This is a genomic window from Aquipuribacter nitratireducens, assembly GCF_037860835.1.
GTDB classification, from domain to species: Bacteria; Actinomycetota; Actinomycetes; order Actinomycetales; family JBBAYJ01; genus Aquipuribacter; species Aquipuribacter nitratireducens.
The window spans coordinates 55,121-111,093 of record NZ_JBBEOG010000008.1; the positions used below are offsets into that span (position 1 = coordinate 55,121).

At 74.7% G+C, this 55,973-nt stretch carries 56 protein-coding genes and 1 tRNA gene (2 of these 57 running past the window's edge); 22 read left to right on the forward strand and 35 right to left on the reverse strand.

Going from position 1 to position 55,973, the window contains the following annotated elements; translation table 11 throughout:
- Positions 1–198, forward strand: partial view of a TrpB-like pyridoxal phosphate-dependent enzyme gene (locus WAB14_RS14490; RefSeq protein WP_340270832.1) — the 3' portion only. The gene continues 1,161 nt to the left of window position 1, outside the view; only the last 198 of its 1,359 coding nucleotides appear in the window; its start codon lies off the left edge, out of view; it ends in the stop codon at positions 196–198.
- A 39-nt stretch (positions 199–237) separates the two neighbouring features.
- Here the strand turns inward: WAB14_RS14490 and WAB14_RS14495 are convergent, their stop codons facing one another.
- A complete protein-coding gene (locus tag WAB14_RS14495) occupies positions 238–975 on the reverse strand; it encodes a hypothetical protein (protein WP_340270833.1) in 738 nt (245 codons plus the stop codon).
- Between the two features lie 32 nt (positions 976–1,007).
- Positions 1,008–1,838 (reverse strand): transglutaminase-like domain-containing protein, encoded by an 831-nt coding sequence (locus WAB14_RS14500; protein ID WP_340270835.1) that lies wholly within the window; start codon positions 1,836–1,838, stop codon positions 1,008–1,010.
- Here WAB14_RS14500 and WAB14_RS14505 point away from each other — a divergent pair.
- Positions 1,822–2,535, forward strand: coding sequence for a hypothetical protein (locus WAB14_RS14505; RefSeq protein WP_340270836.1), 714 nt, complete (start codon positions 1,822–1,824; stop codon positions 2,533–2,535). The two genes, WAB14_RS14500 and WAB14_RS14505, sit on opposite strands and share 17 nt — an antisense overlap.
- Positions 2,532–3,422 carry a DNA-3-methyladenine glycosylase 2 gene (locus tag WAB14_RS14510; protein ID WP_340270837.1) on the forward strand — a complete coding sequence of 297 codons (891 nt, stop codon included), beginning with the start codon at positions 2,532–2,534 and terminating at the stop codon, positions 3,420–3,422. Before WAB14_RS14505 ends, WAB14_RS14510 begins: the two co-directional genes overlap by 4 nt.
- A 73-nt stretch (positions 3,423–3,495) precedes the next feature.
- Here the strand turns inward: WAB14_RS14510 and WAB14_RS14515 are convergent, their stop codons facing one another.
- Positions 3,496–3,852 carry a metalloregulator ArsR/SmtB family transcription factor gene (locus tag WAB14_RS14515; protein WP_340270838.1) on the reverse strand — a complete coding sequence of 119 codons (357 nt, stop codon included), beginning with the start codon at positions 3,850–3,852 and terminating at the stop codon, positions 3,496–3,498.
- Positions 3,853–3,943: 91 nt separating this feature from the next.
- Between WAB14_RS14515 and WAB14_RS14520 the strand changes: the two genes are divergently transcribed.
- From WAB14_RS14520 to WAB14_RS14535, 4 genes are read left to right on the forward strand one after another with little or no spacing between them, the layout of a single operon-like run.
- Entirely contained in the window at positions 3,944–4,198 is a 255-nt protein-coding gene (locus WAB14_RS14520; protein ID WP_340270839.1) for a hypothetical protein, read from the forward strand.
- Complete coding sequence (gene arsM, locus WAB14_RS14525; protein WP_340270840.1) at positions 4,195–4,947, forward strand: arsenite methyltransferase; 753 nt, start codon at positions 4,195–4,197, stop codon at positions 4,945–4,947. The genes WAB14_RS14520 and arsM overlap by 4 nt, the downstream gene beginning before the upstream one ends.
- On the forward strand, positions 4,944–5,399 hold the full coding sequence (locus WAB14_RS14530) for a GNAT family N-acetyltransferase (protein ID WP_340270841.1): 456 nt from the start codon (positions 4,944–4,946) through the stop codon (positions 5,397–5,399). The genes arsM and WAB14_RS14530 overlap by 4 nt, the downstream gene beginning before the upstream one ends.
- Positions 5,400–5,436: 37 nt before the next feature.
- On the forward strand, positions 5,437–6,531 hold the full coding sequence (locus WAB14_RS14535) for a hypothetical protein (RefSeq protein WP_340270843.1): 1,095 nt from the start codon (positions 5,437–5,439) through the stop codon (positions 6,529–6,531).
- Here WAB14_RS14535 and WAB14_RS14540 read toward each other — a convergent pair.
- Positions 6,510–7,529 carry a 1-aminocyclopropane-1-carboxylate deaminase gene (locus tag WAB14_RS14540; RefSeq protein WP_340270845.1) on the reverse strand — a complete coding sequence of 340 codons (1,020 nt, stop codon included), beginning with the start codon at positions 7,527–7,529 and terminating at the stop codon, positions 6,510–6,512. The two genes, WAB14_RS14535 and WAB14_RS14540, sit on opposite strands and share 22 nt — an antisense overlap.
- A gap of 173 nt (positions 7,530–7,702) precedes the next feature.
- On the opposite strand from WAB14_RS14540, the gene WAB14_RS14545 reads away from it, so the two are divergent.
- Positions 7,703–8,071 (forward strand): hypothetical protein, encoded by a 369-nt coding sequence (locus tag WAB14_RS14545; RefSeq protein WP_340270847.1) that lies wholly within the window; start codon positions 7,703–7,705, stop codon positions 8,069–8,071.
- Positions 8,072–8,116: 45 nt separating this feature from the next.
- Here the strand turns inward: WAB14_RS14545 and WAB14_RS14550 are convergent, their stop codons facing one another.
- From WAB14_RS14550 to WAB14_RS14585, 8 genes are all read right to left on the reverse strand, one after another.
- On the reverse strand, positions 8,117–9,805 hold the full coding sequence (locus tag WAB14_RS14550) for an alpha-amylase family protein (protein WP_340270849.1): 1,689 nt from the start codon (positions 9,803–9,805) through the stop codon (positions 8,117–8,119).
- A complete protein-coding gene (locus WAB14_RS14555; protein ID WP_340270850.1) occupies positions 9,802–10,806 on the reverse strand; it encodes a TIGR03885 family FMN-dependent LLM class oxidoreductase in 1,005 nt (334 codons plus the stop codon). Before WAB14_RS14555 ends, WAB14_RS14550 begins: the two co-directional genes overlap by 4 nt.
- Before the next feature lie 52 nt (positions 10,807–10,858).
- Positions 10,859–11,896: a GGDEF domain-containing protein gene (locus tag WAB14_RS14560; protein ID WP_340270851.1), complete on the reverse strand. Its 1,038-nt coding sequence runs from the start codon at positions 11,894–11,896 to the stop codon at positions 10,859–10,861.
- A gap of 69 nt (positions 11,897–11,965) precedes the next feature.
- The gene (locus WAB14_RS14565) at positions 11,966–12,997 is read right to left on the reverse strand and encodes an ATP-binding protein (protein ID WP_340270852.1); all 1,032 of its coding nucleotides are present in this window, start codon (positions 12,995–12,997) and stop codon (positions 11,966–11,968) included.
- A gap of 54 nt (positions 12,998–13,051) precedes the next feature.
- Entirely contained in the window at positions 13,052–13,429 is a 378-nt protein-coding gene (locus tag WAB14_RS14570; protein WP_340270854.1) for a cupin domain-containing protein, read from the reverse strand.
- 40 nt (positions 13,430–13,469) lie between these two features.
- Positions 13,470–14,069, reverse strand: a complete 600-nt coding sequence (locus WAB14_RS14575) for a DinB family protein (RefSeq protein ID WP_340270855.1) — start codon at positions 14,067–14,069, stop codon at positions 13,470–13,472.
- 193 nt (positions 14,070–14,262) lie between these two features.
- Positions 14,263–14,598: a putative quinol monooxygenase gene (locus WAB14_RS14580; RefSeq protein ID WP_340270856.1), complete on the reverse strand. Its 336-nt coding sequence runs from the start codon at positions 14,596–14,598 to the stop codon at positions 14,263–14,265.
- 21 nt (positions 14,599–14,619) lie between these two features.
- Positions 14,620–14,692: transfer RNA gene (locus WAB14_RS14585), tRNA-Thr, on the reverse strand.
- Positions 14,693–15,295: 603 nt separating this feature from the next.
- On the opposite strand from WAB14_RS14585, the gene WAB14_RS14590 reads away from it, so the two are divergent.
- The 4 genes from WAB14_RS14590 (at position 15,296) to WAB14_RS14605 (ending at position 20,666) form a co-directional block, all read left to right on the forward strand.
- Positions 15,296–18,025, forward strand: coding sequence for a helix-turn-helix transcriptional regulator (locus WAB14_RS14590; RefSeq protein WP_340270858.1), 2,730 nt, complete (start codon positions 15,296–15,298; stop codon positions 18,023–18,025).
- An 87-nt stretch (positions 18,026–18,112) separates the two neighbouring features.
- Positions 18,113–18,937 carry an alpha/beta fold hydrolase gene (locus WAB14_RS14595; protein ID WP_340270859.1) on the forward strand — a complete coding sequence of 275 codons (825 nt, stop codon included), beginning with the start codon at positions 18,113–18,115 and terminating at the stop codon, positions 18,935–18,937.
- A 24-nt stretch (positions 18,938–18,961) separates the two neighbouring features.
- A complete protein-coding gene (locus WAB14_RS14600) occupies positions 18,962–19,768 on the forward strand; it encodes an alpha/beta hydrolase (RefSeq protein WP_340270860.1) in 807 nt (268 codons plus the stop codon).
- A 175-nt stretch (positions 19,769–19,943) separates the two neighbouring features.
- On the forward strand, positions 19,944–20,666 hold the full coding sequence (locus WAB14_RS14605; RefSeq protein ID WP_340270861.1) for a hypothetical protein: 723 nt from the start codon (positions 19,944–19,946) through the stop codon (positions 20,664–20,666).
- Here the strand turns inward: WAB14_RS14605 and WAB14_RS14610 are convergent.
- The gene (locus WAB14_RS14610) at positions 20,650–21,735 is read right to left on the reverse strand and encodes a hypothetical protein (protein ID WP_340270863.1); all 1,086 of its coding nucleotides are present in this window, start codon (positions 21,733–21,735) and stop codon (positions 20,650–20,652) included. The two genes, WAB14_RS14605 and WAB14_RS14610, sit on opposite strands and share 17 nt — an antisense overlap.
- Before the next feature lie 120 nt (positions 21,736–21,855).
- Here WAB14_RS14610 and WAB14_RS14615 point away from each other — a divergent pair, with 120 nt between their 5' ends.
- Entirely contained in the window at positions 21,856–22,509 is a 654-nt protein-coding gene (locus WAB14_RS14615; protein WP_340270864.1) for a TetR/AcrR family transcriptional regulator, read from the forward strand.
- Here the strand turns inward: WAB14_RS14615 and WAB14_RS14620 are convergent.
- Both WAB14_RS14620 and WAB14_RS14625 read right to left on the reverse strand, forming a co-directional pair.
- A complete protein-coding gene (locus WAB14_RS14620) occupies positions 22,499–23,098 on the reverse strand; it encodes a hypothetical protein (RefSeq protein ID WP_340270865.1) in 600 nt (199 codons plus the stop codon). The two genes, WAB14_RS14615 and WAB14_RS14620, sit on opposite strands and share 11 nt — an antisense overlap.
- 87 nt (positions 23,099–23,185) lie before the next feature.
- Positions 23,186–23,431, reverse strand: a complete 246-nt coding sequence (locus WAB14_RS14625; RefSeq protein ID WP_340270867.1) for a hypothetical protein — start codon at positions 23,429–23,431, stop codon at positions 23,186–23,188.
- 207 nt (positions 23,432–23,638) lie between these two features.
- Here WAB14_RS14625 and WAB14_RS14630 point away from each other — a divergent pair, with 207 nt between their 5' ends.
- On the forward strand, positions 23,639–24,457 hold the full coding sequence (locus WAB14_RS14630) for an SGNH/GDSL hydrolase family protein (protein ID WP_340270868.1): 819 nt from the start codon (positions 23,639–23,641) through the stop codon (positions 24,455–24,457).
- Between the two features lie 7 nt (positions 24,458–24,464).
- On the opposite strand, the gene WAB14_RS14635 is transcribed toward WAB14_RS14630, so the two are convergent.
- Positions 24,465–26,252 (reverse strand): serine/threonine-protein kinase, encoded by a 1,788-nt coding sequence (locus tag WAB14_RS14635; protein ID WP_340270870.1) that lies wholly within the window; start codon positions 26,250–26,252, stop codon positions 24,465–24,467.
- An 87-nt stretch (positions 26,253–26,339) separates the two neighbouring features.
- Here WAB14_RS14635 and WAB14_RS14640 point away from each other — a divergent pair, with 87 nt between their 5' ends.
- Together WAB14_RS14640 and WAB14_RS14645 are read left to right on the forward strand one after the other, a co-directional pair.
- Positions 26,340–27,107, forward strand: coding sequence for an ABC transporter ATP-binding protein (locus WAB14_RS14640; protein ID WP_340270872.1), 768 nt, complete (start codon positions 26,340–26,342; stop codon positions 27,105–27,107).
- On the forward strand, positions 27,083–28,663 hold the full coding sequence (locus WAB14_RS14645) for a hypothetical protein (protein WP_340270874.1): 1,581 nt from the start codon (positions 27,083–27,085) through the stop codon (positions 28,661–28,663). The genes WAB14_RS14640 and WAB14_RS14645 overlap by 25 nt, the downstream gene beginning before the upstream one ends.
- A 190-nt stretch (positions 28,664–28,853) precedes the next feature.
- Here WAB14_RS14645 and WAB14_RS14650 read toward each other — a convergent pair whose 3' ends face one another.
- The 6 genes from WAB14_RS14650 to WAB14_RS14675 form a co-directional block, all read right to left on the reverse strand.
- Entirely contained in the window at positions 28,854–29,330 is a 477-nt protein-coding gene (locus WAB14_RS14650; RefSeq protein WP_340270876.1) for a VOC family protein, read from the reverse strand.
- A gap of 66 nt (positions 29,331–29,396) precedes the next feature.
- Complete coding sequence (locus tag WAB14_RS14655) at positions 29,397–30,398, reverse strand: ABC transporter ATP-binding protein (RefSeq protein WP_340270878.1); 1,002 nt, start codon at positions 30,396–30,398, stop codon at positions 29,397–29,399.
- Complete coding sequence (locus tag WAB14_RS14660; RefSeq protein ID WP_340270879.1) at positions 30,382–31,434, reverse strand: ABC transporter ATP-binding protein; 1,053 nt, start codon at positions 31,432–31,434, stop codon at positions 30,382–30,384. The genes WAB14_RS14655 and WAB14_RS14660 overlap by 17 nt, the downstream gene beginning before the upstream one ends.
- Complete coding sequence (locus WAB14_RS14665; RefSeq protein WP_340270881.1) at positions 31,431–32,330, reverse strand: ABC transporter permease; 900 nt, start codon at positions 32,328–32,330, stop codon at positions 31,431–31,433. Before WAB14_RS14665 ends, WAB14_RS14660 begins: the two co-directional genes overlap by 4 nt.
- Entirely contained in the window at positions 32,327–33,256 is a 930-nt protein-coding gene (locus WAB14_RS14670; RefSeq protein WP_340270882.1) for an ABC transporter permease, read from the reverse strand. The genes WAB14_RS14665 and WAB14_RS14670 overlap by 4 nt, the downstream gene beginning before the upstream one ends.
- Positions 33,257–33,310: 54 nt before the next feature.
- A complete protein-coding gene (locus tag WAB14_RS14675) occupies positions 33,311–34,909 on the reverse strand; it encodes an ABC transporter substrate-binding protein (protein WP_340270883.1) in 1,599 nt (532 codons plus the stop codon).
- Positions 34,910–35,242: 333 nt separating this feature from the next.
- Here WAB14_RS14675 and WAB14_RS14680 point away from each other — a divergent pair, with 333 nt between their 5' ends.
- Both WAB14_RS14680 and WAB14_RS14685 read left to right on the forward strand, forming a co-directional pair.
- Complete coding sequence (locus WAB14_RS14680; RefSeq protein WP_340270885.1) at positions 35,243–36,364, forward strand: ABC transporter ATP-binding protein; 1,122 nt, start codon at positions 35,243–35,245, stop codon at positions 36,362–36,364.
- A gap of 92 nt (positions 36,365–36,456) precedes the next feature.
- Positions 36,457–37,716, forward strand: a complete 1,260-nt coding sequence (locus tag WAB14_RS14685) for a DUF4032 domain-containing protein (protein ID WP_377002462.1) — start codon at positions 36,457–36,459, stop codon at positions 37,714–37,716.
- A gap of 154 nt (positions 37,717–37,870) precedes the next feature.
- On the opposite strand, the gene WAB14_RS14690 is transcribed toward WAB14_RS14685, so the two are convergent.
- The 11 genes from WAB14_RS14690 to mshD all read right to left on the reverse strand — a co-directional run bounded on the left by WAB14_RS14690 (position 37,871) and on the right by mshD (position 50,965).
- Positions 37,871–38,536, reverse strand: a complete 666-nt coding sequence (locus tag WAB14_RS14690) for an arsenate reductase ArsC (RefSeq protein WP_340270888.1) — start codon at positions 38,534–38,536, stop codon at positions 37,871–37,873.
- Positions 38,533–39,228: an arsenate reductase/protein-tyrosine-phosphatase family protein gene (locus WAB14_RS14695; RefSeq protein ID WP_340270890.1), complete on the reverse strand. Its 696-nt coding sequence runs from the start codon at positions 39,226–39,228 to the stop codon at positions 38,533–38,535. Before WAB14_RS14695 ends, WAB14_RS14690 begins: the two co-directional genes overlap by 4 nt.
- 279 nt (positions 39,229–39,507) lie before the next feature.
- Positions 39,508–40,530, reverse strand: coding sequence for a 23S rRNA (guanosine(2251)-2'-O)-methyltransferase RlmB (gene rlmB / locus WAB14_RS14700; RefSeq protein WP_340270892.1), 1,023 nt, complete (start codon positions 40,528–40,530; stop codon positions 39,508–39,510).
- A complete protein-coding gene (cysS, locus tag WAB14_RS14705; protein WP_340270894.1) occupies positions 40,530–41,999 on the reverse strand; it encodes a cysteine--tRNA ligase in 1,470 nt (489 codons plus the stop codon). Before cysS ends, rlmB begins: the two co-directional genes overlap by 1 nt.
- 9 nt (positions 42,000–42,008) lie before the next feature.
- Complete coding sequence (locus WAB14_RS14710) at positions 42,009–43,001, reverse strand: PstS family phosphate ABC transporter substrate-binding protein (RefSeq protein WP_340270896.1); 993 nt, start codon at positions 42,999–43,001, stop codon at positions 42,009–42,011.
- Positions 43,002–43,029: 28 nt separating this feature from the next.
- On the reverse strand, positions 43,030–43,809 hold the full coding sequence (gene pstB / locus WAB14_RS14715) for a phosphate ABC transporter ATP-binding protein PstB (RefSeq protein ID WP_340270898.1): 780 nt from the start codon (positions 43,807–43,809) through the stop codon (positions 43,030–43,032).
- Between the two features lie 14 nt (positions 43,810–43,823).
- Positions 43,824–45,008 carry a phosphate ABC transporter permease PstA gene (gene pstA, locus WAB14_RS14720; RefSeq protein ID WP_340270899.1) on the reverse strand — a complete coding sequence of 395 codons (1,185 nt, stop codon included), beginning with the start codon at positions 45,006–45,008 and terminating at the stop codon, positions 43,824–43,826.
- Positions 45,005–45,958, reverse strand: coding sequence for a phosphate ABC transporter permease subunit PstC (gene pstC / locus WAB14_RS14725; RefSeq protein WP_340270901.1), 954 nt, complete (start codon positions 45,956–45,958; stop codon positions 45,005–45,007). Before pstC ends, pstA begins: the two co-directional genes overlap by 4 nt.
- Positions 45,959–46,106: 148 nt before the next feature.
- Complete coding sequence (locus tag WAB14_RS14730; protein WP_340270903.1) at positions 46,107–47,261, reverse strand: extracellular solute-binding protein; 1,155 nt, start codon at positions 47,259–47,261, stop codon at positions 46,107–46,109.
- Between the two features lie 192 nt (positions 47,262–47,453).
- Positions 47,454–49,829: an RNA degradosome polyphosphate kinase gene (locus tag WAB14_RS14735; protein ID WP_340270905.1), complete on the reverse strand. Its 2,376-nt coding sequence runs from the start codon at positions 49,827–49,829 to the stop codon at positions 47,454–47,456.
- Between the two features lie 41 nt (positions 49,830–49,870).
- The gene (mshD, locus tag WAB14_RS14740) at positions 49,871–50,965 is read right to left on the reverse strand and encodes a mycothiol synthase (protein ID WP_340270906.1); all 1,095 of its coding nucleotides are present in this window, start codon (positions 50,963–50,965) and stop codon (positions 49,871–49,873) included.
- Between the two features lie 252 nt (positions 50,966–51,217).
- Here mshD and WAB14_RS14745 point away from each other — a divergent pair, with 252 nt between their 5' ends.
- Positions 51,218–53,005: a bifunctional metallophosphatase/5'-nucleotidase gene (locus WAB14_RS14745; protein WP_340270908.1), complete on the forward strand. Its 1,788-nt coding sequence runs from the start codon at positions 51,218–51,220 to the stop codon at positions 53,003–53,005.
- Positions 53,006–53,080: 75 nt separating this feature from the next.
- Here the strand turns inward: WAB14_RS14745 and WAB14_RS14750 are convergent, their stop codons facing one another.
- Positions 53,081–53,782 carry a winged helix-turn-helix domain-containing protein gene (locus WAB14_RS14750; RefSeq protein WP_340270909.1) on the reverse strand — a complete coding sequence of 234 codons (702 nt, stop codon included), beginning with the start codon at positions 53,780–53,782 and terminating at the stop codon, positions 53,081–53,083.
- Positions 53,783–53,926: 144 nt separating this feature from the next.
- Here WAB14_RS14750 and WAB14_RS14755 point away from each other — a divergent pair, with 144 nt between their 5' ends.
- The 3 genes from WAB14_RS14755 to WAB14_RS14765 all read left to right on the forward strand — a co-directional run bounded on the left by WAB14_RS14755 (position 53,927) and on the right by WAB14_RS14765 (position 55,681).
- Complete coding sequence (locus tag WAB14_RS14755; protein ID WP_340270911.1) at positions 53,927–54,679, forward strand: hypothetical protein; 753 nt, start codon at positions 53,927–53,929, stop codon at positions 54,677–54,679.
- A gap of 64 nt (positions 54,680–54,743) precedes the next feature.
- Positions 54,744–55,232, forward strand: coding sequence for a TlpA family protein disulfide reductase (locus WAB14_RS14760; RefSeq protein ID WP_340270913.1), 489 nt, complete (start codon positions 54,744–54,746; stop codon positions 55,230–55,232).
- Positions 55,229–55,681: a DUF4395 domain-containing protein gene (locus WAB14_RS14765; protein ID WP_340270914.1), complete on the forward strand. Its 453-nt coding sequence runs from the start codon at positions 55,229–55,231 to the stop codon at positions 55,679–55,681. Before WAB14_RS14760 ends, WAB14_RS14765 begins: the two co-directional genes overlap by 4 nt.
- 15 nt (positions 55,682–55,696) lie before the next feature.
- Here WAB14_RS14765 and WAB14_RS14770 read toward each other — a convergent pair whose 3' ends face one another.
- A protein-coding gene (locus WAB14_RS14770) for a DsrE family protein (protein WP_340270916.1) crosses the window boundary here: on the reverse strand, positions 55,697–55,973 show its 3' portion. 107 nt of this gene lie beyond the right edge of the window; 277 of the gene's 384 nt are visible here — the last part of the coding sequence; its start codon lies off the right edge, out of view; it ends in the stop codon at positions 55,697–55,699.

Sequence of the window (55,973 nt, forward strand, 5' to 3'; positions counted from 1 at the left end):
GCCCTCGCCGGCTGCGTGCGCGAGGCCCTGGCGTGCAAGGACAGCGGCGAGGAGAAGGTCATCGTCACCGCGCTCTGCGGGCACGGTCACCTCGACCTCGCCGCGTACGACGCCTACCTGTCGGGGCGGATGGTCGACGAGGCCGTCAGCCCGGAGCGGTTCGCCTCGGCGCTCGCGGGGGTGCCGGCGCTGGGGTGAGCACGGGGGCCGGACACCCGCGCGGCAGCTGCTGCCCGCTCACCGCAGCGAGCAGCCCCGGTCGCACGACAGGTCCGCGACGAGCTCGGGACGGTCGGGGGTCGCCTCGAGCCGGATCCCGTCGAGCTGGAGACCGCCTGGGAGGGTGGTCGCCTCGAGCGCGAAGCCGGTGAGGACGCCGAGCTGGGCGAGGTCGAGCGCCTCGCCGAGGGCGGGCAGGGTCGCGCTGGTGGGCGTGACGACGATCCCGCCGTCCTGCGGGCGGACCTCCACCTCGACGTCGACCTGCTGGGCGCCGAGCACCGGCAGCTCGACGGGGAGGCTCGCGGCGATGCGGTCGGGGGCGGTCACCTCGGCCGTGCTGCGGAGGGACTCCGCGGCGGCCTCGTCGGCCACCTGGCTCGCGAGCAGCGCCGCGGCGTCGGCGCGGACGCGGACCTCGAGGCTGTCGACCCGGCGCCCGTCGGGGCTCACCCGGTCCGCGGCGACGTCGAGGACGGGGACCGCGACCCCGCCCACCACGCCGTCGCGCGCCGTCACGGTGACGGCGTCGAAGCGGCCCCGCAGCAGCCCGAGCAGGGCGTACCCGGCGACGTCGGTCTCCACCTGCTCGAAGGAGCCGTCGGGGTCGGTGAGGCGGGCGAGCTCCTCCTCGACGGTGTCCCGGAAGGTGCTGTCGACCTGCGACCGGACGACGAGCTCGGCCCCGACGACGACCCCACCGAGCAGCAGGAGCAGCACGACGAGGGCGAGGAAGGAGCGAGCGGCGGTGGTCACCTCCCCCATCGTGCCCGCAGGTCGCTACCGGTTCACGCCAGCGCGAGCTCGGTCCGCGGGTCCTCGACCGGCAGGTCGCCGTCGACGACGGCCGTGACCGTCATGGCCGTGAGCGCGAGCTCGCCGCCGTACGACGTGAGGAAGGCCGTGTCGGCGGCGTCCCGGCCGGTCGCGATGCGGAGCATCGCGGCGCGGGGGGCCAGCCCCGTCGCGTCGACGACGGTCCACCGACCCGCGACGAGGACCTCGACGACGGCGTGGAAGTCCATGGGCGCGAGGCCGGGCGCGTACACGGAGACGAGCCGGGCGGGCACGTCGAGCGCCCGCAGGAGCGCGACGACCGTGTGGGCGTAGTCCCGGCACACGCCGGCACCCGCGAGGAGGGAGTCGACGGCGGAGTCGGTGCCGCGGCTCGACCCCGACACGTACTGCAGGCGCCCGGCGACGAACGCCCGGACGCGGTCGCGGACCTCGGCCGGCTCCACCCCGTCGGCGCCCTCCCGCACCCCGGGGCCGAGCTCGGCGACGGCGAGGGCCGCGAGGCGGTCGGAGTCGGCGTAGCGGCTCGGGCGCCGGAAGGCGCTGGCGTCGAGCGGTTCGACGGGCACGGGCTCCGCGACGCCGCTGACGCGGGCGTCGTACGCGACCTCCAGGCGACCCGGGCCGCACGTCACCGTGTGGACGCGGCTCCCGGTCGCGGCCCGGTCGACGAGCTCGACGGGGTCGAGCCGGACCCCGTCGAGGCTCACCGCGAGGTGCTCGTCGACGGTCAGACCGGGGATCCTGGCGACCGCGACCTGCAGCTCGACGTCGGCCGGGGAGGCGATCTCGGCGGACAGGGTCGCGGTGACGGTGCGCTTCACCGTCCGATTCTCGCAGCCCGGGGACCTGCGGCTGTCGGTGGTGCGCGGCAGGCTGCGGGGCGTGGCAGGAGGCGGGCCGACACGGGTGGTGCTGGAGCGCGGTCGCCGATGGGTGTTCGCCACCGCGGTCGACTGGCCCGGCTGGTGCCGGCGCGCGAAGGGCGACGACACGGCCGCTCTCGAGGCGCTGACGGCATACGAGGAGCGCTACCGCGCCGTGGTGCCCACCCTGCCGGTGGGCGCGGGCGACCGTGTCGAGGTCGTCGAGGTGCTGACCGGCGGGGCCACCACCGACTTCGGCGCTCCCGAGGCGCGGGGCGCCATCGACGCCGAGCCCTTGCCCGCCGCCGAACGGGCGCGGCTGCTCGAGGCGTTCGCGCGGTGCTGGCCCGCGTTCGACGCGGTCGTCGCGGCCGCGCCCGCGGAGCTCCGGAAGGGCCCTCGCGGCGGCGGGCGGGACCGTGACGCCGTGGTCGACCACGTCCGCGAGGCCGAGCGCTCCTACGGTCGCGCGGTGGGGGTGCGGGTGCCGCCGCGGACCCCGTGGCCGGAGCAGCGGGCGCTCCTCCTCGGCGGCCTCCGGGGGATGCCGGAGGCCGGTACGACGGCGAAGGGCTGGTCGGTGCGCTACCTCGTGCGGCGCGGGGCGTGGCACGTGCTCGACCACGCGTGGGAGATCGAGGACCGCAGCGGGTGACGTCCTCCGCCGAGCCGCTCCGGCTGCCCGTCGGTGGGCCCCTCGCGCTCGACGCCCTGCGCGGGTTCCTCGCGGCGCACGCCGTTCCCGGGCTGGAGCGGCACGAGGCGGGACGGCACACGCGGCTGGTCGCCACGGGCCGCGGAGCGGTCGCCGTGCGTGTGGACCTCACGCGCCTCGCCGACGACGCCGTCGCCGTCGCCGTCGCCGGCGACGCGCCCATGGAATCGCTCCTCCCCACGCTGCGCCGGTGGCTGGGCCTCGACACCGACGGCGCGGCCGTCGACGCCGCGCTGGCCCGCGACCCGCTCCTCCGCCCGTTCGTCGCGGCGCGCCCGGGGCTGCGGGTGCCGGGCGGCGTGGACCCGTTCGAGACGGCCGTGCTCGCGGTCCTCGGGCAGCAGGTCTCGCTCGCGGCCGCCCGGACGTTCGCCGGGCGGCTCGTCGCCGCGTTCGGTGCGCCCGGCCCCGAAGGTCACGTGCTGTTCCCGACCCCGGCGGACCTCGCAGCAGCCGGGGCCGACCGGGTGCGGGCCGCGACCGGGGTGACCGGCGCCCGCGCGCGCACCGTCGTCGCGCTCGCCTCGGCGGTGGTCGACGGCCTCGTCGTGACGGACCCCGACGCGCTCCTCCGCGTCCCCGGCATCGGCCCGTGGACGGTGGCGTACGTGCGGATGCGCGCCGGCCGGGACCCGGACGCGTTCCTCGCCGGGGACCTCGTGCTGCGCCGGGCGCTCGGGGTGGCGAGCGCGGCCGAGGCGCTGCGACGCGCAGAACCGTGGCGCCCGTGGCGCGCCTACGCGGCCATGCACGTGTGGACGGCGTCTGTGCCCGCCCTCCAGGGCGTCAGCCCCGCCGCTACAAGCGCTGTGGCGCAGGGGCCATAGCGCGCGATCGGGCCGTTCCGGCGCTACAACCCCTGTGCCGCAGGGATCGTGGCGCGGGATCAGGGACGCGTCGTCAGCAGTCGACGGCGAGCACGCGGCCGACGGCGCGCAGGGCCTCCGGCTCGGGGCGGTAGTAGACGTTCGTGCCGCGCCGTTCCTTCGTGACGAGGCCGGCCTGGAGCAGCTGCTTGAGGTGGTGGCTCACGGTCGGCTCGCTGAGACCGACGCCGGGCGCGAGGTCGCACGTGCACGCCTCGCGGCCCTCCGCCGCGAGGAGCATCGCGACGAGCTGCAGACGGACCGGGTCGCCCAGGGCCTTGAGGCGCGCGGCGACCGCGACGGCCTCGCCCTCGTCCAACGGCCCCGTCTCGCACAGCGGCGCGCAGCAGACCGGGGACGTGTCCTCGAGGACGGGTGCCGTTCGGGCCATGGAGAGGATGGTCGCACAGGTACTTGACATATGTCGAAGAGGTGGCGAGAGTTCCCCTGTCTTCGACATCTGTCTAACGGAAGGAGTCGTCATGGAGCCGCTCGACCTGTTCCTCGTCCGGGCCCGTACCGCCGACCTGCAGCGGGAGGCCCGCGAGGCGGCGCTCGCCCGGCAGCTGCCCGCCCGCCCGCGCACCCGGCACGTGGGCGCCGTCGCCCTCGGCACCCGCGCCGGGCTGGCCGCGCTCGCCGGTCGGGTCCGCTCGCTGCGGAGCGTGGTTCCGGCCGGCAGCGCGGCCGGCGGCGCAGCCGGCACCGCCGGTGGCGCCCAGGTGTGCTGCGCATGAGCACCACCGCCCACGACGAGGTCCGCGAGCAGGTCCGGCGGCGCTACGCGAGCGCCGCCCTCACCGCCGGCGACGAGCGGTCCGGCTGCTGCGGAGCGGACGGCGCCGGCGCGGATGCCGTCGTGTTCGGGCCGGGGCTCTACGCCGCGGCCGACGTCGCCGACGTCCCCGGCTCGGCGCTCGTCGCGAGCCTCGGGTGCGGCAACCCGACCGCGGTCGCCGACCTCCACGAGGGGGAGACCGTGCTCGACCTCGGCTCGGGAGCCGGCACCGACCTCATCCTGTCGGCGCGCCGGGTCGGCCCGACCGGTCGCGCCGTCGGGCTCGACATGACGGAGGAGATGCTCGAGCGGGCGCGCACCGCCGTGGCGGACGCGGGCCTGGACAACGTCGACCTGCTCCACGGCACCATCGAGGCCGTGCCGCTGCCCGACGCGAGCGTCGACGTCGTGATCAGCAACTGCGTCGTCAACCTCTCCCCGGACAAGGCCGCCGTCCTCGCGGAGGTCGCTCGCGTGCTGCGACCCGGCGGGCGCGTCGGCATCAGCGACGTCGTCGCCGAGGACCGGCTCGCAGCAGCCGACCGCGCCGAGCGCGGCGACCACTGCTCGTGCATCGCCGGCGCCCTGTCGGTCGCGGAGTACCTCACGGGTCTCGAGGCCGTCGGCCTCGTGGATGCGTCCGTCACCTTCACCCACGAGGTCGCCGACGGCCTCCACGGCGCGATCGTCCGGGCGAGGAAGCCGTGACGACCACGACCGAGGACGTCACGCTCCGCCTCGCCGCCGCGGCGGACGCGCCGGCCGTCCGCGACCTCGTCGCGGCGGCGGGCCTGCCGCTCGCCGGGCTCGACGACGTGTGGGTCACCGTCGTCGCGGTCCGACCCGACGGCACCCTCGCCGCGGTCGCCGCGCTGGAGCGGCACGGTGCGGGCGAGACCACCGCGTTCCTCCTCCGCTCCGTCGTGGTCGAGCCCGCGCATCGCGGGACGGGCCTCGGACGACGGCTCGTCGCCGCCACGCTCGCGCACGTCGACCCGACGGCCCCCGTCGCGCTGCTCACGGAGACCGCCGCCCCGTGGTTCGACCGGCTCGGGTTCGCGCGGGTCGCCCGCGGCGACCTGCCCCCCTCCCTCGCCGGCTCCGTCGAGCTGGTGTCGGCCTGCCCGGCGAGCGCGACGGCGATGCTGCGCCGCACCTGAGGTGTCGGCGCCGCCCGGCTCTGCCAGGGTCGGGGAGGTGCGCACCTCCGACGGCCCCTCCTCGCGGGACGTGGTCGAGGCCGTCCGGGTCGGGGTGGTGACGACCGACGGTGTCCGCGACGACCTCGCCGACGCCGTGGCTCGCGCCCTGCCGGAGGCCCTGGCACGGCGCGTGGACGCCGACGTCCCGTGGGCCGTCGAGCGAGGGGGCGGCCCGGGGCACACTCCCGACCTCGTCGACACCGGCCGGCGGGCCCTGCTCGAGCGCGGGTGGGACCTCGCCGTCGTCCTCACCGGGGACCGCCTGGACGCAGGTGGCGCCCCGGTCCTCGCCCGCGCGCACCCCGTCCACGGCGTCGGCGTCCTGTCGGTCCCGGCACTGGGGGCGTCCCGGGTGGAGCGGCGGGGGACGGACGCGGTCGCCGACCTCGTCGTGGCGCTCCTCGGCGGCGGCCCGGGCGGGGGCGACGCCGACGACGTCGCCGCACGCGCCCGGGAGCTGCGCGACGACGAGGACGGGGGCGGCCGGCGCGGCTCGTCGGCCGCCGTCGCCGGGCACGTGCTCGGCGGCAACCTCCGCCTCCTCCTCGGCCTCGTCCGCGCGAACCGGCCGTGGCGCCTCGCGCTGCGGCTGTCCCGCACCCTCGCGGCGGCCGCCGCGGCCGGGGTCCTCGCGCTCGTCACTCCGGACGTGTGGGTGCTCGCCGACGCCTACGGCCCCCTGCGGCTGGCGCTGCTCGGCGCCGCGAGCGTGCTCGTGACCGGCACCGTCCTCGTCGTCGGGGCCGGGCTGTGGGAGCGGGCCCGCGGGCAGCGCTCGCGCCGGCAGGTCGCGCTGTTCAACCTCGCGAGCGTCCTGTCGGTCCTCGTGGGCGTGACGGTCCTCCACCTCGCGCTCCTCGCGCTCGCGCTCGTCGCGGCCGTCGCCCTCCTCGTCCCCGGGGTCGTCGCGGACGCCGTCGGCCACGACGTCGGCCTTCCCGACCTGCTGAGGCTCGCGTGGTTCACCACGACGCTGTCGACGGTCGCCGGCGCGCTCGGCGCCGGGCTGGAGGACGACGACGACGTCCGCGACGCGACGTACGCCCGGCAGGACGTCCGGGTCGAGGACTACGAGAACAGCGCGCTGTAGCCGTTGAGGGCCGGCTGCCCACCGAGGTGGGCGTAGAGGACCGTCGAGCCGCGATCGATCTCGCCGCGGGCGACGAGGTCGACCATGGCCGCCATCGACTTCCCCTCGTACACCGGGTCCGTGATCATGCCCTCCGTGCGGGCGGCCAGGCGCATGGCGTCGAGGGTCTGCTCGTCCGGGATGCCGTAGGTGCCGGCGTGGTAGCGCTCGTCGAGCTCGACGTCCGCGGCCTCGAGCTCGCGGTCGAGCCCGAGCAGGCCCGCGGTGCCCTGCGCGATCCGCAGCACCTGGGCGTGCGTCTCCGCCGGTGTCGCGGACGCGTCGATCCCGAGCACTCGGCGCGGTCGCGCACCGGCGGCCTCGAGCGCGGCGAAGCCCGCGACCATGCCCGCCTGCGTGCTGCCCGTCACCGAGCACACGACGACGGTGTCGAAGAACACGTCGAGCTCGGCCTCCTGCGCGGCGACCTCCTCCGCCCAGCCGGCGAACCCGAGGCCGCCGAGGCGGTGGTCGGAGGCGCCGGCCGGGATCGCGTACGGCGTGCCGCCGGCGGCACGGACGTCGTCGAGGGCCTGCTCCCAGCTCTCCTTTACCCCGATGCCGAAGCCGGCGCGCACGAGCCGCACGTCGGCGCCGGCGAGCCGGCTGAGGAGGATGTTGCCGACCTTGTCGTAGACGCTGTCGGGCCAGTCGACCCACGACTCCTGGACGAGCACGCACCTCAGGCCCGCGCGCGCGGCGACGGCCGCGACCTGCCGGGTGTGGTTGGACTGGACCCCGCCGATCGACACGAGCGTGTCGCAGCCCGTCGCCAGTGCGTCGGCGACGAGGTACTCCAGCTTGCGGGTCTTGTTGCCGCCGTAGGCGATGCCGGAGTTGCAGTCCTCGCGCTTCGCCCACAGCTCAGCCCCGCCGAGGTGCGCGGTCAGCCGGTCGAGGCGGTGCACGGGCGAGGGCCCGAACAGCAACGGGTAGCGGGCGAAGTCGGCGAGCGCCACGAGCACCTCCGGGGACGAGCGTGCCGGCGGGCCCGGCGCCGCGAGGGAGGTGTGAGGCTACCTCGGTAGACCGCCGTCCCCCGGGCGGCGACCATCGGCTGACCTCGTGGGCCCGACGGGGGCCTGCTGCTGCACGGACACGGCGCGACGGAGCGCCGGGAGAGTGTGACCCCATGAAGCCGATCATGATCGGAGCCGCCACGCTGCTCGCAGGCGGAGCGCTCGCTGCCGCGACCCTCGCGCCCGCTGCGGCCGACTCGCACGAGCCGCCGCCGCCCATCCCCCCGCACGCCCACCTGCTCGTCCTCGACGCCGAGGTCGACTTCTCCGGTGAGGAGCCGGTGCTGCTCGACTACCGCCGGTGCATCGACCTCGCGGCGAACCGGCAGCTGCCCCTCGGCTCGCAGCACGAGCACGTGCACTTCGGGACGGCCGGCGAGGCGCTCGAGGCAGGCGGTGGCCACCTCGTCGTCCCCACCGCCCCGGCGTTCGGGCTGCCGTGGACGAACTGCGCGACGTTCCTCGAGATCTTCGGCTTCTGACCGCCGGCCGACGGCGCCGGTCACCCGGTGGCGACCGGCTCGCCCCTAGGCGAGCCGGTCGTCCGCGGGTGTCCGCAGCCGGAGCCAGCGGTAGCCGTAGCCGGCGAGCGGCACCTCGACGCGTCCGTCGTCACCGATGGGCACGTGGCTGCCGTCGAGGAGGTCGGTGAGGTAGCCGTCGTGCTCGTCGTCGGCGAAGGACACCTCGACGGTCACCGGCACGTCGTCGAAGGCGTGGAGCGCGAGCATGACCTTCTCCTCCCACCGCATGACGTGCGCGAGCACGTGGTCGTGCCCGGTGTCGAGCACCTCGATGTCGCCCCAGCCGAGCTCCGGGGACTGCCGGTAGCGCCGGGCGAGGTGGGAGACGAAGGCGAGGAAGGAGTCCGGGTCGTCGACCTGGTCGGCGACGTTGACGTGCTCCGGCCCGTAGGCGCCGGTCGTCACGGGGTTCGGCAACCGGTCCGGCTCGGCCCGGGAGAAACCGCCGTTGACCTTGCTGCTCCACTGCATGGGGGTGCGCACCGCCTGGCGCCCCTCGACGTCCAGGTTCTCCCCCATCCCGATCTCCTCACCGTAGAAGAGGACGGGCGTGCCGGGCAGGCTGAAGAGGAGGCTGTACGCCATGCGCAGCCGGCGCTGGTCGCCGGCGGGGTCCTCCCCGAGCATGGGCGGTAGCCGCCGGCGCAGCCCGCGCCCGTACAGCTGCATCTCCGGCTCCGGGCCGAAGGCGTCGAAGACCTCCTGCCGCTCGGCGTCGCTCAGCTTGTCGAGGGTCAGCTCGTCGTGGTTGCGCAGGAACGTCGCCCACTGGGAGCGCGCCGCGATGCCGGGCCGGGCCCGCAGCGAGTCGGCGAGGACGCGCGCGTCGTGCCGGGCGAGCGCGAGGTACGTGTGCTGCATGCCGACGAAGTCGAACTGCATGTCGAGCTCGTCGCCGTCGTGCCCGCCGAAGTAGTGGCACTGCTCGTCGCGGGGCAGGTTGACCTCCCCGAGCATGATCGCCCCGCCGTGCCGCCGGGACAGGAACTCGCGCAGGTACCGGAGGAAGTCGTGGGGGTCCGGCGCGTGCCCGTGCCCGTCGGTGGTGTCGGGGTTGACGAGGAACGGGACGGCGTCGACCCGGAACCCCGACACACCGAGCTCGAGCCAGAACCCCATGACCTTCGTGATCTCGTCGCGGACGGCCTCGTTGCCGACGTTGAGGTCGGGCTGGTGGCGGTAGAAGCGGTGGAGGTACCACTCGCCGCTCGCCTCGTCCTTCGTCCAGATGCCGTCCTCCTGGTCGGGGAACACGACCTCGTCGGAGGTGTCGGGCGGGGGGTCCGAGCGCCACACGTAGTAGTCGCGGTGCGGGGAGTCCGTGCCCCGCAGGGCCGAGCGGAACCACGGGTGGTCGGCGGAGGTGTGGTTGACGACGAGGTCGACGATGACCCGCATCCCGCGCTCGCGGGCCATCCGCACGAGCGGCGGGACGTCGCCGAGGCTGCCGAGGCGGTCGTCGACGCCGTACCAGTCGGTGATGTCGTACCCGTCGTCGCGGTCGGCGGTCGGGTAGAAGGGCATGAGCCACAGGCAGGTGACGCCGAGGTCGGCGAGGTGGTCGAGCTTGCGGACCAGCCCGACGATGTCGCCGCACCCGTCCCCGTCGCTGTCGTAGAAGGTCTCGACGTCGCAGCAGTAGACGACGGCGTTCTTCCACCAGAAGTCCGCCTGGGCGGCCGTGCTGCTCATGGGGCGACCACCGTCCGCTGCGGCGCCACGGGGGCGGGCGGGGTGACGTCGAGCTGCGGCAGGACCCGCTCGCCGTAGGTGTCGACGAAACCGCGCTGCTCCTGCCCGACGTGGTGGACGGCGATCTCGTCGAAGCCGAGCCCCGCGAGCTCGTGGAGCCACGCCGCGTGCTGCTGGGGGTCGGAGGACACGAGGACGGTCCCGCGGACGGCGTCGGGGGTGACGTGCTCGGCGACGGCGTCGAAGTGCTCGGGGGTCTCGAGGTCCCAGCAGACGGGGGGCGGGAAGACGTTGGTGCGCCACTGCTCGTGCGCGAGCCGGAGCGCCTCGTCCTCCGTGGGGGCCCACGACACGTGCACCTGCAGCCGGAGGGTCCCCACCCCGCCCGCGTCCCGGTATGCGGCGACGAGGCGGCGCAGGACCTCCGGTTCCTGGTTGACCGTGACGAAGCCGTCGGCCCACGTGCCGGTCCACGCGGCCGTCGCCTCGCTGACGGCGGCCCCGACGAGCGCGGGCGGCACGTCGGGCCGGGTCCACAGGACGGCCCGGTCGACGCTGACGAGCCCGTCGTGGCTCACGGTCTCCCCGGCGAGGAGCCGGCGGATGACGTCGACGCACTCGCCGAGACGCCGGGTGCGCAGCTCCTTGCGCGGCCACTCCTGTCCGGTGATGTGCTCGTTGGAGTTCTCACCGGTCCCGAGCGCGACCCACAGCCGCTGCGGGAACATCGCCGACAGCGTCGCCATCGCCTGTGCCACGACGGCCGGGTGGTAGCGCTGGCCGGGGGCGTTGACGACGCCGAAGGGCAGCGACGTCGTGGCGAGCGCTGCGCCGAGCCACGACCACGCGAAGCCCGAGTGGCCCTGCCGGACGCTCCACGGCGAGAAGTGGTCCGACGACATGCCGAAGGTGAAGCCCGCCTGCTCCGCCAGCTGCACGGCGTCGAGGAGGGCGGTGGGGTGGACCTGTTCGTGGGAGGCGTGGAACCCGATCGCGACCATCGACGATCCGGTACCCCCCGCGCGTCGCGACGAAACGACGCGCCGTCCGCCCTCAGCCCGACGCGGCGACGACGAGCCGACCGCCGCCGGCCTCCTTCGCGGCGTACATCGCGCCGTCGGCGCGGGCGAGGAGCCCCTCGACACCGCCGTCGCCGCAGCACCACGCCACCCCCATGCTCGTCGTGACCGTCAGCCCCGCGACCTCGATGGTCGACAGGCGCCGGCCGATCCGCTCGGCGACCTGCTGCGCGGTCACCGCGTCGAGGGGTCCCGGCAGGAGGACGGCGAACTCGTCCCCCGCGATCCGCAGCGGCACGTCGCCCTCGCGGACGCTCGCGCGCAGCGCGTCGGCGACGGCGAGGAGCACCTCGTCGCCGCGGGCGTGCCCGTGCGTGTCGTTGACCACCTTGAAGTCGTCGACGTCGAGGTAGAGCAGCGCCCCGCCGCTGCGGCTGGTCCCGGCGGCGGCCCGCTCGAGCACGGTGCGGTTGGCGAGGCCGGTGAGCGGGTCGGTGCGGGCGAGTGCGTCGAGGCGCCGCAGCGCGTCGTCGAGCCGGGCGGAACGCCACGCGATGACCTCACCGGTCACCACGTAGAGCGGGAGGGCGTAGGTGACCGTCCACGCGGCGTACGCCGGTGCGTCACCGAGGAGCAGCGGGACGACGTACGCGACCGCCGCGAACGGCGCCATGAGGGCCGCGGTGCCACGCGGGTGCCACAGGCCGATCCACACGAAGAGCAGGAGGAAGAACGCGCCGTAGCGGTAGGCGTCGGCGGCCGCGACGTAGTTGTGGACGCCGATGAGCGCGAGACCGACCGGGACGAGGGCGAGGGTCCAACGGAGGTCGACCCGTCGCCACGGCAGCAGCGCGACCACGCCGGACGTGAGGAGCGTCGCGGCCGCGACCCAGCGGACCTCGGTGACGTCGAGGCCCGCCGGTGAGGGCACGACGGTCGACAGGAACGTGAGGACCCCCGAGGCGAGACCGATGACGCAGAGGCTGAGAGCCGCTCCCCGCGCGGTCCGGGAGGCACGGCGGAGCAGCGACCCCGACCACCTGCGCCGCGGCGCGCGCTGCGACTGCCCCACGTCGGCCCTATCGGCACGTCGGTCCCCCGGGTCAAGGCCGGGGTAGGACCTCACCCGCGCGGGGCGCCGTCAGGCGGGGTGCTGGTAGCGGTGCGTGTACGGCGCGACACCTGCGGGGGGCTCCCCGAGGAACACGACGACCCGGCACCCCGGGTCGCCGAGGGCGATCCGTTCCTCGAGCAGCACGCCGGCCCCCTCGGGGCTGTTGCGCGCGGCGATGCCCCCGAAGACGCTCGACGTCATGCGGCACAGCGCGGGCGCGGACTGCACCGCCCGTCCGAACGGGCAGCGGTCGTTGACGAGGACGACCTTGTCGGACGCGACCTCGACGACGGTGAAGCCGCCCTCGATGGCGTGCTTGAGGCGCACGTAGCAGTCGGCGATCTGCTCGGGCGTCAGCCGCCCGACGACCTGCTGCGCGGCCCGGTACGCCTCCTCCATGCGCCCGCCGACGTCGGCGCCGACCTGCGCGACGGCGGCCTCCGCGGCGTCCGGGCCGTGCTGGAAGTCGACGGCGTGGGCCAGCTGCACGACGAGGGCGCGGAGGAACGGCTCCTTGCCGAAGGAGCCGTCCGGGTTCGCGTCCTCCGGGAGCGGCAGCGCCCCGACGCTGCGCCGCGGCGGGTCGTGGCTGAGGACGTCGCGCTTCTTCACCGGCAGCACGGCGCTCACGACCATGCCGCCGTGGTCGCGGACGCTCGCCTCGAGGCTCTCGCTGAGCGTCGCGACGAGGAACAGGCCCCGGCCGCTCTCCCCCATGAGCAGGCGCTCGGCCTCGTCGAGGTCGTCGAGCCAGTCGGGACCGGCGACCGTGTCCGGGGCGCGGTCGAGGGGCGCCCTCCGGACCTCGCCGAGCAGGGCCGGGTCGAAGCCGGGACCGAGGTCGAGCACCCGGATGGTCGGGGACAGCTCCTGCCACGTCAGCGACACCCAGACGGGACCGCCGGCGTGCTTGACGGCGTTGGACACGAGCTCCTCGACGACGAGCTCGGCGTCGGCGACCTCGGCGCCAGGCGCGGCGTGGCGCGCGAGGTAGGCGCCGACCTCGTGGCGCAGCTCACGCAGCGCCCGGCCGTCCCCCCCGCTCAGGTACCAGTCCACCCCCGCAGTGTGGACCCGCCGGAGGGCGTCGCGCGACCAGCCGCCGGGCAGGCGTCACTGGTCGAGGTCGAGCCCGTGGGTGGTCCGCAGGTGGGCGATGTCGTCGTGCCGGTCGCCGGTGGTGGCGGTGCCGCGAGGCTCGAGCATGAGGATCCGGGTGCCCTCGGCGGCGCGGGGGAAGTGCTCGGCGCCCCTCGGCACCGTGAAGACGTCCCCCGGGTCGAGCACGACGGTCCGGTCGCGCAGCTCGATGGTGAGGCGTCCGGCGAGGCAGAGGAAGAACTCGTCCGTGTCGTCGTGGGCGTGCCACGCGTGGTCGCCGGCGACCTTCGCGATGCGGACGTCGTAGTCGTTGACGCGGCAGACGACGCGCGGTTCCCAGTGCTCGTCGAACCGCTCGAAGGCCTCGTCGAGGTTGAGGGGCTGGTCCACGGGTCCGAGCGTATGCGGGCTGCGTCCTGCGACGTGGTCGTCAGCCGCTGAGGCCGGCGGCGCGCCGAGCGGCCGCCTCGACGCGGGACACGTGGGCGGCGCGCGCGTCGGCGCCCGACGTACCGAGGTTGTCGTTGCCCGGCCGCAGCCCCGCCGCCCCGTCGACGCCCTCGCGGAGGACGTCGGCGTGCCCGGCGTGGCGGTGGGTCTCGGTCGCGACGTGGACGAGGACCAGGTGCAGCGTCACGCCCGAGCGGTCGCCCCACCACGGGACGTCGCCCGCGGCGTCGAGGTCGAGCGCGGCGACCGTCGAGTCCGAGTGCGCCCACACGCGCCGGTACAGCGCGACGAGGTCCTCCCGCGGCTCCTCCGCCGTCGCCCACATGTCGGCCTCGGGCTCGTCGTGGAGCATCCACGCGGGGGGGTCGGGGAACGGTCGCCCGAAGACGAGGCCGAAGTAGCCGGCCTCGACGCCCGCGAGGTGCTTGACGAGACCGAGCAGGTTGGTGCCGGTCGCCGTGAGGGGGCGGCGGACGTCGTACTCGCCGAGGCCGTCGAGCTTCCACAGGACCGCCTCGCGGCCTGCCTGCAGGTACCGCTGCAGCGTGTCCTTCGGGTCGTCGTCCTCGGGTCCTGTCATGGCGGTGTCCTCCCTGGGAACAGCGCCGCTCCCAGCGCGAAGCGTAGGACCGGCCACCGACGGCGCGAGGGCCTTGGCGCCCGTCGGGGCGTGGCCGGGCTCGAAAGGTCACCTGTACGACGACACGCCGGCGTGTCGTGCGTGCGAGTGACCTCTCAGGTGCCCGTGGACGGCGTGAACGCCCGCCGATCGGCTACCGGGACGACTCCGGGCGCTCCACGAGGCTCGTGTCACGGAGCGGTGAGCCGGCCACGGTGAACTGGACGCCACCGAGGTCTCCGGTGAGCAGGGGACGGGCGACCGCGATCGCCTCCTGCACCTCCGGCAGGGACAACGAGGCCCGGTGCGCCGCCTGGTCCCGCCACAGCTCGACGACGAAGACCGTGTCCGGCTGCTCGTCGTTCACGCCGACCTCGTAGGCGAGGCACCCGACGTCGGCCAGTGCGTCGCTGCGCCGGGTCAGGTGACGGACGAGCTCGTCCCGCTTCCCTGCCACGACGCCGAGGCTCCCCACGTTGGCGAAGGTCATGGGTCGATCCTGCCGTTCGCGAGCTGGCGGCGGGACTCGAACCCGCAACCGCCCGATTACAAGTCGGGTGCGCTACCAGTTGCGCCACGCCAGCCCGAGCCGGAGCCCGGTCGGGCCCACGATAGAGGTCCCCGCACGCGGACAGCATGGCGCCGACGTGACGACGCACCCGGTGCCGCAGCCGTTCGCCGAGGGGCTCCTCGACGTGGATCAGCGCGGCGATGCGCCGCGCGCTCTCGACGACGCGGCTTCCGACCCCGGTGACGGCGGCCGAGGGCGAGGCCTCACGTGACCTCGTGGACCCCGGGAGGCGGCCGAGGAGTGCTCGGACGAGAGGGAGCCCACGACGGTGGCCGCCCCTGGAAGGACGTGGCTGCCCACCTCGTCGCCCAGTCGTCCGCGCGGCCGAGCCGGTGTCCACGCACCGTGTCGATGGGCACGCCCACGTGGCCGTCGACGCCCACGGCGTGCACGACGGGCAGCGGCTCGGTCCCGCGCCGCGGGTGCACCGTGCACCGCACCCGTGCACGTTCGCCGCGAGCCGCGACCACGCGGCGGCCTCGTCCGGCCTCACGCGACGCTCCGGGTGTCGTGCCCGACGGTCTCGTCGAGCAGGGGCAGGGTCGTACACACCGGTCCAGGGCGCCTCGCCGGGACGACCCCTGCCGTCGGGGTCGCCGCGGCCCTACGGTGAGCCATGCGCGGGAGCGCCCGGCTCGTCGGCCGGGACGAGGAGCTGCGACGGATCCAGGTCATGCTGACCGCCGCACGCAACGGCCGCGGTGGTGCGCTGCGGGTGGTGGGGGACGCCGGCATCGGGAAGACGGCTCTCCTCGACGCGGCCGTCGCGGCCGCGGGTGACGCGTGCGTCCTGCGGACCGCCGGCTACGAGGCCGAGGCGAGCATCCCCTTCGCGGCGGTCCAGCGGCTCGTCATCCCGTTGCACCCGTATATGACGTCCCTCGCCGACCGCCACGCCACGGTGCTCCGGATCATGGCAGGCGACCTCGAGGGCCCACCGCCCGAGCGCTTCCTCGTCGCCCTCGCCCTCCTCGACCTCCTCTCGTCCGCAGCCGACCGGGCACCCGTGCTGTGCGCTGTCGACGACGCGCACGCCCTGGACGCGGAGTCCGCCGACGTGCTCGGGTTCGTGGGCCGCCGCCTCGGGGCCGACCCCGTCGTCGTCCTCATCGCCTCGCGGGAGGAGAACGGCATCGCCGCCCGTCTCGCGGGGCTCCCGTCCCTCCCCCTCTCCGGCCTCGACGCGGACAGCGGTCGCCGGCTGCTGGGGCTGGCCCTCGACGAGCCGCTCGACCCCGCCGTCGCCGTCCAGGTGGTCCGTGCCACCGGAGGCGTCCCGCTCGCGCTCGTCGACCTCGCCACCGAGCTGTCGAACCGTCAGCTCGAGGGGCGCGGCCTCGACGACGCCCCGCTGCCCATCGGACGGCACCTGGAGGAGCACTACCTGTCGCGGGTGCGCGGCGAACCGCGGCACGTGCAGGACTGGCTCCTGGTGGCCGCGGCGGAGTCCGCCGGCTCGCCGGTCCTCGTCGCCGCGGCGGCTGACGCGCTCGGCATCCCACCGGGTGCCGTCGACGACGCCGAGGCCGGCGGTCTGGTGACCGTCGACGACGTCGTCCGCTTCCGTCACCCGCTGGTGCGATCGGCCGTCTACAACGGGACGACCGGGGACCGGCGCCGGAGCGTGCACGCCGCCCTGGCAGGGGCCGCGGCCCGGCTCGCCCTCGTCGAGGTGGAGGCGTGGCACGCCTCGCACGCCGTGACCGGCCACGACGACGCCGTCGCGGACCGCCTGGAGCACGCGGCCGACCTCGCCGCCCGCCGCGGGGGCCTCTCGTCGAGGGCGACGGTCCTCGCGCGCGCGGCGGAGCTGACGACCGACGGCGCCGCCCGGGACCGCCGCTACGTCGCGGCAGCCGAGGCGGCGCTCGAGGTCGGCGCCGCCGGGGTCAGCGCCGACCTGCTCGCCAGGAGCGGGAGCGGCCGGAGCGACCCGGTGACCCGCGGGCGCGCGGCCCTGGTCGGCGCCGCCCTCTCGCTGTTCGCCGCCGACCCCGAGGTCGTCCACGCCGCCGCGCGGCTCGGTGGAGCGGCCGACCTCCTCCACGGAGCCGACGGGGGGCTCGAGCACACCGCGCTCCTGCGCGCCTTCGAGGCCTGCCTCGTGACCGAGCACTGCGCCGAGGGCTTCTCGCTCGACGAGCTCGGCCGCCGGCTCGAGGCCGCGGGCGACGCACCCGGGCCGATGGCCGCGTTGCTGCGGGGGCTCGGCGCACTCGTCCGCCGCCCCTACGCCGAGGCCGTCCCGGTGGCGCGCGCAGCCCTCGACAGCCTCCACCACCTGCCCGACGAGCGGCTGGTCCACCTCGGATCCGCGTCGGTGGCCCTCGCGACGTTCCTGTGGGACGTCGAGGCGAGGACGGTCCTGCTGACCCGCGCCGCCAGGACCGCGCGGGACGCCGGCGCCCTGCAGGCCCTCGACACCCTCCTCTGGCTCATGGCGTCGACCGAGCCGCACGGCGGCACGGTCCGGCGGGCGCACGAGCGGCTCGACCAGCTGCGTGAGGTCCGACGCTCGATGGGCTACGACACCGAGCAGGTCGTCGACGGCGGCATCCTCGCGTGGTCGGGCGCCCGCGAGGCCGCGCTCGCCGTCGCCGCCGGCGCCGAGGCGGTCGGCTTCGGCGGTGTCACGACCCTCGCCCTCGGGGCGACCGCGACACTCGACATCGCGCAGGGCCGCTACCGCGACGCGTACGAGCGGCTCGCACCCCTCGTCGCGGCGCCGTTCCTCCAGGCCACGCCGACGCGCTACGCCGACTTCGTCGAGGCGGCGTCACGCAGCGGGCACACCGCGGACGCCGAGGCCGTCGCCGAGGTCCTCCGAGGGCTCGCGGACGCCAACGGGTCGGCGTGGTGCCGGGGGGTCGCCCTGCGCTCGCTCGCGCTCGTGACGGAGGGCGACGCCGCCGAGTCGGCGTTCCGGGAGGCCGTCAGCGCGCTCCGGACGACGCCGGCCGTCATGGACCTCGGTCGGGCGCACCTGGTCTACGGCGAGTGGCTGCGCCGGGCGCGGCGCCGGCGGGAGGCCCGCGACGAGCTCGGGGCGGCCGTCGACCTCCTGCGTGGGGCCGGCGCCGACATCCTGCTGCCGCGGGCGCAGGCAGAGCTCGAGGCACTCGGCGGGGCCCCCGTGACGACGTCCGAGGACCCGCTCGCCGGTCTCAGCGCCCGAGAGCTCGCCGTTGCGCGTCTCGCCGGCGCGGGGCGCACGAACGCGGAGATCGGCGACCGGCTGTTCATCAGCCGCAACACCGTCGACTACCACCTGCGGAAGGTCTTCCAGCGCCTCGGCATCTCCTCCCGCCGACAGCTCGCGGACCTCCTCGCCGACCGCCGTGCCTGACGGACTACGCACGTCGCGTGGTCCACGCGCGCCGGCTCCGCACGAGTGTGTCCGTCGACCGACGGTCCCGCTCGCGAGGAGACACCGATGCCGTACACCACCGTCGACGACGGCGCCGAGATCTTCTACAAGGACTGGGGGACGGACGGCTCGCCGGTCGTGCTGAGCCACGGCTGGCCCCTGAACGCCGACGCGTGGGAGGCCACCGCCCTGTTCCTCGCCCGCAACGGCCACCGGGCCGTCGCGCACGACCGGCGCGGGCACGGCCGATCGAGCCAGACCTGGCACGGCAACGAGATGGACACCTACGCCGACGACCTCGCGACGCTCCTCGACACCCTCGACCTGCGGGACGTCACGCTCGTCGGCCACTCCACCGGGGGCGGGGAGATCGTGCGCTACGTCGGTCGGCACGGTACCGCGCGCGTGTCCCGGCTCGTGCTCGTCGGCGCCGTCCCCCCGCTCATGCTCCGCACCGACGACAACCCCGGAGGCCTCCCGGTGGAGACCTTCGACGCCCTGCGCGCCGGCGAGGCGCGCAACCGTTCCCAGCTCTACCGCGACCTCGCCGACGGCCCGTTCTTCGGGCACAACCGGACCGGTGACGTCGACCAGGGGTTCCGCGACGCCTTCTGGCTGCAGGGCATGGCGTGCGGGCACAGGGCCGCCTACGAGTGCATCGCCGCCTTCTCCGCCACGGACTTCCGCGCCGACCTGACGGCCGTCGACGTGCCCACGCTGGTCGTCCACGGCGACGACGACCAGATCGTCCCCATCGACGTCGGCGGCCGGCGCGCGGCCGAGCTCGTCACCGACGCGACCCTGCTCGTCTACGAGGGCAGCGGCCACGCCCTGCCCGACACCGACCGCGACCGGCTCCACGCCGACCTCCTGTCCTTCATCGACGCCTGACCACCCCTCCCGGAGGAGACCGCCATGTCCGACACCCCCGACACCGTCGTCCTCGTCCACGGGCTGTGGATGACCCCCCGCAGCTGGGAGCACTGGGTCGCCCACTACCGCGCCGAGGGACTCACCGTCCTCGCCCCCGCCTACCCCGGCTTCGAGGTGGAGGTCGAGGCGCTGCGCGCCGACCCGGACGTCATCGCACGGCTGACCGTCCCGGAGACGGTCGACCACCTCGCCGACACCATCAAGTCCCTCGACCGACCGCCGGTGATCATGGGCCACTCCTTCGGCGGTCTCCTCACGCAGCTCCTGCTCGCCCGGGGCCTCGGAGCGGCCGGAGTCGCCATCGACTCCGCCCCGACCGAGGGGGTCCGCGTCACCCCGCTGTCCCAGGCGCGCTCGCTGTTCCCGGCCCTGAGGAACCCGGCCAACCGCCACCGCGCCGTCGCGTTCACGCCCGAGGAGTTCCACTACGCCTTTACCAACACCCTGACGGCCGAGGAGTCGCGGGCGGTCTGGGACCGCTACGCGATCGCGGCGCCCGGCCACTGGGTGTGGGAGTACGGGCTGTTCGCCAACTTCAAGCCCGGGGCGCAGGAGACGTGGGTCGACTACCGCGCCGACCGCGCCCCGCTCCTGTTCATCGCCGGCGAGAAGGACCACATCATGCCGCCGGCGGTCAACCGGTCGAACGCGAAGCACTACGACCGGTCCCCCGCCGTGACGGAGGTGTACGAGTTCCCCGGCCGCGACCACTGGACGTGCGGCGCGCCGGGCTGGGAGGCCGTCGCCGACCACGCGCTGGAGTGGGCGCTGCGCCACGCCGTGGCCTGAGCGGGCCCTGCCCTCGGCGATTCGCCCACGATCAGCCCGTGCGCGAATCGCCGAGGCCACTGCGGGCACACGTGTCGACATGGAGCGACGGCACGCACGCGGGACCACCGGCACGCGACGCGCACCGTCGCGGGCGTGGCGCAGGACAGCGACCGCTCTCGCGCTGACCACGACCGTGACCCTCGCCGCATGCGGCGGCGACAGCGCCGGCCCGGAGTCCGGCGTCGACCTCACGGAGGTCGCCGACGAGGACCCCACGGCCGGGCCCGGGGCGTCGGAGCCCGCGACGGATCCTCTGGCCGGGGACACCGTCACCGTCACGGGAACCGTCGCCGACCTCGTGTCCGAGGTCGCGCTGCGACTCGGCGCCGAGGCCGACGAGACCCTGCTCGTCATGACCGTCGACCAGACGCTCGCCGAGGCGGGCCTGGCATCGTCGGACGAGGACGTGGTCGAGGAGGAGATCATCGAGGAGGAACGCATCCTCCAGGTGACGGGCACCGTCCGCCGGTACGACCCCGAGGAGTTCGAGGCCCGGTACGCGGCGAACTTCGAGGGTCTCTACGAGGACTCGATCGGCGAGAACGTCCTCGTCGCCGACTCCATCACGACGCTTCCCGGGCAGGACGTCAGCGTCGTCGGCGAGGTCGACGAGGTGCTCGCTGACGCCGTCTTCCGCGTCGACGGCGTGGACTGGGAGGTCGTGGTGGTCGAGGAGGACACGGCCCGGGTCGCCGAGGGGGACGTCGTGGAGGTCGCGGGCACCGTCCGCCGTCTCGACCTCGCGACGCTGGAGGAGGAGCTGGGAGCGGACCTCGACGACGAGCTGTACGCCGACGTCGAGGGCAGGCTCGTGCTCGTCGCGGACAGCGTCCGCCCGGTCACGGCGTCGCCGTGACCGAGGTCCCGCGCGACCCGGCGGAGCGGCCCCGGGCCGACCGGGCCGACCGGGCCGACCGGGCCGACGCCAACGCGACGAGCAGCACCCCGACGGTCACGTACGCCAGGAGCACGGCGACCGCCTGCCCGGAGCCGGCGCCGTCGAAGTAGGCCGCCGAGCGGAGGACGGTCGCCGACGCCCCGGGCGGTAGCAGCTGCCCCAGCGCACCCCATCCGGACGGGAGGAGCTCGGGGCCGGCGGCGAGACCGGACAGCGGGGTGCCGAGCAGGACGACGGTGACGGCCCCGGCCGCGAGACCCGCGCGCCCGAACAGCGACTCGAGGCCGATGAGGGGGAGGCTGATCGCGAGGGACCCGAGGGCGATCGCCGCGCCCACGGCCACGAGCCGGTCGTCCACGGAACCGAACGGGCTCCACAGCAGCACCGCCACCGTCGCGCCGATCGCAGCGGCGGCGAGCGTCGCGGTGAGCGCGGCCACCCACGGGCGGCGACGGAAGCGCAGCCCCGCCACGACCGCGGGCAGGATGCCGGCCAGGGTGAGCGGGAGGCCGGCGGCGGCCAGGCCCGCGCCGCGCGGGTCGTCGTCCGGGAGCGGGACGACGTCCTCGACGGCCACCGACTGCCCGAGGGCCTGTTCGAGGGTGGGCGCCAGGCCCGACAGCGCCTGGGCGATCGCCGGGCTCGCAGCCGACGCGACGAGCACCTGCGCCCCGTCGGGACCGAGCGCCACACCGCCGTAGACCTCGCGGTCGAGGACGGCGTCGCGGAGGGCGGCCCCGTCGTCGAAGGCGCTGACGGCGAAGGCGTCCTGCCCGCCCAGCTGCTCCTGCAGCGCGGCGACCGCGGGAGGCGGCCCGGCCACCCCGACCGGTACGTCGCGGGGGGCGGACTTCGCCGCGGGCAGCCCGAGCGCCACGAAGAGGACCGCGACGACGACGGCCAGCACGAGGGCCAGCCCGGTGACGACGGCCGCCGTCGGGGGGCCGGTCCGGGACGAGGCGTCTGCCGACGCGGCTCGGGGCGTGGCCGCCGTCGGGGCGGAAGGCTGGTCGGTTCGAGAGGACATGGACGTCTCCCTTCCGGAGACCGGCATCGCTGCCGAACGAACTCATCGGTCGATGAGGACCCGTGAACGGTAGAACTCATCACCTGATGAAGTCAACGGCTCATGAGTTACGGTGGGCCCGTGGCTCCACGACGCACGACGTCCGCACCGACGGCACGACGACCGGCCACCGGTCGTCGCCCCGGCAACCCGCCGACACGGGACGCGGTGCTCGCGGCCGCGCGGGACTGCTTCGCCGCCGGCGGCTACGACGGCACGTCGGTGCGCACGATCGCCGCACGTGCCGGGGTCGACGCCGCGCTGGTCCACCACTACTTCGCCACGAAGGAGAAGCTCTTCCTCGAGGTCGTCGGCGCCCCCGCCGATCCGGAGGAGGTTCTCGCCGACGTCGTCACCGGTCCTCGTGAGGACATGGGTGCGAATCTCGTGCGCGCGCTCCTGCGACTGTGGGACGGGCCGTCGGGACCGGCCGCGCTCGCCCTCCTCCGCTCCTCGGTCGGCGGCGACCGGATGGTCCTGCTGCTCCGGGAGTTCCTGCTCGCCCGCGTCCTCCGGCGCCTCGTCGGCGCGCTCGACCACGACGGGCGCGAGGCCGCGACCCGGGTGGCGCTCGTGGCGTCGCAGATGGTGGGGCTCGTCATGACGCGCTACGTCCTGCGCATCGAGCCCCTCGCGTCCGCGGGTGCCCAGGATCTCGTGGCCGCGGTCGGCCCGAACGTGCAGCGCTACCTCACCGGGGACGTCCCGCTCCCACGGGAGGACGTCAGGGAGTGAGCTCGGGCAGCAGCACCTCGCAGAAGTCGTCGTTGACGCCCGTCGAACCGAAGTACTGGCCGAGGAACTCGAGGAACACGTCGTCGGAGAGGTCCAGCGGAGTGCCGCCGTCGTCAATCCGGACCGAGAACCGCACCTGTCCCGGGTTGCGGCCGACGGCCTTGCCGTCCGAGCCGTACCAGACGCTGTTGCCGGTGCCGAGCACGTCGACCGTGAGGCTGCCGTCCTCGTTGCGCGTGATCGACAGGTCCTGGAACACCAGGGTGTTGACCTCGCGCGCGGTCCGCCCCGGGATGGGCTGGCCGGCCGCGTCGAGCGTCGTGAAGGTCACGACCGTCTTCGATCGCTCGCCGACGTAGCCGAACCCGTCGCCACGCTGAACCACGACGAGACGGCCGGCTCCCGCACCCTCCACGAGGACGTCGAAGCCGCCGCCGCAGAAGTCCTCCGCCACTTCTGTGAAGGAGATCTCGATCGGTTCGACGGGCACCCGAGGTGATGCGGGTCGGGCGGACGCGGCCGGCGCGACGCCGGCGAGCAGGAGGGCGGCGGCAGCCGCACCGGCGGCGGGACGGAGGATGACGGGCATCGGGGGCTCCTGGGGGTCGGGACCGGGACGCCCGAGCCTGTCGCGCCGCCCGCCCTCGTCACAACCGTGCTGGCACGGACTCCGGCCTCAGGCGGCCCGCGCGGGCGGGTCGCAGTGGTAATGCACGTGCAGCGACGACGCCGTCGCCGCCGACAGCCACGCCTCGTTCCGTCCGCGTGGCACCGACGCGAGACCGTCGCGCTCGCACGGCAGCCGCAGCCCGCCCCGGCCCACGCGGCACAGGCTGAGCGGGACCACGGTCTCGTGGAGGCCCAGGAGGCCCGTCGACACGACGAGCCACGTCTCGCCGTCGCCGCCCTCGGCCGGCACCACGCCACGCACCCGGCCCACCCGTCGACCCGTGGCAGTCAGCACCCTCACCCCGGCCAGCCCCCGACGCGCTCTGTGTCCCACCCCGCGCACCTCCTCGTACGACCCGGTACGACCCGGTGAGCACCGGGCAGCCTCAGGTACATGCCCCGTCGCTCGCGAGCCAAACCTGCCGACGTCGGAGGGCCGGTGCGCGGTTAGCGTGGGCCCGTGCCTGACGTCCTGCGGCTCGTGTGCACCGGCGACTCCTTCACCGAGGGCATGTCCGACGTTCTGCGCCCCGACGGGCACCACACGGGCTGGGCGGACCGGGTCGCCGTCGCCCTCGCCGTTCACGAGCGGCGCCGGAGCGGCCGCGGCGTGGAGTACGCCAACCTCGCCGTCCGCGGCAAGCTGCTCGACCAGGTCGTGGCCGAGCAGCTGCCCGCCGCGATGCGGTTCGAGCCCGACGTCCTGACGTTCCACGCCGGACCGAACGACGTCCTGCGGCGCGGGACCGGGCTCGCGGACCTGGCGGCGCGGTACGACGCCGCGGTCGCCGACGCGGCGCAGGCGGCGGGCGAGCGCGTGGTCCTCTTCACCGCGATCGGCCGCGCCGGGCACCCGGGGCGGCTCGCGGACCACCTTGCGGACCGGTTCGCGCGGTTCAACGACGTCGTCCGCGAGGTCGCCGCCCGCCACGGCGCGACACTCGTCGACATGGGCCGGGTGCCCGCGCTCACCGACCGCCGCGTGTGGCACGTCGACCGGCTCCACCTCGCCCCGGAGGGTCACACCCGCGTGGCCGCGATGGTGCTCGAGGCGCTCGGCGTCACCGACGAGGACCTCCTCGGCGGGGCGAGCGGCTGGTGGCGCGAGCCGCTGCCGGTCGCGGCCGCGGTGCCCCGGCACGCGCAGCTCGCCTCCGACGTCCGCTGGGCGCGAGAGCACCTCGCCCCGTGGGTGGGGCGGCGCCTCCGGGGGGTGTCGAGCGGCGACGACCGCGATCCCAAGGACCCGAGCCCCCGCCCCGTCGACGTCCCGACGTAGACCGCCGTCACACCTGCTGCGACACGACGAGCAGCGCGGCGACCGCGACGAGCCCGGCGAGACCGGCCGCGACGAGCCGGCCGTTGCGGTGGCGGAGCGCCGGCTCCGTGAGCGCCCGGGACCCCTCGCGGACCGCCCGACCGCCCGGTCCCCACCACGCGACGAGGCCCGCGAGCACCGCCGCGACGGTGAGCGGCAGCGGACCCGTGAGCGTCGCGCGGACCGCGGTGAGGTTGGACCACGGCACGGAGCGGTACTCCAGGAGGAGGGCCGCCCCCAGCAGGAGCACCGGGGACAGCGCGAGCGCGCCGAGCAGCACGTACCCGACGCTCGTGAGCAGCGCGCCGACCAGCCGGAAGGGGTAGGCGAAGACCTGTCCTGTCCACGTGCCGACGCCGACGCGTCCCTCGCGCCAGCGGACCCGTGCCACCGCGATCCGCGACCACTGCACGGCGCGGGCCAGACCCGCCCACGCCGCGGTGAGGACGGCCGCGCCCAGGGGGCTGACGGTCGCGACGGACACGAGGACGACCGCGGCGAGCGCCGCCATGCCGGCGCGGCGGGGCAGCTCGGGGACGGGGCGTCCGTCCCAGCCGCGTCGCGGGGCGACGGCACCGGGACCCGCGTCGCCGGAGGGCGGGGCGCCCGCGTCGCCGCCCCTGTCGGGCCGGGCCAGGTCGGCCGGCTCGCGGCGGGCCACCGCCCACGGCTCGCGCGCCGGCGGCTGCGCGGCGGTCTGCGCCGCGCGGGCGGGCACCGGGGCAACCGGGGCGATCGGCGCGGTCGGCGGGGGCGGTCGGTCCATGACCCGGGTGCTCGGGGCCTCCGGCACCCGCCGCGGCGGCGGGGTGCCGCCCGGCCGGGGCGGTGACGCCGGCGGGGCGGGGCTCTCGACCCGCGGCCGGACGGTCGTGCGGGTGACCGGTCGGGTCACCGGTGCCCCGGGCCCTGGTCCGCCCGCGAGCGCGGATGCGTCGTCGCCGCCGGCCGGAAGGAGCGGGCGCCGACCCGTGAGGTCGGCGAGCGCGTCGGCGATCGCGGCGGGCCCCGGTCGCTCGGCGGGGTCCGGGCGCAGGGCCGCGACGAGGAGCCGGGCGACCGGTCCCGGGACGCCCTCGAGGTCGACCGCACCGCGCCGGACGCGGTCGAACACGGCCTCCATCGGCCCGGAGCGGAACGGGGGTCGGCCCGTGGCGGCGAACGCGACGACCGCGGCCCAGCCCCACCAGTCCGCGGCGGGCCCCACGTCGGTGCCGTCGAGGACCTCGGGGGCGAGGTAGCCGGGCGTGCCGACCATGAGGCCGGTCGACGTCAGCTGGGCGTCGTCGGCGGCGCGGGCGATGCCGAAGTCGATGACGACCGGGGAGCCGTCGAGCAGCAGGACGTTGCCTGGCTTGAGGTCGCGGTGCACCACCCCGACCGAGTGGACCGCCGACACCGCCTCCGCCAGCCCCACCATGAGCTCGTCGAGCTGCGCGGGCGGGAGTGGACCGTCGCGGCGGACGACGGCGTCGAGCGCCTCCCCCGGCACGTACCGCATGACGACGTACGGCAGGTCGGCGTCGAAGTCGGCGTCGAGGACCTCCGCCACCCGGGGGTGGCGGACCTTCGCGAGCGAGCGGACCTCGCGGGCGAGCCGCTCGCGGGTCTGCGGGTCGGTCGCCACCTGCGGGCGCACGACCTTGACCGCGACGGCGCGCTCGGAGGGGTCGAGCGCGAGGTGGACGACGCCCATGCCGCCCTCGCCGATGACCCGCAGCAGGCGGTACGGGCCGGCGTGCTGCGTCGCGCTCACGCGCCCTCCTCCCCTGCCACGCCTCCACGGTAGAGCGTGACGACAGCGCCGGCCGCCGTGGCGGGCTCGGCGGCTACCGTCGTGGCCATGGCAGCGGGGGCCCTCACGTGCGGCGAGCTCACCAAGCGCTTCGGGGCGACGCTCGCGGTCGACCGGCTCGAGCTGGTGGTGCCGCAGGGGTCGATGTTCGGGCTCGTCGGACCGAACGGCGCCGGCAAGACGACGACGCTGTCGATGGCGACGGGTCTGCTGCGCCCCGACGCCGGGCGGGTGCTGGTCCACGGCGAGGACGTGTGGTCCGACCTCGAGCGCGCGCACCGGCTGCTCGGCGTGCTGCCGGACGGTCTGCCGACGCTCGACCGCCTCAGCGGCCCCGAGCTCGTCGAGCACATCGGTCGCCTCCACGGGCTGCCGCGGGCGGAGGCCGCCCGCCGGGCCGCCGACCTGCTCGCCGTCCTCGACCTCACCGACGCCGGTCGGACCCTCGTCGTCGACTACTCCGCGGGGATGCGCAAGAAGGTGGGGCTGGCGTGCGCGCTCGTCCACGCGCCCCGCGTGCTCGTGCTCGACGAGCCCTTCGAGGCCGTCGACCCCGTGTCGGCCTCGACGATCCGCGAGCTGCTCCAGCGCTTCACCGCCGACGGCGGCACGGTCGTCGTCAGCAGCCACGTGATGGCCCTCGTCGAGCAGCTGTGCGACCACGTCGCCGTCATCGTCGCGGGGAGGGTGGTGGCGTCCGGGACGCTCGACGAGGTCCGCGCCGGCGGGACGCTCGAGGACCGGTTCGTCGCGCTGTCCGGTGGGCGACGCGGCATCGGGGAGGGGCTGGCGTGGTTGGCGTCCTCCTCGGGCTGAGGGTCCGCCTGCTCCGCAACCAGCTGCGCGGCGGCACGGAGCAGGTGGTCCTGCTCGTCGTCGGCGTGCTGTTCGCGCTCGGCACCGCCGTGGTGGCCGCGGGGGTGCTCGCGGGGCTGCGGTTCGCACCGCTCGACCTCGCCGGGGCGGGCGTCGTCGTGCTCGGCGCGCTCGCGCTCGTGGCGTGGGCGGTCCTGCCTCTGCTGCTGAGCAGCGACGACGTCATGGCCGACCCCGTCCGCTTCGCGCTCGTCCCGGTCCCGCCGCGACGGCTCGCCGTCGGCCTGCTCGCCGGGTCCGTCGTCACCCCCTTCGCCGTCGCGACCGCGCTCGCCTCGCTCGCGCTCGTCATCACCTTCTCCCGCGGGGCCGTGCCCGTGGCCGTCGCCGTCGTCACCGCCGCGCTCGGGACGCTCACGTGCCTGCTCGCGGGCCGTGCGGTGCTGACGGCGGCCGCGTCGCTGGTGTCCGGCCGGCGGGGCCGTGAGGCGACGATCGCCGTCGGGGTGCTCGTCCTGTCGCTGCTGGGCTTCAGCGGTCCTGTCCTCGTCCGGGTGGGCGAGCAGCTGCGCACCGGGTCGCTCGACGCCCTCGTCGCGGTGCTGGCGTGGAGCCCGCTCGGTGCGGTGTGGTCGTTGCCGACGGTCGCGGCGCAGGCTCGCTGGCCGGTGCTCGCCGGTCGGGCGGCGGTCGCCGTGGCCACGGTCGTCGTCCTGTGGCTGTGCTACGAGCGCGCCCTCGAGGCGAGGCTGCGCCCGAGCGGGGCCGTGCGCGGCGGCCGTGGCCGCGACCGTGCGAGCGACTCCCGCCCCGACCGGCTCGCCCGGCTGCTGCCGGACTCTCCCGCCGGCGCCCAGCTCGAGCGGTCGCTGCGTTACTGGGTGCGGGACAACCGATACGCGGTCTCGGTCGTGGCGCTGCCGGTCGTCACGCTCCTCCTGCTCGCCCTGCCCGCGCTCACGGACGCCCCCGCCGGTGTCGCGCTGCTCACCGGGCCCTTCGTGGGGCTGCTCCTCGCCTTCACCATGCTCAACGAGATCGCCTTCGACGGCGGGGCGCTGTGGCTCGCGCTGTCGGCGGCGGTGAGGGGTCGCGACGACCGGGCGGCCCGGGCGCTGGCGATGCTCGTGTGGGGTGCCCCCGTGACGACGGCGGTCGCGGTCGCCTCGGCCGTCGCCGGCGATCGGCACGACCTCGCCCCCGCGCTCGTCGGCGCCTCGCTCGGGGTGCTGCTCGTGGGGACCGCGGTGGCCGCCGTCACCTCGGTCCTGTACCCGTACCCGGTGCCGCCCGCGGGCTCGAACCCGTTCTCCGGCACGAGCGGCTCCGGTGCGGCGGCCCTGCTCCAGCAGGCGGTGGGCGGGCTCGCGCTGGCCCCTCTCCTCGCCCCGGTCGGTGTGCTGCTCGTGTGGGCGTGGGCCACGCCCGCGGTCGGGTGGGTGCTCGCTCTCGTCGGTCCGCTGTACGGCGCCCTCCTCCTCGCCGTGGCCGTGCGCCTGGGCGGGCGCGTCTACGACTCCCGCGGACCCGAGCTCCTCGCCCGCCTGCGACGCTGAGCGCCCGTCGGCGTCCACCGTCCCTGCGGCACAGGGGTTGTGGACGGCGAACGGCCTCCTCCGCGTCTACACTCCCTGCGGCACAGGGGTTGTGGACGGCGAACGGCCTCCTCCGCGTCCACACTCGCTGCGGCACAGGGGTTGTGGACGCCGCGCCGGCCGCCGCGCGGACCGCCGCGCCGGCAGCCGCTCAGGCGCCGTCGGCGGCCGCGCGCATGGCGGCGACGTCGAGCCGGGTCATCTGCAGCATGGCCTCCGTCGCCCGGCGGGCCCGTCCCGGATCGGGGTCGGACATGAGGGCGGTGGCCTCCTCCGGCACGACCTGCCACGACAGGCCGAACCTGTCCTTGAGCCAGCCGCAGGGCCCCTCCTCACCGCCCTCGGACAACCTGTCCCAGTAGTGGTCGGCCTCGGCCTGGTCCGCGCACATGATCTGGAAGCTGACGGCCTCGCTGAAGGTGAACTGCGGGCCGCCGTTGAGGCCGGTGTACCGCTGCCCGTCGAGGGTGAACTCGACGACCATGACGTACCCCGCCGGCCCGCTCGGGGTGTCCGCGGGAGCGCGCTGGACGTTCGTCACCACCGAGTTCGGGAAGATCGAGACGTAGTGCTCGGCGGCGGCCTCGGCCTGGCCGTCGAACCACAGGCACGGGACTTGTGCGGGCACGGTTCCTCCTCGTGGACGCGGGCACGGTGCCCGCACGGGAGGGTGGACGGCCCGGCGCCGCTCAACTCATCGGTGCTCCTGCCGGCCCGAGTGCTCCGGGCTGTGGAGGAGGCACGCGGCGGCGTGGTCCGGTCCGACGTCGAACATGCCGGGGTCGACGTCGTCGCACGGCTCGAACACCTTCGGGCAGCGCGTGCGGAACCGGCAGCCGCTCGGGACGTCCGTCGGGCTCGGCACGTCGCCGCTGAGCAGCAGCGGCTCCCGCTCCCGCTCCGCGCGCGGGTCGGGGCGCGGCACGGCCGACAGCAGCGCCTGCGTGTACGGGTGCTGCGGGTCGGCGACGACGCTGTGGGCCGGGCCGACCTCGACGACCCGGCCGAGGTACATGACGGCGATGCGGTCGCTGACGTGCCGGACGGCGGCGAGGTCGTGGCTGACGAACAGCAGCGTGAGGCCGAGCTCGGACTGCAGGCGCCGCAGGAGGTTCATCACCTGCGCCTGGATCGACACGTCGAGGCTCGCGACGGCCTCGTCGGCCACGATGAGGTCGGGCTCGCCGGCGAGGGCGCGGGCGATGCCGACGCGCTGCCGCTGGCCGCCGGAGAACTCGTGGGGGTAGCGGTCGGCGGCCGCCTTCGGGATGCCGACCATCTCGAGGAGCTCCTCGACACGCTTCCGCCGCCCGGCCCGGCCGCCACCGAGGCCGTGGACGACGAGGGGCTCCTCGACGGCGTCGGCGATGCTGTGGCGCGGGTCGAGGCTCGCGTACGGGTCCTGGAACACCATGACGGCGCGACGTCGCATGCGCCGCAGGTCCGACCGGCCGAGACCCGTGACGTCCGTCCCGTCGATCTCGACGGTGCCGCCCGTCGGCTCCACGAGCCGCAGAAGCGCGTTGCCGAGGGTCGACTTGCCGCAGCCGGACTCACCGACCAGCCCGAGGGTCTCCCCGCGGCGGATGTCGAGGTCGACGCCGTCGACGGCTCGGACGGGCTGCTTCGACGACCCGAAGTGCACCTCGAGGTCCCGGAGCCGGACGAGGACGTCGCCGTCAGTCGCCTCGGTCACGGCGCACCTCCTCCGGGACGGGGCAGCGGGTCGCCGCCTCGTGGTGCGGCCCCACCTCGCGCAGCCGCTGCGGGTGCTCGACGCACGCCGGGTCGGCGATCGGGCAGCGGGGCGCGAACGCGCAGCCGGGCGGCGGGTCCACGGGGTCCGGCGGCAGCCCCCGCATGGCCTCGAGCGGCGCGCGGTCGTGACCGGTGCCGTCGGCGTCGATGTCGGGCAGGGACGCCAGCAGCCCGCGTGTGTACGGGTGCGTGGGGGCGTCGAAGACGGCGTCGGTGACCCCGGACTCCACGACCTGGCCGGCGTACATGACCGCGACGCGGTCGGCGATGCCCGCGACGACCCCGAGGTCGTGCGTGATCCACACGACCGCGGTGCCGTGCTCCTCCTGCAGTGCGGCGACGAGGCGGAGGATCTGCGCCTGCACCGTGACGTCGAGCGCGGTCGTCGCCTCGTCGGCGACGAGCACCGCGGGGTCGTGGGCGAGCGCGATCGCGATCATGACGCGCTGCCGCTGCCCGCCCGACAGCTGGTGGGGGTAGGAGCGCAGCGCCCGGTCGGGGTCGGGGATGCCGACCTCGTCGAGCAGGTCGCGGGCGCGCTGGAGGAGCTGCTGCTTCTGCCGGCGCCGCTCGCGGCGGTCGGTGTGGGCGACGAGCCCCTCGAGGAGCTGCCGGCGGATGGTGAGGACCGGGTTGAGGGACGTCATGGGGTCCTGGAACACCATCCCGAGACCCGGCCCGCGCAGCCGGCGCAGCTCCTCGTCGGACGCGCCGAGCACCTCCCGCCCGCGGTAGAGCGCGGACCCGGTGACGGTCGCGCTCGACGGCAGCAGGCCGAGCACGGCGAGCATGCTGACGCTCTTGCCGGAGCCCGACTCCCCCACGACGGCGAGCGTCTCGCGGGGGCTCACGTGGAGGTCGACGCCCCGGACGACGGTGGCGGGGCCCCGCGAGGTGGGGAACGTGACGTGGAGGTCCCGGATCTCGAGGCTGTGCTCGGAGGTCCGGGGGGCGTCGGCCGGCTGGGCGCTCATGCGGCGGTCGTCGATCCGGCGTCGGGCCCGCTCGCGCGGGCGGTGAGCAGCGCACGACGCCGGGGGTCGAGGACGTCGCGGAGCGCGTCCCCGAGGAGGTTGAAGGCCAGGACGGTGATGAAGATCGCGAGACCGGGGAACACCGCCATCCACCACGCCTGCGTCATGAAGCCGCGCCCCTCGCTCAGCATGAGGCCCCACGACGCGTTCGGTGGCTGCGTGCCGAGGCTGAGGAAGGACAGCGCGGCCTCCGAGAGGATCGCGAACGCGAGGCTCACCGAGGTCTGGACGATGATCGGCGGGGCCGCGTTCGGCAGGACGTGGTGGAAGAGGATCCGCCGGTCCGGGGCACCCACCGACCGGGAGGCGCGCACGTACACCTCCTCGCTCACGGACAGGACGGCGGCGCGGGTGACGCGGGCGAAGATCGGCGTGTAGACGATGCCGATGGCGATCATCGCGTTCGTCGTCCCCGGGCCGAGCAGCGCGAGGACCGCGATGGCGAGGAGGATCGCGGGGAAGGCGAAGAGGACGTCCATGAACCGCATGAGGACGGCGTCGAGCGGCCCCCGGTAGTAGCCGGCGAGGAGCCCGATGAGGGTCCCGGCCACGAGCGAGATGCCGACGGCGACGAAGCCGACCTGCAGGCTGACGGACGCCCCGAGGATCACCCGGTCGAGGACGTCCCTCCCGAGGTCGTCGGTGCCGAACGGGTGCTCGAGCGAGGGGGGCATGAGCCGGTTCGCCACGTCGATCTGGTTCGGGCCGCCGGGAACCAGGACGTCGTCGAAGAGGGCCACGAGGACGACGAGCCCGAGCACGACGAGACCGAACGCCCCGCCTCCGCGCTTCGCGGTGAGGACGAGGACCGCCCACGCGCGGCGCGCGCCGCTCACCGGGTGCCCACCCTCGGGTCGAGTGCGGCGTACGACAGGTCGACGAGGAGGTTGATGACGAGGAACACGACGGCGAACAGGAGCACCGCACCCTGCAGGAGCGGGAAGTCGCGGCTCTGGACCGCCTGCAGCGCGAGCTCGCCGAGCCCGGGGTAGCTGAAGACGATCTCGACGACGACGACGCCCGACAGCAGGTACGCGAGCTGGACGCCGACGACCGTGACGAACGGCAGGAGCGCGTTGCGCATGACGTGCCAGCCGAGGACGGTCGGTCGGGTGAGGCCCTTGGAGCGCGCCGTGCGCACGTGCTCGGCGTCGGCGGCCTCGATGAGGGAGCTGCGGACGAAGCGGGTGAGGATGCTCCCGCTCGTCACGCCGACCGTGACCGCCGGGAGGATCACGGCCCGCAGCCACCCGGCCGGGTCCTCCGTCAGGGGGACGTAGCCGCCGGTCGGCAGCGCGAGGAGCGGCGCGACGAAGACGATGAGGAGGATCCCCATCCAGAAGTCGGGGATGCTGATCCCTGCCTGGCTGAACACGGTCGCGACGCCGTCGACCGTCGTCCGCGGCCGCAGCGCCGAGACGGTGCCGAGCGGGACGGCGATGAGGAGCGCGACGAGGATCGACATCCCGGCGAGGCTCAGCGTGGCGGGGAGCCGCTCGACGATGAGCGCGGTGACGGGGTCGCCGCTGCGGAAGCTCACCCCCAGGTCGCCCGTGAGCGCACCGGTGAACCACGTCCAGAACTGGACGAGGACGGGCTGGTCGAGGCCCGACCGGGCGCGCAGCGCCGCCGCCGTCTCCTCGGTGTAACGGGTGCCGAGGGCGATCCGGACGGGGTCCCCCGGCACCAGCTGGAGGATCGCGAACACGAGCACGGCGACACCGAGGAGCACCGCCGCGGCCTGGGCGACCCGGGAGAGCACATAGCTCCTCATCGCCGGGCCGCCGCCCGCTCCGCCCCACGCACGCGCGCCGCCTCAGCCGCCGAGCTGCACCGTGTCGAAGTTGATGGCGCGGTCCGGCCGCACCGTGTAGCCGGACAGGTCGCCGCTCCACGCCTGCACGACGTCCGGGTTGTAGTAGTAGAGGTACGACACCTCGTCGACGATGATCTCGACCGCCTGGTCGTACAGCTCCTTACGGGCGTCCTGGTCGGTCTCGGTCGAGGCCTGCTGGAGCAGCTCGTCGACCTGCTCGTTGCTGTAGCCCTGGAAGTTGAACCCGCCGTCGGTGAGGTGCTGGGCGTGGTAGTAGCCGAACGGGTCGAGGTTGCCGATCCACGACCACGAGAACGCGTCGAAGTCGCCCTCGCCCTGCCGCGAGAGGAAGGCGCCCTCCTCGACGGTGTCGGGCGTCGCGGTGACGCCGATCTCGGCCAGCTGGCTCGACAGCACCTCGGCGGCGGTGACGGCCTGCGGCGCCGTGCTCGGCACCATGATCTCGAAGGACAGGTCCTCCACGCCGGCGTCGGCGAGCAGCTGCTCGGCCGCGGCCGCGTCGGCGGGGAAGGGTGCGTAGTCGCTGGCGAAGAAGGAGCCCTCGGGGATCGCGGTCTGGTTCGCGGTCCCGGCGCCGAACGTCGCCGCCTCCGCGATGGCCTCGCGGTCGACCGCGGTCGCGATGGCCCGCCGGACGTCGACGTCGTCGAACGGCGGCTCCGTCGTGTCGAAGGCGACGTAGTAGTAGTCCGTCGAGCCGACCTGGCCGAGCTCGACGCCCTCCTCGCCCTCGAGGGTGGCGATGTCCTGCGGCGGCACGTTGTCGGTCCAGTCGATGTCGCCGTTGCGCAGCGCGGTGAGCGCGGCCGCGGACTCCGGCACGTAGCGGAACTCGACCCCCTCGACGAACGGACCCTCGCCCCAGTACCCGTCGAACGCGGCGACCTCGGCGCCACCGGCGCTCGTCGACTCCAGCGTGAAGGGTCCGGTGCCGTTCGCCTCGTTCGCGAGGTCGAGGTCCTCCGCGGCGCCCTCCGGGAGGATCGCCATGCCCTTGAAGCCGCCGATGTTGGCGAGCAGGTTCGGCGTCGGCGCCGACAGGTTGAGGACGACCGTCTGCGGGTCCGGGGTGTCGATCGACTCGACGTTGGCGAAGCGGAAGGAGTTCGCCAGCTGCTCGTCGATGATCCGGTTGTAGGAGTAGGCGACGTCGGCGGAGTCGAACTCGCTGCCGTCGTGGAACGTCACGCCCTCACGCAGCGTGAACGTCCACGTGAGGCCGTCCTCACTCGTCTCCCACGACTCCGCGAGCGACGGCTCGAACGTGAGGTCCTCGGCGTTCGGCACGACGAGCGTGTCGTACACGTTCTCCAGCACCTGGAAGCTCGCGTACGCGCTCGTCGAGTGCGGGTCGAACTGGTCGGGGGTGCCGGTGATCGCCGCGACGAGCGTGCCGGTTGGCGCGTCACCCGTCGCGCCCCCTCCGGCCTCGTCCGTGGCGTCGGTGTCGGCGTCGGGTGCCTCCTCGAGGCCCTCGCCCTCCACGCCGCCACCGGTGCTGCAGGCGGCGAGGGCGAGTGCGGTGGCGGTGGCGGCGGCGAGCCGCACGAGAGCGCGGGAACGGGTCTGCAGACGCACGGTGGCACCTTCCTCCGGCCGGAGATGAACCCTTCATCCCTAGCGAAGCGGGACGGACCGGGCGACCTGAGGCCGCTGCCCCCGCGCCTTCGTTACCGGTTCTCCATCTTTCACATACGCAGAGTGACCGGATGTGACGGAGTCGTGCTGGACCTCGTCGTGCCGATCGGGCAGGATCACGGGGGTCGGGACACAGCCGTCCGACTCCCTGCGACGAGGCACACACCCCCTTCGCCGGCCGACGACGGCTCCCGGCGGGAGGCCCGGGACCCCGGGCAGCCTTCACGACGGATCGTCCGGCACGTACCTGCCGGTGAAGGGAATGGCACAGCCATGGCAACAGTGACCTTCGAGCACGCCGAGCGGCTGTACCCCGGGGCCGAGCGCCCCGCGGTCGACGACTTCAACCTCGAGATCGGTGACGGCGAGTTCCTCGTCCTCGTCGGTCCCTCCGGCTGCGGCAAGTCCACCACCCTCCGCATGCTCGCGGGGCTGGAGGAGGTGACGAGCGGCAGCATCTTCATCGGCGACCGCGACGTCACGGACATGCCCCCGAAGGACCGGGACATCGCGATGGTGTTCCAGAACTACGCGCTCTACCCGCACATGTCCGTCGCCGACAACATGGGCTTCGCGCTCAAGATCGCCGGCACGCCGAAGGACGAGATCCGCAAGCGCGTCGAGGAGGCCGCGAAGATCCTCGACCTGTCGCAGTACCTCGAGCGCAAGCCGAAGGCGCTGTCCGGTGGGCAGCGCCAGCGCGTCGCGATGGGTCGCGCGATCGTCCGCAGCCCGCAGGTGTTCCTCATGGACGAGCCCCTGTCGAACCTCGACGCCAAGCTGCGCGTCCAGACCCGCACGCAGATCGCGTCGCTCCAGCGCCGCCTCGGCGTCACGACCGTCTACGTCACCCACGACCAGGTCGAGGCCATGACGATGGGCGACCGGGTCGCGGTCCTCAAGGACGGCGTCCTCCAGCAGGTCGACACCCCGCGCAACATGTACGACAAGCCGAACAACGTGTTCGTCGCCGGCTTCATCGGCTCCCCCGCCATGAACCTGCTGTCGTTCCCGGTCGACGAGAACGGCGTGAAGTTCGGTACGACCACCCTGCCGATCGACCGGGACCAGCTGTCCCGGGCGAGCGGCAAGGAGGTCACCGTCGGCGTGCGGCCCGAGGACCTCACGATCTCCTCCGACGGCCACGGCCTGCCCGTCCAGGTCGACGTCGTCGAGGAGCTCGGCGCCGACGCGTACATCTACGGGACGACGGACGCGGGGCACCAGGTCGACGTCGACGACCCCGACCTGCGCGGGGAGGACAGGACCACGGGCGACAACATCATCGCCCGCACCGACGGCCGTCGCCCGCCCCAGCGCGGCGAGACCGTCCACCTCGTCCCGGCGGGCGGCCACGTCCACTTCTTCGACCTCAAGACCGGCGCGCGCCTCTGACGGGGTAGCGCCACCGCTCCGGTGGACCAGTTGACGACGGGCGTCCCGCCACGGGGCGCCCGTCGTCGCGTCCGCGGCCGAGCCAGGGAAGGATGTGCGCCGTGAGCACCGCCCTCGAGATCACGTCGACCACCCCGGAGAGCGGGCTGCTCGACCTGCCGTGGGAGGTGCCGCTCGAGGAGTGGCCGGAGGAGCGGATCGCCGCCCTCCCCCGCGGCATCAGCCGGCACGTCGTGCGCTTCGTCCGCCTCGGCGGTCGCGTGTACGCGATCAAGGAGATCAACGAGCCCATCGCGCGGCGCGAGTACCAGATGCTGCGCAACCTCCGCCGGCTGCAGGTGCCCTCGGTCGAGCCCGCCGCGGTCGTGTCGGGTCGCGTGTCCGCCGACGGCGAGCCGCTCGAGGCGGCGCTCATCACCCGGCACCTGCAGTTCTCGCTGCCGTACCGGGCGCTGTTCAGCCAGACCCTGCGCCCGGACACGGCCACCCGCCTCATCGACGCGCTCGCCGTCCTGCTCGTGCGCCTTCACCTCCAGGGCTTCTACTGGGGCGACGTCTCCCTGTCGAACACCCTCTTCCGCCGCGACGCCGGCGAGTTCGCCGCGTACCTCGTCGACGCCGAGACCGGCGAGCTCTACCCGCAGCTGTCCGCGGGGCAGAGGAGCTACGACGTCGACCTCGCGCGCGTCAACATCGCCGGGGAGATGTTCGACCTGCAGGCGGGAGAGCTCCTCGACGAGGACTTCGACCCCATCGCGGCCAGCGACCGCATCGTCGACCGCTACACGTCCCTGTGGGCCGAGCTCACGGACGAGGAGGAGTTCGACCGCGTCGAGCGCTGGCGCGTCGACGCCCGCATCCGCCGGCTCAACGAGCTCGGCTTCGACGTCGGCGAGCTCGCCCTCACGACCGACTTCACCGGCACGACGGTCCACATCCAGCCGAAGGTCGTCGACGCCGGGCACCACACGCGCCGGCTGCTCCGGCTCACGGGCCTCGACGTGGAGGAGAACCAGGCCCGCCGCCTCCTCAACGACATGGACTCCTTCGCCGCGGCCAACGACATGCAGGGCGAGGAGGAGGAGATCGTCGCCCACACGTGGCTGACGACGGTCTTCGAGCCCGTGACGCGCGCCGTGCCCCCGCAGCTGCGCGGCAAGCTCGAGCCCGCCGAGGTCTTCCACGAGGTGCTCCAGCACCGCTGGTACCTGTCGGAGGCCGCCGGGCACGACGTCGGCCTGGACGAGGCGATCCGGCACTACATGACGGACGAGCTCGTGCACCGCCGCGACGAGAAGGCCGTGCTCGGCGGGGTCGACACCGAGCCGATCCCGATCGTCACCGAGTACTGAGCTCGAGCCCGTCCGGCGGCTCCCGCGAGTGGGACGTTCTGCTCGCGGCCGGGACGACATCGGTCGCCGGGGCCGCCCCGGACCCCGAAGACGTCCCAGTCGCCCGAGCAACGTCCCAGTCGCCCGAGCAGCGTCCCAGTCGCCCGCGCCGGGCTCAGGTCGCGGGCACGCCGAGCTCGTCGAGCAGGTGCCGGACGCGCCGCTCGATCTCGTCGCGGACCGGACGGACCTCGTCGACGCCCTTGCCGGCGGGGTCCTCGAGGACCCAGTCCTCGTACCGTGTGCCGGGGAAGATCGGGCAGGCGTCACCGCAGCCCATGCTGACGACGACGTCGGCCGCGCGGACGGTCTCCTCGGTCCAGGGCTTGGGGAACTCGTGCGAGATGTCGATCCCGCGCTCGCGCATCGCCTCGACCGCGGCCGGGTTGACCCGGGACCCCGGTTCGGAGCCACCGGACCACGCGATCGCCCGCTCGCCGGCGAGGTGCTGGAAGAAGCCGAGTGCCATCTGCGAGCGCCCCGCGTTGTGGACGCAGAGGAACAGCACCGTCGGCACGCCGTCGTCGTGCCGGCCCTCGATCCTCGCGAGGGCGCGCAGGCGCTGGCGGGCGAACCGCTCGGCGATGAGCGGGAGGTAGCGGGTGACGGTGGCGGGGCCGGCGAGCTGGTCGTAGCTCGTCACGAGGAACCGCTCGATGGTCTCCGCGCCGTAGACGCCGACGAAGTCCTCGGCGAGGCGGGTCGCGGCGGTCCGCAGCGCGAGCTGCTGGTCGAGCTCGATGCCGGCCCGCTGGTGGAGGGCCTGGAGGGTCTCGGTCATGGCGAGGTGCTCCTTGTGGGTCGACGGCGGGACCCGGTGAGGGCGCGCCCGAGCCGGTCGACCCGGGCGCTGATGTCGGCGAAGGCGCCTTCGAATGCCGCCTCGTCGCCGGTGCGGACGGGGTCCGGTACCGACCAGTGGAGGTCGACGGGGCGGGCGGCGGCGAGCGACGACTCGTAGGCGCTGTCGCAGACGGCCACGACGAGGTCCCCCTCACGCAGGACGTCGTCGACGTGGGCGGGCGTGCGACCGCCCAGGTCGAGCCCGTGACGTGCCGCGACGGCGACCGCTCCCGGGTGCACCTCCGCGGCGGGCTCGGTGCCGGCGCTGGCGGTGGGTACGCCGACCGCGCGGCTGAGGGCCACCGCGGCGAGGTGGGAGCGCGCGGAGCTGTGGGTGCAGACGAAGACGACCCGGGGGGCGGGACGGACGCCCGGCTCGGCGGCGTCGGCGAGCAGGGTGACGTAGGTGCGGCGCGCGTCGCCCTCCGAGCGACGGCGCGCGACGACGCCGGCGACCTCGAGGACCTTGAGGTGGTGGGCGAGGAGGTTGGACGTGACCCCGAGCGTGCCTGCCAGCTCGCCGGGGGCGAGGTCACCCACGGCGAGGAGGTCGACGACCTGCAACCGGGTCTCGTCGGCGAGCGCGGCGTGCACCCTGGCCCGGCGGGCGAGGTCGTGACGCCGTTCCACGAGCGGAGCATCTCACTCGACAATCATTGAGTCAACGAACCTTGAGCGGAACTGCACTGCTCGCTCGCAGTGCACCAGGTGTTGGCGGTGCCGTCACCACCGCCGCGGGCGGGCGGGCTGAGCCGCCCGCTCCGCGCCGTTGCTGGGTGGGACGTTGCCGTCCCGAGCGGGACGACTTCGGGCTCGACGAGGGCTACCGACCCCGGGAACGTCCCAGTCGGTGGGCTCACGTCCCAGTCGGCGGGGAACCGTCCCCCGCGGCCTGCTCGCCCGGGCGCGTCAGCGCTGCTGGGCCACCGCGTAGAGCACGATCCCGGCGGCGACGCCGGCGTTGAGCGACTCCGTCGCCGCGGCCATCGGGATCGACACGACGACGTCGCACGTCTCGCGGACGAGGCGCGAGAGCCCCTCCCCCTCGGCACCGACGACGAGCACGACCCCGGTGCCGCTCACGTCGAGCTCCGGCAGGTCGACCTCGCCGTGCGCGTCGAGGCCGACGACCATGAGGCCCGCCTTCTGGTAGTCCTGCAGCGTCCGGGTGAGGTTGCCCGCGCGGGCGACCGGCACCCGGACCGCCGCACCCGCGCTCGACTTCCACGCCCCCGCCGTCATGCCGACGCTGCGCCGCGACGGCACGACGACCCCGGCGGCGCCGAAGGCCCCCGCCGAGCGGACGACGGCCCCGAGGTTCCGGGGGTCGGTGATGCCGTCGAGCGCGACGACGAGGACGTCGTCGCGGCGCCGGCCGTGGAGCAGGTCGGCGGGGTCGGCGTAGGCGTACGGCGGGATCTGGAGCGCGACCCCCTGGTGGACGGCGCCGTCGGTGAGCCGGTCGAGGTCGTGCTTGGCGACCGGCAGGACGGGCATGCCGGCGTCGGACGCCGCCCGCACCGCCTCCCTGACGCGCGCGTCGGACTCGACGGTGTCCTGCAGGTAGAGCCCGGTGGCGGGTACGCCCGCCCGCAGGGCCTCCACCACGGAGTTGCGGCCCGCGACGTACTCCGCGCCGGTCCCGGCACGCCGTCGCTGGCCGGCGGCGCCGGGCCGGGCGGACGACCGCGCGCCCGGTCGGGCGGAGCCGCCCTTGCGCATGCCCGCCCGCGACCGCGCATCGCGCTCGGCCTTGGCCGCGGCGCGCTCGCGGGCGACCTTGCGGTCGTGCGCGGGGTGGGAGACGCGGTCCTCCGCCTTCGGCGTCGGGCCCTTGCCCTCGAGCGCCCGCCGGCGGTTGCCGCCGCTGCCGACGGTCGGTCCCTTGCCGCCCTTGCGGACCGCGCCGCGGCGCTTGGAGTTGCCTGCCATCAGGGGGCTCCTGTCGGGGTGCGGGCGGCCTCGGAGGTGGGTGCGTCGCGGGGCGGCGTGGCGGCGACGGTCCACCGCGGCCCCTGGGGCGTGTCCTCCACGACGATGCCCGCCGCGGCGAGCCGGTCGCGGACGGCGTCGGCGGACGCCCAGTCCCGGTCCGCGCGCGCGCGGGTGCGCGCGTCGAGCTCGGCCCGGACGAGGGCGTCGAGCGCGCGGGTCGCCGCCCCGCCGTCGCCAGTGCCTTCCTCAGGTTCGATCCCGAGCACGCGACACATCGTGGCGACGCTGCCTGCTGCGCCCGAGGCGGCCGAGACATCACCTGCGTCGAGAGCGGCGTTTCCCTCCCGCACCACCCCGTGGAGGGCGGCGAGCGCCTGCGGCACGCCGAGGTCGTCGTCCATGGCGGCGGTGAACTCCGCGCACACGAGGCCGTCGTCGCCGATGGCGCCCGTGGCGGCCTCGGCCCGCTCGAGGAAGCCCGCGATCCGCCCCCACGCGGCAGCGGCCTCGTCGAGCGAGGCGGGCGCGAGCTCGAGGTTGCTGCGGTAGTGCGCCGACACGAGGTAGTAGCGCAGCACCTCGGGCCGGTGCTCCCGGAGCAGGTGGGCGACACCGAGCGAGTTGCCGAGGCTCTTGCTCATCTTCTCCCCGGCCGTCGTGAGCAGCGCCGAGTGCAGCCACACGCGGGCGAACGGGTCCCCGGCCGCGTTCGACTGGGCGATCTCGTTCTCGTGGTGGGGGAAGCGGAGGTCGAGACCGCCGCCGTGGACGTCGAACTCGGCCCCGAGGTACCGGGTCGCCATGGCGGAGCACTCGAGGTGCCACCCCGGTCGGCCCCGGCCGAAGGGGGTGTCCCACGACGCGGTGGCGGGCTCGGAGTCCTTCGCGGACTTCCACAGCGCGAAGTCGCGGGGGTCGCGCTTGCGACCGGCGAGCTCGGGGTCGGTGTCGCCGGCGGGCTCGAGCTCGGCGAGGGACTGCCGGGTGAGCCGGCCGTAGTCGGCGAAGGAGCGGACGTCGAAGTACACGTCGGCCGTGCCGTCGACGTGGTACGCGTGGCCGGCGGCGACGAGCCGCTCCATCAGGGCGACCATCTCCGTCACGTGACCGGTCGCCCGGGGCTCGTAGGTGGGGGGCAGCACCCGCAGGGCGGCGTACGCCTCGGTGAACTCCCGTTCGTAGCGGTACGCGTGCGCCCACCACGGCCGACCGGCCTCGGCGGCCTTGGTGAGGATCTTGTCGTCGATGTCGGTGACGTTGCGGACCAGCGTCACCTCGTAGCCGGAGTGCACGAGCCAGCGCCGCAGCACGTCGTAGACGACCTGCGCGCGCATGTGCCCGATGTGCGGGCTCATCTGCGGCGTCGCCCCGCACACGTAGATGCCGACGTGGCCCTCCCGGACCGGCCGCAGGGGGGCGGTCTCGCGGGCGAGGCTGTCGTGCAGGCGCAGGCCGGGGTCGGGCACCGGCCCAGCCTACGGGGGGCTCGGGGCGGGGCCGGTCGCGTCCCGGCCCTGCAGGGGGGCCAACGCCGCCGTGCGCTGCGCGGGCGAGCGGGGGACGTCGCCGACCTGCCGCGCGAGGTCGTCGGCCCGACGGACGAGGTGCTCGACGAGGCCGCGCACCACACGCTCCTCGCGCCACGTCGACCCGTCGACGACGACCGCGAGCTCGCGGGCGAGCGGGTACGTGCCGTCCGCGACGGCACCGGCGTCCGGGGCGACGCAGCCCGCGCCGGTGTCGAGCGCGACGGCCCGGACGTCGTCGCTGCCCGCCGCGTACGCGAGCGGCACGTACCCGACCCCGCCGGGGCTGGCGGCGACCCCGTCGACGATGACGGCGTCGTCCTCGCTGCGGGCGGCGTCCTCGCGCTGGGGCGCCCCCTCGAGGACCGCCTCGACGAACACGTCGCCGGTCCCGCTGGCCGGCCCGGGCGCAAACGGGACCAGCGTGGTCGCGGGCAGGTCGTCGCGGACGTCCTGCCACGTACGGGCAGGCTGCCCCGTCCCACCGCCGTCGGCGGACCAGAGCCGCCGCAGCTCCGCGCTCGTGAGGCAGCGGACCGCCTCGTTGCGGGAGGGGACGACGACGACGACGGCGTCGTTCGCCAGCACGAGCCGCTCCGGCGTCACGCCCGCGGCCTCGCACGCGGCCCGCTCCTCTCCGGTGAGCGGACGCGACGTCATGGCGACGTCGACCTCGCCGGCGCACAGCCGCGCGACCCCGGCGCCCGTGCCGGTCGTCGCGAGCCGGACCTGCACGCCGGGCTCGACCTCGGTCGTGTACTCCGCGACCCCGGCCCGCACGAGCGGGGTGAGCGAGGAGGACCCGGCCACGGCGACGTCGCCGGTGAGGCCCTGGGTCGCCGGGAGGTCGTCGGCGCACGCGGCCAGAGCGAGCGCCGCGGACACGACGAGGGCCGTCACCCGGACGGTGACGGCCCTGCGGTCGCGGCGGCGGGCGGGCACGGCGACAGCATGCCGCCCGGCGCCCCCGTCAGCCGAAACGGCCGGAGATGTAGTCGTTCGTCGCCTGCACCTTGGGCGTGCTGAACATGACGTCCGTGCTGTCCATCTCGATGAGCTTGCCGGGCTTGCCGGTGCCCGCGATGTTGAAGAACGCCGTCCGGTCGCTCACCCGCGCGGCCTGCTGCATGTTGTGGGTGACGATGACGATCGTGTACTGCTCCTTGAGCTCCTGGATGAGGTCCTCGATGGCGAGGGTGGAGATCGGGTCGAGCGCGGAGCACGGCTCGTCCATGAGGAGCACCTCGGGCTCGACGGCGATGGCGCGGGCGATGCACAGGCGCTGCTGCTGACCGCCGGACAGGCTCGAGCCCGACTCCGACAGCCGGTCCTTCACCTCGTTCCACAGGTTGGCGCCCTGGAGGGCCTTCTCGACCTTCTCGTCGGCGACGGACTTCTTCATGCGGCGGGCGTTGAGCTTGTACCCGGCGATGACGTTGTCGTAGATCGACATCGTGGGGAACGGGTTCGGGCGCTGGAAGACCATGCCGATCTGACGCCGGACGTCGACCGGGTCGGTCGAGGGGGCGTAGAGGTTCTGCCCGTCGACGAGGACCTCGCCGGTGACGTAGGCGCCGCGGATCGCCTCGTGCATGCGGTTGAGGGACCGGATGAACGTCGACTTGCCGCAGCCGGAGGGGCCGATGAACGCCGTCACCGAGCGGGGCTCGATGACCATGGAGACGTCCTCGACGGCCTTGAACTTGCCGTAGTAGATGTCGAGGGAGTTGACCTCGATGCGCTTGGACACGGTGGAGGTTCCTCTCAGCGTCCGGTTGTGGGGGCGAACAGGAAGGCGACGAGACGGCCGATGCCGTTGAGGAGCATGACGATGAGGATGAGGACCAGGGCCGCCGTCCACGCCCGGTCGAGGAACGCCTCGGGCGGCAGGCCCCGACGGACGAACTGGTCGTAGGCGAAGACGGGCAGGGTCGACATCCGGCCCTCGGTGGCGTCGAAGTTGAAGCCGACGGTGAAGCCGAGGGTGATGAGCAGCGGCGCCGTCTCGCCGATGACACGGGCGACGGCGATGGTGATGCCCGCGGCGATGCCGCCGATCGACGTCGGGATGACGACCTTCGTGATGGTCCGCCAGCGCGGCACGCCGAGGGCGTAGCTGGCCTCGCGGAGCTCGTCCGGCACGAGCTTGAGCATCTCCTCGACCGACCGGATGACGACCGGCGTCATGAGGACCGCGAGGGCCATCGCGCCGGCGATGCCGGAGCGGTGCCCCGGGTTGTCCGTGAGCGTGATGAAGAGCGCGACGGCGAACAGGCCCGCGACGATGGACGGGATACCCGTCATGACGTCGACGAGGAACGTGATGGCCGCCTTCAGCGGGCCGCGCCCGTACTCCACGAGCCACACGGCGGCGAGGACGCCGACGGGGATCGAGATGAGCGCGGCGATGCCGGTGACGACGAGCGTGCCGACGATCGCGTGGGCCGCCCCGCCGCCCTCGCCGACGACGCCGGCCATCGTCTCGGTGAAGAAGGCGACGTCGAAGCGGGCGATGCCGTTCGACACGACGGTCCACACGAGGGACAGCAGCGGTGCCATCGCGAGGACGAACGCGACGGTGACGAGGGCGGTGACGACCCGGTCCTTGGCGCGGCGCGGCCCCTCGGTGGAGCGGGCGAGGACGTAGATCCCCAGCATGTAGACGACGGCCGTGAGCGCGGCCGCGCCGGTGAAGGAGAACGCGCCGAAGAGGAAGAGGACGGCGGTCGACAGCACCGCCGACAGCAGGAGGAGCGCCTGCGGCAGGCGCCGGGGCAGGGTGCCCGACGTCGCGCCGAGGCCCGTGCCGGCCGGCGGGGGCGGCGGGCCGGCGGGCTTCGGCGCCCCGAAGCGCTCCGGGGTGAGCCCGCTGGTGTCGGCCGGGCCGGGACGGCTGCCCGTGTCGAGCGGGCCGGTGCGCTGGGTCTCGGTCTCGCGAGGGGTGCTCATCCGGCGGCTCCCGAGAAGCCGCGGGAGGCGACCCACCGCGCGGCGTAGTTGACGGCGAAGGTGAGGACGAACAGCACCAAGCCGGTCGCGATGAGCTCGCTCACCCCGAGCCCGGTCGCCTCGGGGAAGTTGAGGGCGATGTTCGCGGGGATCGTCGAGGGGTTCTCGGAGCTGATGAGGTTGAACGTCATGATCGCCGGGTTGACGCTGAGGATGAGCGTGACGGCGAGCGTCTCGCCGAGCGCGCGGCCGAGGCCGAGCATCGCGCCGGAGATGACGCCGGAGCGGCCGTACGGCAGCACCGCCATCTGGATCATCTCCCAGCGCGTGGCGCCGAGGGCGAGCGCGGCCTCCTCGTGCAGGCGCGGCGTCTGGAGGAACACCTCGCGGCAGACGGCGGTCATGATCGGCAGGATCATGACCGCGAGCACGAGCGCGGCGGTGAGCATGACGCGTCCCGACGTCGCCGTGGGGCCCGCGAAGAGCGGGATGAAGCCGAGGTTCGCCTCGAGCCACTGGAAGCCCGGCACGAGGTACTGCCCGAACACGACGACGCCCCAGAAGCCGAAGACGACGCTGGGGATGGCCGCGAGCAGGTCGATGACGTACCCGAAGGTCTTCGCCACCGCCCGCGGCGCGTAGTGCGAGATGTAGAGGGCGATCCCGACGGCCACCGGCGCCGCGAAGAGCAGCGCCAGGATCGACACGAGGACCGAGCCGAACAGCAGCGGGACGACGTAGGAGCGGAAGCCGTTCTCGCCCGTGATCTCCTCGGGATCCGCCGTCAGGGCCGGCAGGCCCTCGAGCGTGAGGAAGATCGCGACCGCGGCGAGCGTGACGAGGATGAGCAGCGCCGCGACCAGCGCGGTCCCGGAGAAGATCCGGTCGCCGGGGCGCTGCGGAGCCGAGCGCGCGGCAGCCGGCGCTGCCGGCTGGGTGTCAGTCGTCATGAGGGTCCTTGGGCCGCTGCAGAGGGGGCGCGGGGAGAGGGGACGGGCGGCGCGGGTACGGGCGGCCACCGTGATGGTGACCGCCCGACCCCGTTCCGGTCCAGAGACGCGTCAGCAGTTGGTCAGGACCGCGTCAGCGCCTCGAGGATCACTGGATGGCGTCGATGGCCGCCTGGACGTCCTCGCGGAGGGTGTCCGAGATGGGCGCCGAGCCGGCGTTGTCCGCGGCGGCCTGCTGGCCCTCCGGGCTCGCGACGTACGACAGGTAGTCCTTCACGAGGGTGGCCTTCTCGTCGTCGGAGTAGTCCGCGCACGCGATGTGGTAGCTCACGAGGATGATGGGGTACGCGCCCGACTCCTGGGTGTCGCGGGCGAGGTCGATCGCGAGGTCGGTCTCGGACCGGCCCTCGACCCGCTCCGACACGTCGAGGACGGTCGCGGCGGCCTCCGGGGAGAACGGCACGAACTCCTCGCCGACGCCGACGGCGACGGTGCCCAGCTCACCGGCCTGCGAGGCGTCCGCGTAGCCGATGTAGCCGTCGCCGGCCTGGACGGCCTGGACGACGCCCGCGGTCTGCGGGGCGGCCTCGCCGCCGAGCTCGCTCGGCCACGTCTCGACCTCCCCGAAGGTCCACACGTCACCGGCGACGACGTCGAGGTACGACGTGAAGTTCTCCGTGGTGCCGGAGTCGTCGGAGCGGTGGACGGGGGTGATGGTCGTGCTCGGGAGCTCGACGTCCGGGTTGGCCTCGGCGATCGCCGGGTCGTCCCACGTCGTGATCTCCTCGGCGAAGACCCCGGCGATGACCTCCGGCGGCATGTTGACGGTGTCGACGCCCTCGAGGTTGAAGATCACCGCGACGGGGGAGATGTAGAGGGGGAGCTCGACGACCTGGTCGCTGGCGCACGTGCCGTTGTCGGCGACCGCGGCCAGCTCCTCGTCGTCCAGGAAGGCGTCGGAACCGGCGAAGTCGGAGCCGCCGCCGAGCCACAGCTCGCGACCGCCGCCGGAGCCGATGGGGTCGTAGTTGACCGTGACGCCGGGCTGGACGCCGTTGTAGCCGGCGACCCACGCCTGGACGGCCGCCTGCTGCGAGCTCGCGCCGGCGCCGACGAGCGTGCCGGACAGCTCCTCGCCGCCTCCGGCGGCGGCGGTGTCCTCGCCCGCGGGGGCGGAGGCGTCACCGGCACCGGTGGTCGCGCCGGTGTCGGTGTCGCCCTCGTCGCCACCGCACGCGGCCAGGGCGAGCGACATCACGACGGCGGCCGGGACGAGGCCGCGGGTCAGGGTGGAGCGCTTCACGGAGTACCTCCTGTGGGGGCCCGGTGAGGGCAGGGGCTCGTTGCGCTCCGAAACTAACTGCGCCCGGAGCCCTCGCCGGGCCTCCCAGGTGAACCCTCGGTGAACGGTCGCGGAACTGTCCCTGTACCGGGCGGTGTCACATCACGGGCGCATAACGGTGCCCGCGGAGCGTGACGACCTCAGCGCGGACCGTCAGCGCGCGACGCGGCCGCTCCGGGCGCTCGACGAGCTCCTCGACCGCCGTGCCGAGCGACCCCCGTGCTGGGCGATGAGGACGGTCTGGAGGTCGGCGAGGGGCTCCCCGTCCGCGCCCTTGTGGTGGCGCTCCCACGCGCCGTCCGCCTGCAGGTGCCACGACGCGGTGCCGTCGTCCATCGACAGGTCGAGCAGCTGCGTGAGCTGCTCGACGTGGCGGGGGTCACCGACCCGGACGAGCGCCTCGACCCGGCGGTCGAGGTTGCGGTGCATCATGTCCGCGCTGCCGAGGTAGACGACCGGCTCCCCGTCCTGGGCGAACCAGAAGATGCGGCTGTGCTCGAGGAAGCGCCCGAGGATGCTCCGCACCCGGATGTTGTCGCTGAGCCCCGGCACGCCCGGCCGGACGGCGCAGATGCCGCGGACCACGACGTCGACCGGGACCCCGGCGCGCGATGCCCGGTAGAGGGAGTCGATGAGGACCTCGTCGACGATGGAGTTCACCTTGAGGCGGACCCCGGCCGGCAGCCCGCGCTCCGCGTTGGCGATCTCCCGGTCGACGAGGTCGACGAGGCCCTGGCGCACCGTGCGGGGCGCGACGAGCAGGCGTCGGTAGGAGGCCCGTGGCGCGAAGCCGCTCAGCTGGTTGAACAGGACGGTGAGGTCGTCGGCGACCTGCGGGTCCTTGGTCAGCAGGCCGAGGTCCTCGTAGATCCGTGCGGTCTTCGGGTTGTAGTTGCCGGTGCCGACGTGGCAGTAGCGGGCGAGCCCACCCGGCTCGCGCCGCACGACGAGGCTGAGCTTCGCGTGCGTCTTGAGCCCGACGATGCCGTAGACGACGTGGACGCCGGCCTGCTCGAGCTTGCGGGCCCACGAGATGTTCGCCTGCTCGTCGAAGCGGGCCTTGATCTCGACGAGGGCGAGGACCTGCTTGCCCGCCTCGGCGGCGTCGATGAGCGCGTCGACGATCGGGGAGTCGCCGCTCGTCCGGTAGAGCGTCTGCTTGATCGCGAGCACGTGGGGGTCGGCCGCGGCCTGCTCGAGGAACGCCTGGACGCTCGTGCTGAAGGAGTCGTACGGGTGGTGCAGGAGCACGTCGCGACGGCTGACGGCGCCGAAGACGTCGCTCGCCTTCGCCGTCTCGACCTCCGCGAGGTCGCGGTGGGTCCGCGGCAGGAAGCGGGGGTACTGCAGCTCCGGCCGGTCGAGGTCGGCCATGACGGTGAGCCCACGCAGGTCGAGCGGCTCCGGCAGGTTGTACACCTCGTCCGGGGTGACGCCGAGCTCCCGGACGAGCAGCTCAACGTCCTCCTCGGCCATGTCGTCGGCGAGCTCGAGCCGCACCGGCGGGCCGAACCGGCGGCGCAGGAGCTCCTTCTCCAGCGCCTGGAGGAGGTTCTCCGCGTCGTCCTCCTCGACCTCGAGGTCCTCGTTGCGCGTGACCCGGAACGTCGAGTGCCGGACGACGTCCATGCCGGGGAACAGCATCCCGAGGTGCGCGGCGATGACGTCCTCCAGCGGCACGAAGGCGACGCTCACGTCGTCGTCGTTGCCGCCGGGGCGCGGGACGCGGAGGAAGCGCGGCAGGACCGGCGGCACCTTGACGCGCGCGAAGTGCTGCTTGCCCGTCGCCGGGTTCGACACGACGACGGCGAGGTTGAGCGACAGCCCCGAGATGTAGGGGAACGGGTGCGCGGGGTCGACGGCGAGCGGGGTGAGGACGGGGAAGACCTGCTCGCGGAACAGCTCGCCGAGCCGGTCGCACGCGTGGTCGTCGAGCTCGTCCCACCGGACGACGGTGATGCCGTGGACGGCCATCTCCGGCCCCACGACGTCGCGGTAGAGCCGGGCGTGGCGGGCCATGAGGGCCTCGGTGCGCGCGGAGATCTCGTGGAGGACCTCCCGTGGCTCCAGCCCCGACGCCGCCCGGACCGCGATGCCGGTCGCGATGCGTCGCTTCAGCCCGGCCACCCGGACCATGTAGAACTCGTCGAGGTTGCTCGCGAAGATCGCAAGGAAGCGAGCCCGCTCGAGCAGCGGGACGTCGGGGTCCTCGGCGAGCTCGAGCACCCGCTCGTTGAACGCCAGCCACGAGACCTCGCGGTCGGCGAAGCGGTCCTCGGGCAGCTCCTCGGTCTCCTCGCCGTGGTCGGCCTCGGCGACCGCCTCCCCGAGGTGCTCGACGATCTCCGCCTTCTCCGAGCGGGGCGACCGCGGCGCGCGCGCTCCGTCCCCACCGTCGCCCGCCGCGTCGGTCACGCCCTCCGGCGTCTCCGCGGCGCCGTCCGGCTCCGGCCGGGCGCCGGTGCGGGCCCGCGAGCGCGCCGGCCGGGTGGTGGTCGCGGTGCGGGCGGGTCGTCGCGTGGTGGCCATCGGCCGTGCTCCCTGGTGTGGCGGTCGGTCGAGAGGTCGGGTCAGGTGGTCGTGGGACCGTCGACGTCGCGACGGAACTGCACGTCGACGTCCCAGCGGGAGAAGCCGAGCGAGGTGTAGGTCCGCACCGCGGCGGTGTTGTCGGCGTCGACGTAGAGCATGGCCTGGTCGAGACCGCGCGCCCGGAGGTGGCACAGCCCCACGAGCGTGAGGAGCCGCCCGAGGCCCCGGCCCTGCGCCGCCGGGGAGACGCCGACGACGTACACCTCGCCGATGGGGCTGTGGTCGTGCCCGGCCTCCCCGTCGTGGCCCTCGTCGTGGCCGTCGTGACCGTCGTGGCCGCCGTGGACCTTCGTCCAGTGGAAGCCGAGCAGCTCCCCGTCGGAGCCGGGACGCGCGTCGAAGGCGAGAAAGAGCCCCGCGGGGTCGAACCAGCGTTCGGCGAGCCGCGCGTCGAGGTCGGCGCGGGTCCAGCGGCCCTGCTCGGGGTGCTCGGCGAACGCCGCACCGTTGACGGCGAGCACGGCCTCGGCGTCGTCGGGGCGGAACGTCCGCACGTGGAGGTCGTCCGGCACGACCGGCCGCGGGAGGGCCGCGTGGAGCGAGCGGCGCATCTGCCACAGCTCGCGGGCGCGGGTGAAGCCCATGGCCGCGGCGAGGGCGGCGGCGTCCGGCGCCTCGCCGTGCGCCCACAGCCGGAGGCGACCGTCGGCCAGCTCCTCGCTGAGGGCGACGAGGGTCTCGACGAGGCGGCGGCCGTGTCCGGCGCGGCGGTGCCGCGGATCGACGACGAGCTCCGCGGACGCCCCCTCGACGGGGTCGGTCGGGTCCAGGTGCGCGTAGCCGACGAGCCCGCCGTCCTCGTGCGCCAGCAGGTGGACCCCGGGCTCCTCGCCACCGCGGCGCAGGTGGAGCAGCACGTGCTCGCTCAGCGGCGCGACACCGTCGGCGTCCGTCGCGCGCCGCACGAGGGACGTCACGGCCTCGACGTCGGAGGGGTCGAGGTGCGCGCGCCGCGCGAGGGCCTCGCGCGCCGTCACGGCCGGGGGCGCGTCCGTGTCGTCCTCGACGACGACCACGGCACCGGCGGCACCGGCGGCACCGGCACCACCAGCCCCGCCCGTGTCCGACACCATGCGCGGGAGCCTACGCCGCACCCGGGCGCACGGCCCCGTCCCGGCACTCGCCTAGTCTGACGCTGCGCGCCCCGACGACCACGACGAGTCAGGACACACCGGGTGGTCTGGCGCCGGGGGTGGCGCTTAACCGATCGTTCACCCGGTGCTCACCGAGACGAAGGCTGTCCCGGTAGCAATAGGTGTGGCCGACGACGACTGCCTCCGGTCGTCCCGTCCACGGCACGTCCCGACCCCGACCCTTGGAGAGACATGTCCCAGGCAACCCGCCGCGGCGCAGTCGCCGCCGTGGCCGCTGCGGCGCTCGTCGCCGCCGGCACCGCAACCGCCGGCAGCGCCGTCGCCGCCCCTCCCGCCGACAAGGGCAAGCCGGCCCCCAAGCCCGCGTTCACCCTGACGATCGCGCACAACAACGACGGCGAGTCCGCCCTCACGCCCACCGAGATCGACGGGGGCGAGTACGGCGGTGTCGCCCGGTTCGCCTCCGTCGTCGAGCGGATCGAGCGCCAGGCCACCACCGGGCGCCCGGCTCCCGGCCAGTCGGGCAAGCGCGGCTTCCTTCTCCTCAACTCCGGTGACAACTACCTGGCCGGCGCCGAGTTCAACGCCTCCCGCCAGGAGGGCGCCCCCTTCTACGACGCCGTCGCCGTCGACTACCTGGACTACGACGCGCTCGCGATCGGCAACCACGAGTTCGACTTCGGCCCGCAGACGCTCGCGCGCTTCATCTCCTCGGTGCCCGACACGACGTTCGTCTCGGCGAACCTCGACGTCTCGGGCGAGCCGTCCCTCGCCGCCCTGGCGGCGGACGGGTCGATCGCGGCCAGCACCGTGGTGAAGGAGCGCGGCGAGCGGATCGGCGTCATCGGGCTCACCACGCCGCTGCTCCCGACGATCTCCTCCCCCGGCGCCGTCGTCGCCGACCCCGACCTCGTCGACATCACGCAGGCGCAGATCGACCTGCTCACCGAGCAGGGCGTCGACATCATCGTCCTGCAGTCGCACCTGCAGGACATCCAGGAGGAGCTCGCGCTCGTCACGGAGCTCAGCGGCATCGACGTCGTCATCGGCGGCGGCGGCGCCGAGCTGCTCGCCGACGAGGACGACCTCCTCGTGCCGGGTGACACGCGGCTCGACGACTACCCGCTCTACTCCACCGACGCGGACGGCGACGAGGTGCCCGTCGTCACGACGCTCGGCTCGTGGCGCTACGTCGGGGCCCTCACCGTCAACTTCGACGGCGACGGCGAGGTGACCTCCGTCGACGAGGACGCCAGCGGCGTCCGGCGGGTGTCGTCGGTCGGTCCCGACGCCGTCGAGCCCGACCCGTTCCTCGTGGAGAACGTGGAGGAGCCGGTCCAGGAGTACCTCGACGCCCTCGAGGCGAACGTCATCGCCCAGACCGAGGTCGTCCTCGACCTCCAGACGGTCGACGTGCGCACCGGCGAGTCGAACGGCGGCAACCTCATGGCCGACATGCAGCTCGCCATCGCGACACAGCAGGCCGCCGCGTTCGGCACGCCCGTCCCGGACCTCGCCTTCCACAACGGTGGCGGTATCCGCGGGAACATCGACCAGCCGGTGGGGCCGATCACCGAGGCGGACACGTTCCGCATCGCGGCCTTCTCCAACTTCGTGTCGGTGGCACCCGCCTACACGGCCCAGCAGCTCGAGCAGCTCCTCGAGCGGGGTGCGAGCGCCTACCCGGCGGCGAGCGGGGCGTTCGTGCAGATCGCCGGCGCCAGCTACACGATCGACGCCTCGCGCCCGGCGGGTGACCGCATCCAGGACCTCGTCCTGGACGACGGCACCGTGGTCATCCAGGACCACGTCGTGCTCGAGCCGACCCGCACCTTCGCCGTCGCGTCGAACGACTTCTCGCTCGACGGCGGCGACGGCTACCCCGACGTGGACTTCGTCCGGCTCGGCGTGCAGTACCAGCAGGGCCTCGTCACGTACCTCAGCGAGGACCTCGGCGGCGTCGTGACCGCCGCGCAGTACCCGCGCGGTGGCGAGGGCCGGATCACGATCCTCCCCTGACACGCGACGCACGAGGGGCCCCGACCGCACGCGGTCGGGGCCCCTCCCGCGTCCGGGGTCGGGGTCGGGGTCGCGTCAGCCCGCGTCCTCCTCGGCCGCGGCGCGGCCGACGACGAGGCGGTACCCGACGTTGCGGACCGTCCCGATGAGGTGCTCGTGCTCGGCGCCGAGCTTGGCCCGCAGCCGCCGGACGTGGACGTCGACCGTCCGCGTGCCGCCGAAGTAGTCGTAGCCCCACACCTCCTGCAGCAGCTGGGCGCGGGTGAAGACACGGCCCGGGTGCGCGGCGAGGAACTTGAGGAGCTCGAACTCCTTGTACGTGAGGTCGAGCACCGTGCGCCGGACCCGCGCCGTGTACGTGCTCTCGTCGATGACGACGTCCCCGGCGACGATCTCGCCGGGGACGTCGGTCCCGCCGTCCACCGCCGCCGTCGCCGTCACCGCGAGCCGGATCCGGGCGTCGACCTCCGCGGGGCCGGCGTCGCGCAGCACGACGTCGGTGACCCCCCAGTCCCCGGACACCGCGGCGAGACCGCCCTCGGACATGACGGCGAGAACCGGCACCTCCGGTGTGGTCGTGCGCAGCAGGCGGCAGAGGGCGCGCGCGGCGACGAGGTCGCGCAGGCAGTCGACGAGGACGACGTCGGCGTCACCGAGGTCGACGAGGGCGCCGGGCACACCCGGGAGCACCTCGACGCGGTGCGGCAGGAGGGCGAGGGCCGGCAGGGCCTGCGTGGACGGACTCATGGCATCGCCGAGCAGGACGAGTCGCGCCACGCGTGGTCCTCCTCGGAGCCGGGACGGTGAGGCCACGAAGGATAGGCCGTGGGCCGCCGCCCCTCGGCGACGCGTCCGGCGACGCGTCCGGGACGCGTCCGGTCGGGGCGCGGTGCCGACGGAGGGCTCTGGCACGATGCCGGGGTGCTCGCCCGGCTGCTCGTCCTGACCGGCGCGCTCGGGACGGCGGGTGCGCTGTCCCTCGTCCCGCTCTTCGCCCGCGGCGTCTGGGGGGCCTGGTGGGCCCCAGTCGCCTTCGTCGCGGTGGTCGCCGCCGTCGGCTACGGCTGGACCCGGCTCCTGCAGGTGCCCGTCGGCTGGGGTGTCGGCTGGATCGTCACCGGCACCGGTGCCGTCGGCGCGCTCGTGGTGTCGCTGGGCGGGCAGGAGGCCCTCGCGTGGGTCCCCGCGACGTTCGCCGTCGGTGTCGTCGTGGCGTTCGTCCACCAGATGGGGCGCCGCGACGGCCGCCCCCGGCTCGTGGAGTCGGTGTCCGCGAGCGTCACCGGCCAGGCGGTCGTCCTGCTCGGGACGGGCTGGCTCGTGGCCGACGCGGGGACCGGGTCGCTCGCACCGGCGCTCGTCGGGGCGACGGGCTGCGCGAGCGCGGCGCTCGTCATGACGCTGCCGTGGCCGCGTCCGCTGACCCTGCCGCTCGCCACCCTCGCCGCGGGCCTGGTGGCCGGCGCGGTCGGGGCGTGGGTCGTCGACGGCGTCGGCGTCGTCCAGGCCCTCGTCATCGGCGCGGTGGCCGGCGCCACCACCGCCGGTCTCCACGTGCTGCTGTACCGCCAGCCCACGACGTCGCACCGGCGGGCGGCGGTGTCCGCGGGTGCGGCGTGCGTCATGGCGGCGGGCCTCGCGGTGCACGTGGGAGCCCGGCTCACCGTCGGCTGACACCGTCCGGTCCCGGGCAGGCGGGTCGGGGAACACACGCGGCCCCCGCCGCCTTCCTGCTGTCGTGGACCCCCTCCTCGTGCGCGCCGTCGTGCTTGCGGCGGTCGCGGTCGTGGTCGTCGTCGTGGGGCTCGCGTGGCAGGCCCACCACGACCGGCTGCTGCGTCGGCGACCGAGCCCCGTGCCCGCGGACGCCCCCGTCGTCACCCTCCCCGCCGAGTCGCTCGACACGCCGCCGGGCCAGCGGGCGACCGTCGTCGTGGTCGGGACGCGCGGCTGCTCGGACTGCGCCCGCACTCTCGCGCTGCTGCGGGCGGACCTCGCCGACCGACCGGGGGTCTCGGTCGCACACGTCCTCGCCGAGCGGGTCCCCGAGCTCGTGAGCGCGCTCGACGTCCGCGCGGCCCCGACGGTGCTCCTCGCCGGCGCCGACCGGCGGGTCGTCGCGCAGCACCCCGGGGCCGTCGCCCCCGACGTCGTGCGCGCCGCGCTCGACGGCCTCGGCAGCGCGCCCGCCGCCGGCGCGACCGGCAGCACGCGGGCTCCCGCGTGAGCGCCGCCGTGGCCGGGACGGCGCTGCCGCCGCGGCCACCGGGAGCGGTCGACCCGCGGGGACCGCGTTTCGCCGCGGCCATGACGTCGCTCGTGCTCGCCGCGACGGTGCTCACCGGGTCGGTCGTCCTGCTGGGCGTCCAGGCGCTGCTGTTCGCCGTCACCGTCGTGCTCGGCGTGGGGCGCGGCCCGTGGGCGTGGCTCTTCCGCGGTCTCGTGCGCCCGCGGCTCGCCCCGCCCACGTGGTGGGAGGACCCCGCCGCGCCGCGCTTCGCGCAGCTCGTCGGTCTGGTCGTGGTCGGCGCCGGGCTGCTCCTCGCCGCCGCGGGCGTGCCGTGGGCGGTCGTGGGGGCGGCGGCGGCCGCACTCGTCGCGGCGGGCCTCAACGCGGTCTTCGGGATCTGCCTGGGCTGCGCCCTGTACCGGGCGCTGCCACGGCGACGGCTCTGAGAGCGCTGACGGGTGTCAGTAGACGAGCGCCCGCGCCCCGGGGGCCATGACCTCCTGCACGAGGACGGCGGCCCCGGCGACGCGGGCCCCCTCGACGAGGTCGGCCTCCGCCAGGCCGCGCCGCGCCGCGCACTGCGTGCACACCGTCACGGTGCCCTCCGCGGCCACCACGGCGAGGAGCTCGAGCGGGTCAGCGGCGTGCTCGAGGCTGAACCCCTCGGCGTCGCGCACCGCGAGCCGCGTCGCCTCGCCCGTGAGCCACAGCGACACCGGGACGCCGGACGCGACCGCC

What these genes read in the sequence shown, in the direction of transcription:
- WAB14_RS14515 (WP_340270838.1), bottom strand. Translation starts at nt 3,852, where the DNA reads ATGGCCCGAACGGCACCCGTCCTCGAGGACACGTCCCCGGTCTGCTGC.
- WAB14_RS14520 (WP_340270839.1), top strand. Translation starts at nt 3,944, where the DNA reads ATGGAGCCGCTCGACCTGTTCCTCGTCCGGGCCCGTACCGCCGACCTG.
- arsM (WP_340270840.1), top strand. Translation starts at nt 4,195, where the DNA reads ATGAGCACCACCGCCCACGACGAGGTCCGCGAGCAGGTCCGGCGGCGC.
- WAB14_RS14545 (WP_340270847.1), top strand. Translation starts at nt 7,703, where the DNA reads ATGAAGCCGATCATGATCGGAGCCGCCACGCTGCTCGCAGGCGGAGCG.
- WAB14_RS14550 (WP_340270849.1), bottom strand. Translation starts at nt 9,805, where the DNA reads ATGAGCAGCACGGCCGCCCAGGCGGACTTCTGGTGGAAGAACGCCGTC.
- WAB14_RS14555 (WP_340270850.1), bottom strand. Translation starts at nt 10,806, where the DNA reads ATGGTCGCGATCGGGTTCCACGCCTCCCACGAACAGGTCCACCCCACC.
- WAB14_RS14575 (WP_340270855.1), bottom strand. Translation starts at nt 14,069, where the DNA reads ATGACAGGACCCGAGGACGACGACCCGAAGGACACGCTGCAGCGGTAC.
- WAB14_RS14580 (WP_340270856.1), bottom strand. Translation starts at nt 14,598, where the DNA reads ATGACCTTCGCCAACGTGGGGAGCCTCGGCGTCGTGGCAGGGAAGCGG.
- WAB14_RS14590 (WP_340270858.1), top strand. Translation starts at nt 15,296, where the DNA reads ATGCGCGGGAGCGCCCGGCTCGTCGGCCGGGACGAGGAGCTGCGACGG.
- WAB14_RS14595 (WP_340270859.1), top strand. Translation starts at nt 18,113, where the DNA reads ATGCCGTACACCACCGTCGACGACGGCGCCGAGATCTTCTACAAGGAC.
- WAB14_RS14600 (WP_340270860.1), top strand. Translation starts at nt 18,962, where the DNA reads ATGTCCGACACCCCCGACACCGTCGTCCTCGTCCACGGGCTGTGGATG.
- WAB14_RS14610 (WP_340270863.1), bottom strand. Translation starts at nt 21,735, where the DNA reads ATGTCCTCTCGAACCGACCAGCCTTCCGCCCCGACGGCGGCCACGCCC.
- WAB14_RS14620 (WP_340270865.1), bottom strand. Translation starts at nt 23,098, where the DNA reads ATGCCCGTCATCCTCCGTCCCGCCGCCGGTGCGGCTGCCGCCGCCCTC.
- WAB14_RS14640 (WP_340270872.1), top strand. Translation starts at nt 26,340, where the DNA reads ATGGCAGCGGGGGCCCTCACGTGCGGCGAGCTCACCAAGCGCTTCGGG.
- WAB14_RS14660 (WP_340270879.1), bottom strand. Translation starts at nt 31,434, where the DNA reads ATGAGCGCCCAGCCGGCCGACGCCCCCCGGACCTCCGAGCACAGCCTC.
- WAB14_RS14680 (WP_340270885.1), top strand. Translation starts at nt 35,243, where the DNA reads ATGGCAACAGTGACCTTCGAGCACGCCGAGCGGCTGTACCCCGGGGCC.
- WAB14_RS14685 (WP_377002462.1), top strand. Translation starts at nt 36,457, where the DNA reads ATGTGCGCCGTGAGCACCGCCCTCGAGATCACGTCGACCACCCCGGAG.
- WAB14_RS14690 (WP_340270888.1), bottom strand. Translation starts at nt 38,536, where the DNA reads ATGACCGAGACCCTCCAGGCCCTCCACCAGCGGGCCGGCATCGAGCTC.
- rlmB (WP_340270892.1), bottom strand. Translation starts at nt 40,530, where the DNA reads ATGGCAGGCAACTCCAAGCGCCGCGGCGCGGTCCGCAAGGGCGGCAAG.
- pstA (WP_340270899.1), bottom strand. Translation starts at nt 45,008, where the DNA reads ATGAGCACCCCTCGCGAGACCGAGACCCAGCGCACCGGCCCGCTCGAC.
- pstC (WP_340270901.1), bottom strand. Translation starts at nt 45,958, where the DNA reads ATGACGACTGACACCCAGCCGGCAGCGCCGGCTGCCGCGCGCTCGGCT.
- WAB14_RS14735 (WP_340270905.1), bottom strand. Translation starts at nt 49,829, where the DNA reads ATGGCCACCACGCGACGACCCGCCCGCACCGCGACCACCACCCGGCCG.
- mshD (WP_340270906.1), bottom strand. Translation starts at nt 50,965, where the DNA reads ATGGTGTCGGACACGGGCGGGGCTGGTGGTGCCGGTGCCGCCGGTGCC.
- WAB14_RS14745 (WP_340270908.1), top strand. Translation starts at nt 51,218, where the DNA reads ATGTCCCAGGCAACCCGCCGCGGCGCAGTCGCCGCCGTGGCCGCTGCG.